The organism is Opitutales bacterium, assembly GCA_013215165.1.
In the GTDB taxonomy this organism is placed as follows: domain Bacteria; phylum Verrucomicrobiota; class Verrucomicrobiia; order Opitutales; family JABSRG01; genus JABSRG01.
Map to the genome: position 1 here is coordinate 1 of JABSRG010000018.1, position 52516 is coordinate 52516.

A 52516-nucleotide genomic window follows, 5' to 3' on the forward strand; every position below is an offset into this window, starting at 1 on the left:
AGCAAAGAAGCCCGGCAGGAAGACATTTTTATTGTCAACACTGGACTGTCGACATGTTCATGCAAAATCCGGGCTAGTATCATTCCACAAAACATTGATAGAAACTGACAGAGAATTAAACACATTACCAACATTATGGAGAACTCCGGAAGCCACCTGAGCCATTCCTGCTGCTCTCGACGCTTCAGCAAGTGCTTGGCTGGTTTCCTTCAACTTATTATTTGTGTCGTTTAGCAGTGTGTTGGTAGCGGTGAGCTCCTGGTTCTGAGCATCAATTTCCGCTGTGCGGTCTCTAACTCTGTCCTCTAAAGTGCGATTCAGGACAGCAAGATTATATGCACTGCGTCTACTTTTGAACGTTTGGATGATCGCTATAATCAGGGAAACAGTGAGCGCGAAGATGAAGCCGCCGACTGCATAGGGGAACCACGGTCTCTTTTGTAGTGGTATCGGAAAAATATTTATTCTTTTTGATACTGTTTCAAGAGCAGCTTTACCGAAAAAATCAAATCCTCTGATTTCGACATCACCCTCACCTACTGGCATCTCGCTTGTTGATATATTGAAAGATCCTGAGGATGCGCTAAGGCGTTGAGACCACTCAGCGTTTGAATAACGCCATTGAAAATAGACTGGATCATTAAACGTCTCAGATCTGAAGGCAAACCGGCCCGCTGGGTAGATTGAAATTCTATCTCCAGAGACAACACTTTCATTGCCAAGGGTAACCTTCATCTGCAATGGTGAGGACTCTTCGGGGAACATTTCTAGAAAATATACACCCTCAAAACCTTGGCGCCGGATTATCGCCCATTGCCCTTGATCGGTCTCGATCAAAACGTCTGTAACACTATAGCCCTCAGGCATATTCCAAATAAATGGATCTTCCTTCCCGAATTCACTGATGCTTGCTTCGACGAGCGAATTTCCAGAGCGGTCTTTTAGTGCGATACGATCATCGCTGACGTTGCCCAGGTATTGAAGATCTAGGTCTTCAAGGGAATACAAATCGACCCCATAGTCCTCATCACCCCAATTGATAATCGCCACATTTGGTAGGCTTTGTGGGTCAGTACAAATAATGGCTGTATCGTCATTGATAGGGGAGAATGAATCGGAAACTAATAAGCTGATTAAAGTCTGGTGATCATCGAGTGTGTCATTTAAAAACGGGAGAACATGTTCGGTATAATCAAAGACAGTAGTCTCTGGAAAATTTGAGTCATAGTAGTGTTCGTGTGTATGAATTAGATCGAAGTTCGAGTCCAATTTGTGGATACACACGAAATGTTTTGTATCATCATTAATCAGGCGGCCTTGTATTAACTCAATATAACCGTCGTCATGTCTAATGATTCTTCTCCAGAGAATCAGGTTTTCAGGGAGATAATCAAATTCCTGACTTTGGATTTCGTTTAAAACCAGAAGATCAGGAAAACGCTCGGAATCTTGAGTGCGATATATGAGAACCTGATCTGAATGCGTATCGTAGTATATCTTGTTGTTTAAGCTATACTGCATCCTGTTCACCAATCGGATATCAACGCCAATTTTCAAATTAGGAAAATGCTCATTCCGAAGGAAAAGGTCGCTACCAATACTCCATGGATACTGCACCCAAAGAACATCGCTTCGATTGTTTTTGCTAACGTTCCCGTTTGGAAAACCGGTCAAGCGGAATCGATCGTCTCCTTTCGTGATCTCGATAATACCTCTTTTTGAGTCTATTAACTTAGCATTCGAGACCTCATGCAGGTTCGAGATGACTTCTGGCTTTGCGTTTATCAAGATAGACCGATCCGCGCCGGAAAGAATGAATTGGTGCTCTCTATCGTAAAAGATATTTTCGAATATATCATCGGTGCTGATACGAAAACTTGGGCCTATTCTTTTTAGATTAAGATTTTCGATCTTAAACAGATAGCCGTAGCTTCCTCGTTTAAAAACAAAGTATACCTGATCATCATCACCATTTATGAAGTCGCCTTCAAATTCTATAAATTCACCGAGACCCTTGTCAGAGTATAAAAGAGCCATGGTTTTTTCGATTTCATCGTCGACCTTAAATCTCCTGGTAATCAGTGCCAGATTCTCACTTATGCTATAGATTTCATCGAAATTGCCGAAAGCATTATAAGTTTTAATTTTCTCAGGTTTATTTTCAAATTTTATATGGATGATTTGATCATTGTTTTCCACCACCCATTCATCGTTATCGAATCATTGTAAGTCTTGCCAATTTTCGTCAATTCCTATCTCAATCAGGCCTAGATCAAAAAAACTATTATCAATGTAATTAAAACTTAGAAAATTTCTTTCATTTCCAGATCCATACATGAATACCACTGATTTTTGGAGAAAATTGATTTCAGTATCAACGATATTTAAATTCCAGAATTTCTCAGGAAAATCGAAAGATATCCAATTCCCATCATTACAATGGTAAACTATTAGTTTCCTGTTTTGGGACGCGGTAAAAAAGAGCTTATCCTCAATCTTAAAAATGTGCTTCAATGGCTCATTGAACGGCGATCTGATTTGCTCAAGATCGAATCCATTATAGGAATAGACGTCACTATTTTCATCAACAAATACCCACTGCTTATTGGTATTTCTAAAGGCAGAAACAATGGATCGGATGCCAAGTTTTTTGGTTAAATCGACTGACTTCTGATCGATGAAATCGGAGAAAGCAAAATGATAGATTGATTCGGCATTACTGGGTGCATCGAAAATGAGTGTCCGTTCCTCCTCTTCTTCGATTGCTACGATCGTGATCGTCAAACATGAGAAGAAAAGAAAGTAGATTTTAGAAATAGACAGAAATCTAGTGCTGCACTGTATTTTCGGTTTCAATCAGAGATGAACGCATTTAGGGTTTGTTTATAGATTTTTTATCGCTTGTTCCGTGATGATTGATATCCGTTCCAAATCATGCTCTTCTTTAACGACTTGTTTCAACTCGAGCAGAATATTACGAAATTTGGATATTCTATTATTTGCAGATTCGAGTTCTAAACGAAGAGTGTCGTGGAGATGCTCAATAGATCTTTCCGTTTCTTTCCGTGCATGTTCCTTGTGCCATCGTTCGCTTAAAGAAACAGCCAGCTGCCAGACTTCACTCGGATCGAAGGGTTTTTTGAGTATAAGGATGCGGTCAGATCTCTCATGATTGAGTTCTTGCATGGTCTCTGCCCAGGTAAAGTCGCTGTAGGCTGTGCATATGACACACTGAAGATTCGCGTCGATTTGCATGATTGCGTGAATGGTTTGTAATTCGTCCCAGCCTGGTGGCATGCGCATATCTACAAAAGCAACTTGAAAAGGCTTTCCCTTTTGCATGGCATCTAAAGCTAGACTGTGTCCCATCTTTCCCTGAACGGCGGTACTCACATCAAATACAATGTCCGATTCATCGGTGGACATAGTTTGGTTTTGTTCGGGAGCTGAACCTTCCTCCTCCCCGAAAAGTTCGTCGGAGACTTTTGCGAGTGATTGATCAAAGCTCTTCTTGGCGGAGAGGATACTTTTGAAGTCCTCTAGAACACTTATGGTGTCGTCGATTATGATTATCCTTTTCGGCTTATTTGATAGAAAGGTGAGCTGCTCGTCTGAGAACTCCGTCGTGGCTTCAACTGTATCGTGCCAGTTTTCGTTTTTTAAACCCTCATTCATGCTAAGGTGAAAGTTCGGCTTCTTGGCCCTTGCCTTTAAGGGTTTATGTGTCTGCTGAGGAAGGCCTCCAGCCGTTCCTGAAGCGGAATTATTTAATATCGTGACGGGGATTTATCGGGCGGTATGCCCGGTGGTAAGATTGGTTCCTCTGCTGAGATCTTATCCGGGTGCAACAAACACAGTGAATGGAGATTAGCCACGTCGGATCGGTATATATTTTCAGATGGTACAGTAGATCCGTCATTACCAATCTGTGATTGATGGCTTCGTAACTGCTCATGTAGATGTGAAAATTATGGAGAGTTTGCGATCTATTTTGGGAATAGCCGTGTTCATCGGAGTGGCTTGGACATTTAGCGAGGGGAGGCGGCACGTGTCTTGGAAATTGATTGGTTCAGCATTGGGCCTCCAGTTGGTGGTGGCGTTGGCGGTTTTAAAGGTGCCATTTATTGAGCGTGGGCTCGATGTCATCTCTCAGGGTTTTGTCGCGGTGCTCAGTTTTGCCAACAGGGGAGCGCAAGAGGTATTTGGGAGGCTGACTAGTGATGCGTTTGAATTTAGTACCGTAATCGGGTTTCGGGTGGTTCCTGCTATCATCTTTTTCTCCTCCGTTACTTCCGTTCTCTACTATTACGGGATTTTACAAAAGGTGGTCTACGGCCTCGCTTGGATCATGAAGCGGACAATGAAACTTTCTGGTGCTGAGAGCTTGGCTGCTGCTGCCAATGTCTTCATCGGCCAAACGGAAGCTCTGGTTATGGTGCGACCCTACTTGAACAGCATGACTCGCTCAGAGGTCATGTCGCTGATGACAGGGGGTATGGCCACCATCGCGGGAACAGTTCTGGCAGCCTACATCGGATTTCTTGGCGGAGATGATCCCGCGCAGCAAGCCCTGTTTGGTAAGCACCTGATAACCGCGTCTATCCTTTCTGCACCGGCGGCATTGATGTATTCCAAGCTGCTCGTTCCCGAGACCCAGGATGTTAACGCAGAGATGGAGATCGCCGATGATGATATGGGGACCAATGTTTTCGACGCGATCGCTCGTGGTACAACTCAAGGTCTTACTTTAGCTTTTAACGTCGGCGCGATGATCATCGTTTTCGTGGCATTCGTCACGATGATCAATTATCTGCTATCGGATGTTTTAGGCCAGCTCACCGGATTAAATGATCTCGTTGCGTCATGGAGTGGTGGGCGATATGAGACTTTTTCAATGGAGCTCATCTTTGGGGTTCTTTTCGCACCTTTTGCTTGGCTCATGGGAATTGACAGTGGATCTGTGATGGCCGCAGGTCAACTGCTTGGGGAAAAACTGGTCATCAACGAGTTTATTGCCTATTTGACCTTTGGAGGGATGAAGGAGTCCGGTGTGCTCGTCGATGAGCGCAGCATTATTTTGATCACCTACGCTCTGTGTGGTTTTGCTAATTTCGCGTCGATGGGAATCCAGATCGGAGGGATTAGCTCGATTGCTCCGAGCAAACGAGCTGTGCTCTGCCAACTTGCTCTTCGCTCAGTGCTAGCGGGTAATTTGGCTTGTTTCACAACAGCGTGCGTCGCTGGGATGTTCATATAAGCTCTTATCCTCTGTTTCTTATTATTAAGCTGGCCTCGACTCCGGGTAGCAGTGATTAAGCAGTCATCAGATAAGACAGAAATTTGTAAAAATCAAAAGGCCGTTTGATGTTATTTACAAGTTATTCAGGCAAATGTCCTTAAAAGTAAGAAAATGAAAAGACGTTATTAAGTTAAATGTGATTTCTGCGAAGTATGCAGGGGAATGTGGACTCAGGCTTCTTTTTTACTCATAAAAATTAAGCTTTGAGCCCATGAAACACTACTCACTAAAAACTATGAAAATACCTGTGTCTTCATGTGCGGCTCTATGGCTGTGCGCGGCCTCTAGCTGGGCCTTTGAGTTAGACGATATAATGTTTAGTGGCGAATTAAGTCTTACCGCCGCTTATAGTACTGGATTCATCTTTTATACCAAGGAAACCGATGAGCTTGAGCTCAATCGGATCGAGTTAACCTACAATGGGATCTACCAATTTGACAACGGGGTCCGTGTAGGAGCTCAAGTCTATGCCTATGACCATGACGGTATCTCGGACGTTCAACTTGACTGGGCAAATATAACCTACCAATTCGCGCCAGAATTTGGTATCTCGCTCGGACGTAATAAGCTCGCCAATGGGTTATTTAATGATGCGCAGGATCTAGATTCTACTCGGGTTTTCGCACACCTACCTTTTGGTGTTTATAACCTTAATTTCAGGCCTTTCACCTCGGGCTATAACGGTATCGGAGCATTTGGTATATTTGATTTGGGTGCCGCCGGTAGTCTAGAATATAAAGTCGGAGGGGGATGGCTACCCAATGTGGGACGTAATTCACATATCCTGAGCCGTCAGCTCTCTGGGGGTGTTACATATATCGATGAGTGGGACATTGTTGGTTTCAACTATGGGGCATGGTTAGCCTGGAATACGCCGATCGACGGTTTAAAAATTGGTGGATCATTTTTTCGCTATCCTGATAATGATTTGAACGGTCGCTATGCGTTCAGTAACGAAATAACTGGAGCTGATTTGAATAACGCCGCCGCTGTCGGAGGTCTCTTTGGTGCGCGCCTTGGACTGTCAGTTCCACCATTAGTCGCATGGGACCAAATCTTTGCAGGCAATGGCGTTCGTTTCACTGACATTGACTTAACGATCCACTATATCTTCGCGCAATACGTTCGTGGTGATCTTACTTTGAATGCCGAATTTAAGCGTCGCGCTGCACCTGGATTAAGGTCAGACGATATTGGATTTATCTCGGGTCCTGACGACGTGCGTCGAGACGAATCTTATTACATACAGGCAGATTATCAGTTTACCGACAGGTTTGCTGCTGGAATAAACTACAGTTACTATGATGACGATTATCTCAGCGATCTCGATAGAGATATCGTGCACGATTATGCGGTGGCGGTACGATATGAACCAATCTATGGGCTGTTTTTAAAAGCAGAGCTTCATTACATCAATGGTAATCGCTTATCTTCAGAGGCTCGTCGACCAGAGAGTATCGATGTGCCATCAGAAAATACTGTCTACTTTGTCCTTAAGTCGACCTTATCATTCTAACCAAGAAGCCAGGAACAAACTGTGAAAACGAAAATAAAAGTATTTCTGTTCGTGTCGCTTCTTTATTGGGGTAACACGCTATTCTCCGAGGATTATGTGGTGATCACTCATTCCTCTAACGCCATTGATTCTTTGAGTGTAGATGAGTTACGCGCCATCATGTTGGGTGACGTCAATCGTTGGCAAGGAGGCGGAGCGGTTCGCTTAGCAGTCCTCAAGTGGGGTGAATTCCATGGGGCAACGATCCGAGCGATAACGGGTCGCCGTGCGAGCCAATTCAGCCGAGCGTGGAAAAAGTTGATCTTTACTGGACAGGGTATCGCTCCCCGAGAACAGGGATCTGTAGAAGAGATGCTTGAGTATGTGGCTGCCAACGAAGGGAGCCTCGGGTATGTCCCCGTCGGTCAAGAAGGAGACGCGAAGGTGATAACCATAGATTAGCAGTAACATGCTGATCTTTTGAACCATACTCTGACTGGCGAGTCCTTTTAACAGGGCTCGCCAGTTTTCATTTTAACCCGGATTTTGCGATCCATTGCATAATTCGAGTCAACAGTCCGTATGCTGCCTGGGCATCACAGGACTGAGATATTCCGTCGACACGAGCTCTAAACGATCATCCCTGCGGCTACCGTCTCGTTAGTAAAGGCATCCACTAAAATAAAAGATCCTGTCACCCGATTTTTCTTATAACTGTCATAGGAAATCGCTTTAGCGGTGCGGATGCTGATTCGGCCGATGTCGTTGAGGCGAAACTCTAGATCATCCTCGATCTTGTGTAGCGTATTGATGTTAACTTTATAGCGAACGTCCTTGATGAGAGCTTTAGTTTCGTTGGTTGTCTGCCGGAAGACAAATTTACCGCGTGGGTTCATCGGTTTATCGCTGAACCAACAGATCATGGCTTCGATATCCTGCTCGCTGTGAGGCGGCGTGTTTTTCTTCACGATCATATCGCCGCGTGAGATATCGATCTCATCCTCGAGTGTGATCGAAACTGAGAGGGGGGGGTATGCCTCTTGGATTTCTCCGTCCGCGGTGTGGATAGCTTTAATGCGTGAGGAGAAGCCGGAGGGAAGGACCATGATCTCGTCACCTCTCTTAAAGACACCACCGGCCACTTTGCCGGCATAGCCGCGAAAGTCGTGCCATTTATCTGAATGTGGGCGGATGACCCACTGGACCGGGAAGCGCGCGTTGACCAAGTCGTGATCGGCACCAATGTAGACGTGTTCCAGATGATAAAGGAGGGTCGGGCCGTCGTACCACTCCATGTTTTCTGAGTGGTTTACGACATTGTCTCCTTTGAGCGCTGAGATCGGTATGAAGGTGACGTCGACGATGTTACCAAGGCGCGATGCAAAGGTCTCGAAGTCGTTTTTGATGCCGTTGTAGGTTTCCTCCGACCAGTCGACGAGGTCCATCTTGTTGATACAAACAGCGATGTGCTGAATACGCAGGAGGTTGGCAATAAAGGCGTGCCGCATGGTTTGCTCGATGACGCCTTTGCGCGCATCGACGAGGATAATGGCCAGGTTTGCCGTTGAGGCACCCGTAACCATATTTCGTGTGTATTGAATGTGCCCAGGCGTGTCGGCGATAATGAATTTTCGCTTGGGTGTCGCAAAGTAGCGGTATGCGACATCGATAGTGATGCCCTGTTCGCGTTCAGAGCGCAGACCATCGGTCAGGAGGGCCAGGTTTACGTTTTCATCGCCGCGGGCCTTACTCGATTGTTCGATGGCTTCGAGTTGGTCCTCGAAAATGGATTTGCTGTCGTAGAGCAATCGGCCAATGAGGGTCGACTTACCGTCATCTACTGAGCCGGCTGTAGTGAAGCGGAGTAAATCGGTGGTTCTTTCGAAATTCGCAGATGCAGTCATAGAAAAGGTGATTTTGTGTAAAAAGACGCGGGATATGTGGGCGCTGTATTTTAGAAGTAGCCTTGTTTTTTGCGGTCTTCCATAGCGGCTTCAGAGCGCTTGTCATCGGCACGGTTGCCGCGCTCGGTTTGGCGGGCGGCTGCGACCTCCGCGATGATCTTGTCGATATCATCGGCATCGCTTTCCACAGCCCCTGTAATGGTTGCGTCTCCCATGGTGCGGAAACGAATCTGCATGTTATGTACGTCCTCCCCATCCTCGGGTTGAACAAATTCGGAGACAGCGAGAATGGTATTATTCCGTATAACGACGTCGCGTTTGTGCGCGTAGTATAGACTCGGAAGTTCGATCCCTTCGAGTTTCATATACTGCCAGATATCCATTTCGGTGAAATTCGAAATGGGGAATATACGAAAATGTTCCCCTTGCGCCTTTCGGCCGTTGTAGAGATTCCAGAGTTCAGGACGTTGGTTTTTCGGATCCCATTGACCGAAGGCATCACGATGAGAGAAAAAACGCTCCTTGGCGCGGGCCTTTTCTTCGTCGCGACGTGCGCCTCCCATAGCTGCATCGGCTTGGTAGTCTTCCAACCAATCAAGCAGGGTCTGAATCTGTAGGACGTTGCGCGAAGCATTCGGTCCGGTTTCTTCGACCACGCGGCCTTCGTCTATCGCTTTTTGGACAGAGGCCACTTCAAGGGCACAATTCAGGTCTGATGCAAGCTTATCGCGGAATTCTATGGTCTCTGGAAAATTGTGCCCGGTGTCTACGTGTAAAAGCGGGAAGGGTATTCTACTCGGCCAGAAAGCTTTATAGGCCAAGTGCGTCATGACTATGGAGTCCTTACCTCCAGAGAACATGAGTACGGGCTTTTCAAACTGGGCCGCAGTCTCTCGAAGGACGTAAATCGCTTCGCTTTCGAGCTGTTTAAGATGGCTGACGGTGTAGTCTTTCATTGTGAAAATGGATCGATCTATAGGAAAGAAAGAAGTTGTTGAACACAGGTGTCGAGATCGTCGATCTCGGTATCGAGGCGTAAATCTGGTTTCTCGGGGATTTCGAAGGAAGAATCCTTGCCAGTAAAGTGTTTCACACTCCCCGCGGCTGCTTTGGCGTAGAGTCCTTTCACATCGCGTTCAGCGCAGGTTTCAAAACTTGCATGGACATAGACCTCAATAAAGTCCTCATGCCCAACAATAGCCCGAGCAGCTTCGCGGAGTGCGGCTGTTGGTGTAATGAAGGATGTGATCGTGATACAGCCTGCGTTTAGAAATAGTTTGGCCACTTCGGCTATGCGACGAATGTTTTCTTGGCGGTCCTCATCACTAAAGCCGAGGTCTCCGTTCAAACCGGACCGGATGTTGTCGCCGTCTAGAATCTGGGTAAAGCGGCCCTGGTTGTGGAGCGCCCGTTCTGCCGCATTAGCAATCGTACTCTTTCCGCTCCCAGAAAGACCATAGAGCCAGAGGACCTTGCCTGTCTGCTCCAACAGGGCCTCCTTATCAGAGCGACCGAGCATACGGTGAAATTCAGTATGGATGTTGTCAGCCATGGAAACTTCGCTTCAGCGAAGCGGCGAGTTAAATAGGTTACTCGGGAGATCTTGTAAATGGTTTCTTTGTCCTGCGCTAACGACTGCTTATGTCTTCACAGTTTTCTTCGACATCGCATAAATGAAGGTCCAGGGCTTTCACTGAAATATGTATTTCGGCAATGGAGAATGCTAACGACACCGCCAGTAAGACGATACTCCCACCGAACATTAGACCGCCTAGCAATGTCTGGCCTGCGTAGATGGCAAACATACAGCAGACGCAGAGAAAGAAACTCACTGCACCAAATTCCTGCATGCGTTGAATGATGTAGATTCGTTTACGAAGGTTATGTATCTGCGGACGGAGCGCAGCAGCCCGACTGGGTTTATCCTCGTATTGTTCTTTGAGCTGACGAACCAGTGTTGCGAGTGCAAGGAAGCGATTTGTGTAAGCCAGTAAGAGAAGGGAAATCGCGGGAAACAGCAAAGCCGGTGTTGTGATGCCAATGTCCACGATGCCGTTTTCAGGTCGAGCTATCGGCCGAGGCCGTCGGTGCCTTTTTTGGCGAGTTCAAATTCTTCGGCTGTGCTAATCTGCTGGAGGGATCCGTCTTCGATCCAAGCTACACGTCGCGATGAGGCAAGCATCTTCGGGTCGTGGGTGGAGCAAATGATAGTCACGTTGTCTTTGGCATTCAGCTCTTTAAGCAGTTCGATCACCTCTTCGCCGGTACGGCTGTCCAAGTTGCCCGTGGGTTCATCGGCGAGCACGACAGTGGGGTGGTTGGCCAGGGAGCGGGCGATAGCGACACGTTGTTGCTGCCCTCCAGAGAGTTCTTCGGGTTTATGGTGAAGGCGGTGTCCCAAGCCGACGCGCTCAAGTATCTTAGTGCCGCGCTCGGCAGCCTCTTCATCACTCGCCCCCTGAAATACCATAGGGAGCGTAACGTTTTGCAGAGCGGTCATCACAGGGATGAGGTTGAACGTCTGAAAAATGTAGCCGATTTTGTTACAGCGGAACCAAGCTTGTTGGCTCTCGGAAAGATCGAACACGGATTGACCTTGAAATATGACTTTGCCCTCGGTCGGGACATCGAGTGCTCCGATTTGATTAAAGAGGGTAGACTTTCCGGAACCTGAGGGGCCCATAATCGAGAAAAAATCACCGTCGTAAATTTCGAGAGAAATGCCTTTGAGCGCCCATAGCTCCTCGCCCTCGGTGACATAGAGCTTCTTTACATTCTCGACTGAAATGAGGACTTCGGACATATGTGTCATTATTTTGATGGTTTCACGTTGAGGACAAGCAGTCCTCGTTTCATGAGTTCTGAAGTATAAGTGATGATGGCTTTTTGGGCTTCTTCCTGTTTCCAATCATGCCGGAGCATCAGTTTTTTGAGAATCTGCGCCAAGTTACTTTGCCCATCGACCTCTGCCCAAAAAGCACTGCCGATGAGGTCGAGATTGATGCGTTTATAGCGGTCAAATTGGAACCGCTGTGCGATCCAGTTACCGATACCTGCTTTTGTGACCAATTTGCGACGCAGTTGCACACAGCCGGCGTCATCAACCTTAGCTTCTACTTCCTCAGGAATCATGGGGATGACTTTCATTGGGTCTTTGATACCTGTCTGTCTGGGCGGTGACTTTTTGCGCAGGAAGGGCATGGTCTAGTGGAACTCGTCGCTGTCGAAGTCGATCTCTTCGGGGCGTGCAGCCTTCACAATGCGTCCGTCTTTAATCCAGAGAATGCGATCAGAACGCTTCAACATTTTGAGGTCGTGCGTCGCGGAAATGATGGTGACATCGAACTCTTCTTTAAGGCCGTTGAGCAGGGTGATCATCTCTTCACCCGTCGCTTGGTCAAGGTTGGCTGTGGGTTCGTCCGCTAGGATGATTTCTGGACTATTTGCCAAGGCTCGAGCGATGGCGACGCGTTGTTGCTGACCACCGGAAAGCTCTCCCGGTTTATGCAAAATGCGATGCCCAAGACCGACCCGTTTTAGAATGTTCACTGCCTTTTCGCGCGCCGACTCGGCATCCATCCCCGCAAAAGCCATGGGAAGGGTGACGTTTTCCAGACAGGTCATTACGCGAATCAGGTTATAGGACTGGAAGATATACCCGATCTTTCGGCAGCGCAGCCACGCGAGCTCGTTAGAGTCAAGTTGAGCGATGTCTACCTGGTCGATGAAAACCTTGCCTTTCGACGGCTTCGAAAGCGCGCCAATCATATTAAAGAGCGTAGACTTTCCAGAGCCAGACGGCCCCATAATCGAAAGATACTCGCCCCGATAGATGTCGAGTGTAGCTCCGCGTAGTGCGAGCGTCTCCTGTTTGCCCTGTTTGTAGACTTTGTGTACGTCGACCGCGTGGATCACCACCTCTTGACCATCCTCGCTTGGGGGGTTCAAGATACTGTCGATGTCTGTTTGAGCGATAGCCATGAGGAAGGGGTGTGAATTTTATACGCTGGTGCGCAGCGCGACAGCTGGGACCATTCGCGATGCGACACTAGCGGGATAGATAGCCGCCAGAATAGAGAGTATGATACCAGCAGCCAGCGATACGAGAATCCATCCAGATAGGGCTTCCCACTCGGAGAATAGCGCAACCGTGATGAGACCAAAGCCGTAGGTAAATCCGTAGGCAACGAGAGAGAAAAGGACGCCAACGAGACAGCCTACCGCGCTGCCGACACTTCCCATGAAGGCTGATTCAAGCAGGAACATCTGTCTCACAAATCCCGAAAGCGCCCCTAAGCACTTCATGGTGCCGATGTCGCGGAAGCGTTCAGTTACGCTCATCAACATGGCGTTGGTAATCCCAATGACAGTAACCAGGAGCGAGATGATAATGATCCAGGAGTTGCGGAAGCGATCCTTACGCTTTTCTTCGGCGATGCGCGCTAATTCCTCTTCGGTGGGTTTTTGAGTCAGGCGCACGGTAGCGATTTTAGCGAAGTTGCTAGGAATTTCGTCTATTTCTCCGGCGATGAGAGCGACTTTTTGTCGTGCCTCATCGAAGAACTCGATTGGGAAGCTTTGAAGATCCAGATCACCAATGAGATAGATCGCGCTTGCTTGAGTGCCCGATTCGGCGTCGACAGACTGGATTGTGGTATAACGCTCCGCTGGTATGCGCGCGGCGTCTGGTATAACTCCATGGAGAGTTAGGTTTGAGAGGCCATCCTCTAAGAGTTGCTCAATAATGCGGGTGTCCTCTTCAGACCACGGCAGATTTGCTGAGACCACCAGATCGCGACCCGTTGCCGGTCCCATTTCGTTCATGATGAAATTCATCCTGCGGTCGACTTCGGCGCGTATTTCGTCCTCTTCGAGGACACCACTTTTCAATACTTGGCCAGCGAGGATAGACATTAAGAATGCAATACCTAAGACTACACCGGTGATCGTCACCACGGAGCGACCCAACCGTATTTTGATACCCTGCATCACTACCTGAATCGCGATTTTAACGGGGAGTTTGATCTGATTTTCGATCATCTTACTTGCCTAAAATGGGGCGCCAGAGACAGCGTTCTTGATGAGAGTGAGAGCAATAGTAGCCATGCCGATTAAGCCGACACCGGTCATGTAGCCTGCCAGTATAGTGGGTGCTATTTTCAAAAAGTTTTCTGCACCGAACTTTTTGTAAAAGTAGAAGCGGGCGAGCAGTGCCCCAAATACTTCAGGAATCACATTATGTGGAAAATCACCGAGCCCCTTAATGAGACCGTATACGAGCATAACCGGCAGCCCCAGACCGCTCATTACCGTAAATAATGCGACGACACTTGCGAAGCTGCCGCCAATCACCCCAGGCTTTAGCGCTTTGCCGAGTTCGGTTTCCGAAAAGGACTTTTCCTCGCCCTCTTGCCCAGGGATGACAAACGTCGAGCTGTAAATAAGCGTCTGATTTTTCGCCTGCAGTTCCCAATTGATCTGAGCGGCAGGGAAGAGTGCAGAGGGCACAGGGTCAGCTTTCCAAATGAATGCCCAAAATGCTAATGACAGGAAAAATAAAATGGGCAGTGCGACTAAGTCGGTCTTGATCAGAGACCAAAAATTCACGCCGGTGAGCTCATTTACGCGGAATGATTCCGCTTGTTGTCCGAAGTTTTCTAGAGGCACAGGTGCCAGCCAGATTTCTACACCTTTTGCACCGGAGAGTAGGAAGGACGCTTCGCGGACATACGGAATTTCGATTGTTTGACCTGAAATACCCAGAAGCCGAGCGTTCACATATGAAAGGAAAGGGCTGTAAACAAAGGCGAAAAATATCAAGAAGAAGGCGATGCCATAACTAAATGGTAACAGCGCTAGGCATAGAATGACGATAGCTAAGGCTGACACACAGTAAAGAGCACCCGCGATCCAGAGGGGGTAGTCACCTCTGCCTTTACGAGGGGGCGCCCAGAGGTCTTCTTTCTCTTCTGACTCGGGTTTCTTGCGGTTGTTTTTTACAGCTCGACGGATGTCTCGGACTGTGGAGTAGATGCTTACCGCTGCGATGGCAAACCCGGCTCCAATGTTGAAACTGAGCCAAAAGTCTACGTTGTTGGAGAAGGTAGTGTTGACCGTATCCATCCCAGGCTGCCAGGTGCTCAGCATGCCCGTGGATTGCAGGATCGGATTTAGGATGAAGGTGAGTAAGACTGCAATGCCAGCACCCATCACGGCCCAAAAAGGTACGACGAAGCCGAGAATGACGAGACCTAAGTTGAGGGCGATTCCCGTGGGCGTAGCCGGTAAGATCGCCTCGGTGAACGTGGTCGTGTCGACGAACGGTTGAGGTATGAGAAATATTGGTTTGGATAGAAAAAGCCCGGTGATCGCAGGAACACCGATTTGCAGCGCACCGAATGCGATTCCGACATAAGCCCCGAGTGAAAACAGCCGCCAGCGTTTACCCTTGCTCTTATCTTTCTTTCCGCTTGTTCGGCTGTTGGAGTAGACATCGTCCGAAGATAATTCTTTGTCAGAATCCTCAGATTCTGCCAAAGCCATCGCTCCTTGCGCTGAAATTGGCGCTAGTGGAAAGGGGAGTTTTTCTACGTCTGAAGTGAGACGGAAAAAGAAGTAACCGAGCGTGTATTTTTTTACTAGAGAGATTGCGAAAACGAATCCGAAGACTGCCAACGGCAGCCACCAATCCTGGTGGAAAAGATTTCTTTCTAAAATCGCTGGGCTATCCGGGTCGGGAGCAAACCAGGAGGGAAAGGCACCCAGCATACCAGCGTCTCGGACTGCATCGCTGCCCACGTAATAAGCACGGTAGACAATATGAGCCAACGGTCCGCCGGGAAATAGCATATTTCCCAACATCATGACACGCGCAGCGTGCAGGAGAACGACCAATTCTTGCTGGTTGAGCGGCTTTAGGGCTCTCCGCGACAGCTCCATAAATAGGATGACCGTTACCCAGGAAGCAGCTTGGCTTAGATTTCCTCCAGTCATCAAACCGAGATAAATTCCTCCCGGTATCATGATGAATCCGCAAAAGAACAAGCCGACCACCGTGGTCCACCCGAAGCCATTTTCGAACTTCTCCGGTATGGGTAGCAGATTACGAAACTGTTCTACCTCTTTGTCTGTTTTCTTCTTTTTAAAAGTCATGGCTTTGTCTGCCTCACGCTGGTGTCATTTCAGCCATCCCGATGCGTATGCGATTGCGAGCTTCCTCAAAAATTTCTTCACGATCGTGAGCTGGAACAGCTCTCCAATGTAGGAAGTGTCTGCGGAGGTCTGAAACGTATTTTGAATTCAGCCGCAACCACGACTCGTTCGTTCCCGAGAGTCGGGTAAGGATCATGCGGGCTTTAAATTCTTGTGTTTCTGGATCGAAGGGGGTCTCCAGCGTCATAGTTTGGGAAACCGCCAAATCAAACGGCTTGAGCCAAATCGTCGTGCTGAGCTGAGGGACTGGTTGCCCCTCTACATAATCTTCCTGAATAGAAAGATTGGGTACCGCTGAATAAAAACTGCCAGAGCTGCCTTCTCCACGTTCTAAAAGATAGCGATTGAAAAATTCCAGGACGGCGAGGCGCTCAGTCTGGTTAAAGTTAAAAGGCAGATCAAACACGAGGTCATTGCCCTGAGGCTCAGGCAGTTTCCAACCCGATTCTTCGGCAGGGGCCGCAATCTCCATCGCCTGTGTCGCCGGAAAGTAGGTCGATACGATGACTGCGACCATAATAGTCAATGAGGCGTAGATCGTTGCCATCGAAGTGTAAGACATATTGAGCCCGCCTGTCAGATCGAGCTCGGTCAAAATCCGCCCGGTGCCCTGGGATGCCAGGTATCCAATCATTGAGCCGACCACCGCATATACGAGCGCCTCTGCGATGAACATAAAGAATACGTAGCGCGGCGCGATACCCACGGCGTTGTAGACATAGATCTCAGTCCGCCTCTCGTAGACCGATCCTTTCATGGTATTCAGGACTGTCATTCCCGCGATAAGCAGAGGGATAATGAGGTCCACTAAGCCACTAAGGCTGACCTTGCGGGAGCGTTCTCCACGGTAAGCATTACCATCCAGTCCATAATAAAGAGGCTCTCCAGTCTGGATCATGAAAGACTCGATGGTTTCACGCGCTTCGCGAAACGGAGTATCCGGCATGGAAACAACTAGGGACGATACGATCTCATCGCCAAAGGCCACGCTCATCGGCAGATTTCGCAACGGAGCAATAACTATGTTATTACCATCGATGCGAGGGTCTTCGTCGGAAGCCACAATGTATCGGTTTCCGCCAGTCTCAGCGACTGTCACTGAGGACATGGCCTCGATATCGAAAGGCAATACGTTGACGCTGTCCAAATCTGTCAGCGTGTTAAGCGCTTTACCGTCGAAAAGTGCAATGATACGCACGTTAACACCGTTGATTGTGATCTGCGCCTTTCCTTCGACGACGTCTTCTGAGCTGATTGCAAGTGAATCCGCTGCATCTTGTGACACCATAACTGGGAATGTGCCCTCGATAAAGTCCTGGGGCTCAAACCATGTCTTGGGTGTAATAAAAGGAAGATGATGTTGTATCGGATCCTCTAAGTCGAACATCACAATGGATTGGGCATCTGCCTCACGCACCCGGCCCGAGTCGTCCATCACATTTAATTGAACGATTGGGTTTTGCACGTATCCCTTCTCCTCGCGCCCGACTAGCATCCGACGCGGGCTGACTTGATAGTCTTCAGAAAACTTCTTTTGAAACGCGAAGACCTCTTGGTTGGAGAGTGGCATGAATGAGTCGCGCTTAACGAGCATCCCTTGATAAGGAGCCTTTCCGATTGCGATATCTTCTTCAACCAGGTTATTTTGCACCGAGGTAAAAGAGATCATGACAAACGTAAGTAGAGTCAGCGTTCCACAGGTAAGGCCGGTGCGCACTTTGCGCCGATTCATATTATTGAGCCCCAGCATGAATGCAGAAACCATGACTCCCAGCTTGTTGACTTCTGCCGCTGAAACTTTACCCTGTTTCTTTCGAAGATCTTCCAGATTCTCGGAAAATTTCGATGAAAACAGAACCGTAATACCGGTTGAAATCATGATGATGATGAAACCAAGGAGGATCATCAAAGAAGACTGCACCATCTGGAACGCAGGATGAAGTATTCTCAGCAATATGAACACGATTAGGAAGATCATACTCTGCGCGATGACTTGCTTGCGTATATCGGCGTAGCTGAAGAGTAGCTTCTCAAAAAAGAACACGAAGGGGACTAGGAGGAAGAGATACCAGAGGATACCCACAACAGCCTCAAAAATATTATCGCGGATTACTGGGTGGTTGAGAGTAGAAAAAATGACGGAATCTCGTGCGCGTTTTTCTCTTTCGATCTGTGTGATACCTGGTTCTTGGGCAGCCTCGAGAGCCTCTATTGCTAGTTCGTGATTGGTGTTCGTCCGTTCATCCGCCATCGAGTAGGCATTCTGCAAATCAAGTCGCTTTTCATTCACTGATACCATGGAGTGGGCCGCCCGGAGCGCTGTGTCGAGTATGATGGGGTTGTCTCTAGCCAGGTAACCTACGCCGTCGATGTCTTTGCTCTCATCGAGAGTCTTTGATTCCTCGACATTCAAAAGAAATGCACGGGTGTTGCGCACGAGATCATTCCCAGGGTCTCCCGCCTGTAATTGCAGAAAGAATTGCTCTTCGGGAGGGATGAAAAAAATCTCTGCACCCAAGCTAGAAAAACCTATAAATCTCGGAAAGGGAGTCAGGCCTTCAGCATCTACGGGAAGAATGCCATTGTAGTCCTTCATTGATTGAGGATTATTCAGCTGCACGATAGAGATTGGAGATGCCCGAAAGGTAACGATAGTTTGATTGGCTAAACTCTCCCTCGCGGTTCTGGGGATGTTCATCGACTTGAACAGTCTTTGTCCGTCGGGGCCTTCGTTCTTTATATATTTGATCTGCCCGCGATGGTCGTAAGCTGTGGCCACGAAATTGGAACCCTCACCTGAAAATCGCCAATTCATATGAAAATCTGAGATAGTCTCTTCACGTTGCCAAACCCCGTAAGGATCAGCCATTTCTAGGCCTCCTTGGTAGTACATACCCGTTGTGGAAGCTGTTCCGTATTGCTCTTTAGGCCGCGAGAAGACAGTGGCTCCTGCCAAAGGATAGGAGGCTACAAGAGACTGGCCCACACCATCAGCGAGAATACGCCCTACGAAGTTATAAATCCTGTAATTGGAATTTTCTACAGGTACTCCGCGCAGCGTTCCAGTGGCAATGTCGAGAGCTGTGATAGCCAACGTGCGCACTGGGGATATGATGCTCTCTGCTTCAAGCATCCAAGGGAGATAACCCGGGTTTGGCCGGTTCTTCATACCATCAATATGGTCTACGGTGACAAAACCGACCGCTCCGTAGCCCTTCCCATTCCACATATGGACAGTCATATCCGCCGCATTATCCATGAGATTCCTTATGATCCGCGTGGTTTCTCTACTTGGGTCTAATATTTGTGGAGCTTTGTCTCCCAGAAGGTCCGAGGCGAGCGATTTACCCAACACGGCCACTTGCTTACTCAAGGTGTCTCGCTCTTCTTTGACCAATGTTGCCAGCCGTGTTGATGTGGCATCTGGCTGAGAGGTTGGAAGGAATATCGGATGTAGGACGATCCAGTTTTCGTAGCCGTCAGCAGCCTGTGCTAGCTTCATTTCTTCCTGATAAGCGGCGACATGGAAGGCGTGGTGCGTTTCAAGCTCTTGGAACCGTTGGATCATGCGCGTCTTAACCTGATTTTCCTCAAGGTAATCTCGCTGATTATCCAGAATATTGCTCATGCTGAGCGAAATGATCGAGCTGCTTCTGTTGCTCGCGGCTTTGAGCTTCAGGTATGCTTGGAAAAGGGGATCCTCTACATCTGCGTTAGGTTGAGCATCAAGAGCTATCTGTGCGTTTAGGAGCGGATCGACGATTTCGAAAGACAGCGTCCTCAGGACATATTCAAATTGCTCTTCGAACAGAGCTCTAGGCTCTTTATCAAAGGCGTTTATTGCGCCGAGCGTGGGTTTAGGTTCGGCGAAAAAATCATCGTTCGAGATGACTTTTAAAACCCTCTGCACGTTCGCCAGCGCTGATTCATGCTCTTCAAGGTCTTCTGCGACGAAACTGGTGCGATACTGAGGGTTTGTTGGATTTTGGCGTCTTTCGTCTAATACCCTTTGATTAACGCGTAATAGGCGTAGCAGTCGATCCAGCCCATCTTGACAATTAAAGGCGCCTGTCGTGAATACGAACCAAATATCCGACCGTAAAAAGGAACGGTACGCTGCGAGCTGCTCGGCAATTTCAATATTGGCGGCCAGTCCGGAGGTCAGGACTGCGCTATGGGCTTGATCGGGTAATCCCGCATGAGCGTCCAGATTACCAGAAATTACAGTGACGTCTTCGACGGGTTCTTCAGCTCTGAGGACGGCAACGAGATTAACCGCGTCAACACGCTCAAAGCGGCTCACTACGTCGACGTTCACGGTATTGCCGATGTATTCTAGAATTGAGGGCTCCGCAGCCAGCCGTGGGAACGGAAGGGGGCCTGAAGATACCACCCCTTCGAAACGATCTAGTATCGCGTCCCAGTCTGCCGAATTTAGTCCCCGAGAATCCGTGATAATCAGTGCTTTCAGGCCAAGCTGAGCGTACCGAATGACGTTGAATCCGTAGTCTGGAACAAAAGCATTAGGTGCCGCATCCAAGACCCCGATTTTTCCGGAAAGAGATTGAGCATTACGTATCAGATCCGTGGTGATCGCCACCAGTTCGCCAGTTACGCCTCCTTCAGGTGTGGTCGTGGGGGTCAGGTAATTCGGAAAGACTGGGAATAGTTCGACTGCTTGATCTATGAGAGACCCGGATGAATCTAACACGCTGAAGCGGGTATGTTCGAGAAGAGGAGACACACCCTTGAACGGTTGAGTCAGGACCTCATATCCCGCATCACTGAGTCGAGAGGTTACGTAGTCCACTGTTTTGTCATAGCCGTTTTGGCCTGGAAGTCGTGATCCGAAATTCAGGATGGTTTTTTGAGTGGCCTCGATTTTCGAAGCTGTGATGGATTCCACTAGGGCTTTACCATCGTAGTCCGAAAGGGGCTTTGGAGGAGGGACATACGGTGCTGCTGGGAATAGCCCACTTCCTAGACCATAGGCTGCAAGGAGAAAGAATGCGGCGGTTCCCAGTGTTCCAAGCAGGGGTATGAGTCCGTTTGTCGATGATGTTGTTTCGTTCATCTAATCCTATTTTTAGAACGGTTGGGATAGAGTAGACCCGACCATACCGTTTTGATAGAGACCCGTGGCTATTAAATTATAAACCAAAAAGCTGAGGATTGTTCCGGTGATGATTCCCAGCGCAAAGGGCTTCAATGCGCGACGCACCGTTCCTGCGCCACCCAGCTTTAGAACGAGCAGACGCACCACCCAGGCCGCGAATAGTGCGCCCCAGGCGCTTTGTGCCATGTCTGTTAGCCCGAAAAGGTAACCCATCGGGTGCATCCAAAATCCCGCGAAAATCTGCCTTATGATCGTCAGAATTGTGACAGTGAGTGCACCAAAGATCATCGATATATCGGAGCCTGTGAGTCCCGCTTTTGCGGGTTCGTCCCCGGCTGCGATTGCGGCTTGGTTCGAGGCTATCAAGTTAGTGGCAGTTTCCATCCGCAACAAGGGCGCTTCAATTTTTTGAAAATGAGCTGTATACTCACCAAAGTTTCGCACATTCAGAACACCGACTGAATTTCCAGAATTGATCATAAACCACCCGCCTACAACGAGGGAACATACAAAGGCGAAAGTGATCGAGACTGGGACATGCCATCGCTTAACCCTCTCGCGCTTTGCGAACTCTAGAAATTCTAGCTGAACGCCTGACAGATTCAAAAAGCCAAAAGCGAATATGAGTGCTGAGAGTAAGATAGCGACCGTAGCCTCTGGAACTGGGAAGATAGCAAAATTCAAGGCCAGAGGGACTAATAAACTACCTTTACTCTTAGACAAAAAAGTCATTGCCGTCGGAATCCCGCATTCAGCTCGCATTTTGGCCGCTACGAAAAAGAAGGACATAAACACCACAAAAAGCCACAACATGTGGAGGGGGGATAGACCAAAAACCATCGCCCATACGCACATACAAATCAGACTCAATATGAGGGCAAAGTAACCACTGCGATAGCCGACAGTCTCTTCATTATCTGAAGTCACTCCGCGCAAAGCGTCTTTCAATGTTTGGATGAGATACTTCCTCAGCAGGATCACGGTGATTAAAGCATACCCGAGTATGCCCCCCGAGAGCTGTGCGGTAACATAAGGGTAACGCTTATCGGTAGCCAACCCAGTAGACTCACCAAACCAATACTGCAGCCGAAAAAAGAGAAATCCGACGACGAAGCTGATCAATACATTCAGCTCCATCAGCAAGCCGATTCCAAAAGCAAGAGCGAAAACTGAAAATGTAATCCTGTTCCAGGTTTCTCCCCATGCCGAATTACTGAGGTATGACGCAATTGAAATATTAAACCTGAAGGTAGGAAAGCTACTACTGAAGGCATTTAGAGCCTGACTCGAACAATAGACGAGCGCCAAGACGACGCCGGCAATAAACAGTTTATTTGTCCAGAGCGGTTGACGTTTTCCGCTGTCATCAGTGTAAACTGTATTGCTCAAAAATGAATCTCCAATCGCCATCATGGGCAAAGGGAACCGCTCGTTGTCGACCCATTGGCGGCGCAAAATCACGCACATGCCAAAGGAGCCAATCATGAAGATGCCCACAAAACTGCCCCATGACAGGAGGGGCTTTGACCACATCGACCAATCGATGTTGTAAACTGCCAATACGTACAGGCCTTCCGGAGAGGCGAAGAACGACGGGCGCTTATTGATCGCCTCGGTGCGGTTTTTATCGATGGCTGCGTAAGCTTCAGAGTCTGTGATCGGTTTCGCTGTGAAGAACGATTCCAGGGCCGTTACGTTTAGGAACCGTGGATTGCGGACTTCTATGGTTCCGGCGCCGCGTTTCCTCATGCGCACAGTAATGGTCTCCTGGGTCGTTTCTGAGATGCTCAACCCCCACTTCCCCTTTCTTTCGAAAGACTCAAGTGAGAACGCGCTCTCAGTAGTGTCACGCGTGGCGCGGATGATTTCAGTCGCGCGCGTCTCGTTGTCGTCAGCGAAGTAAGAGACTTCAAATAGAGATCCCGGCTGCATGCCTATAGCGCGGATGTCCGCGTAAAAGAAATAGGTACTGCCGAAGCTCAGGTTTTCGTCGTCGAGTGGAATGGTATAGGTAACCTGTTGTTCGCGCTCATCGTCTGGCCCGCCAAACGTCAACAGGGTCTCATCGCTTAGTTTTTGAATACCTATATCAGACGTATTACTTAGCTGTGCGTTCTCGAATACATCTGGGCCGTAGGGAAGCATACGTTCATCTAGAACCGTTAAATAATCGAGTGTGTCCGCCTGCCTGGTTATTCCAGCAAGTACACCCGGAATCGTTCGCCAAAAGCCGTGCGTGCACAGAGGGGCCGCTATCAAAAGCATGTATGTGAAGCATACCATCTCCGGTTTTGAGAGAAGTTGCTTTTTTAAAACAAGCTGTGCCAAGCCACTCGCCAGCAAAAGAGCGAAGACCACAGAGAAAACTGCTGTCGAGATGGCTTCAGTTCCTGCGGATCGATCCCAATTAACAAGGACACCAGCTACCTGAGTAATCGCTGCTACGAGCGCGATGCCGCAGGCGGAGAGTAGGATCGATTTAAAGGTGAGGCCAGAATTTTTAGGGTTTGGCGATGAAGTAGGTTGGGGTGACATGGGTTGATTTCACACGTGCGTTCAGGAATCGTAGAAAAGCTGGCGCAGTCTGAAAAAGTTACGGCGTGCGAAAATTTAGATTGGTAGAGAGACAGAAGCCCTGAGGAAAAGTCTTCGATTCCAAAACAATCAAACCACTTGGGTCAAGCGGTTTGATGCGGTTTCAAAGTAGATGGGTGTAATTGATCTGAAGGGGAGTATTCCAGGTCGATTTTGGTTCCCACTATATTTCTGTCTATTTTTGGCTTCGATTGAAATTAAAACAGTCAACCTCCAGCGTCTCGGCGCCCCACGTGGTAATCCTTAGAAGACCTTCTTTCTAGCCAATCTTGAAGCGCCATGTCGCCCAGGCGAGGGTGGCAATCGAACTGATAGGCATTGCGATTGCCGCAATGAGGGGGTGCATATAGCCAATTGCGCACAGGCTAATTGCCATTAGGTTGTAGATGACTGCCAACACTAAAACCTGAGTCGACGTCCGATCACGCAGTGCCCCCAGCCTAAGAAGATCAGGTATGCCTCGTAGGCTACGTCCAAAGAAAAAGAAATCGGCACTGCCCTCCAAAATGCTGCGATCAACGGCTGGTGTGCCTGTGCATATGGCCTGGTCGATTGCCAGACGATCATTCGCTCCGTCGCCGATCATCATAGCAGATCCGGGAGCATTTTCTTCGATCCATGCCGCTTTTGTATCAGGAGTGCAACGGGCACGACTCAGTCCAGGATTGATACCTAGGTGATCTGCAATTTTCGCAACCCGCTCATCAGCATCACCGGAAAGCAGGGCAACCGTATGTCCGGAAGCCTGGATGGCTTCGATAGATTCGCGTGCGTCATCGCGGATGTATTCGGCGAAGCAAAAGCCTGCGACCCATTGGCCGTTTTGCCTCAAAACGACCTGAGCGTCGCCGCGTTGATTTTTTGGGGCTGTTTCATGGAAAGGAGCCCAATCTTGTCTGCCCAGAGAAACGACTCCCAGCTGCTGATCGCGGACCCATACCCCCTTGCCGATGCTTTCAGGGATGTGTCCCAGATGTTCTGTTCCACTCAACTGAGGGAAACTGCCCAGCAATGCCTGTTTGAGCGATCGGGCGGTGGGATGCGGATTCGTCTGCACGAGATGAAACAATACTGTACGTATCTTAGGTTCCAACTGGCCTAAATTCTCAGGATTCTTCAGTAGAGGCGTATCGAGAGAGAGCGTGCCTGTTTTGTCGAAAACGATGGTTTTAACGCGATTCAACTTCTCCCAAATTCCCTGGCTTTTAATGAAAACACCGCGTCGTCGCAAAGCCGTGATTGCCAGTTCATCGATGAAAGGCAGCGTGACGCCAAGGGCGCAGGGGCAACTGACCACTAACACGGATAAGGCGACTTGGAAGCCGGTGAGCACAGAGGCACCACTGGCTAACCACGCCGATCCTGAAAATACCGCTATCATGAGCACAACGCCAATATACCAAGTCAAAATCTTCTGGAGGCGCTTATGGTGGAAGGCGGTGCGTTCCGAAGCCAGTAGTTTTGCCAGCGTGCTGTGTTGCCAATCCTCTTTGGCTCTTACGCGCAGTGGGCGTAGGCTCACGAGTTGGGCACCCGCTGGGAGGGGCGTGCCCCGCTTCCAAAGCACAGGCTCAGCCTCGCCGTTGATCCATTCAAGGCTTACTGTGGTCGCTGCGTCTAAAAGATCAGCGGTCACGGGATTGATCTTTCCCGGCTCCAGAATATAGCTCGCTTCTGAACGAATGGATTCCGCTGGTAAGCTTTCCCCGTCACGTGAACCGCCCAGAGCGATCACCGAGTCGGGCTTGATATCCTGCTTCCTCAAATGCCGTTGATTGTGCTCAATCGCCGCTTCTTGCAACCAGCGGCCCAACAGCATCAAAAAGACAAAAGTGGCCACAAAATCGAAGTAGACTAGATCCTCAAAGCCACTCAGCCAACCTATCATAGAGCCAATCCAAGCAGCAGTCAGCCCAAGCGCGATGGGGAGATCCATGTGTAAAATGCGATGCTTTAAACCTTGGACTGCCCGATTGATAAAGAGGCTTCCGCCCACCGCTAGGCTACACGCCGCGAAAAGTGCGGCCAAAATGGAGAATAAGCGGGCAAACTGAAAATCTGCATCCATGCCCAAATAGCTCGGTAGCGTAAAGAGCATGGTATTGAGCAAAAGGAATCCGCATACACCGATTCGGGTAATGAGTCCCTGGGTAGCTTTCGAGCGTTCATCTGGATCATCAGCTGGGGGAGCCAGCCCATAACCGATCTGTATGATGCTCTCTGCGAGGCGAATGGCATCTAAAGCGCCACGCTCCCAAGAGATACAGATATCTCCCGTCTCTGCCTGAATATCGATATCGACCGTGCCCGGTTGGTCGCGAAATACCTGTTCGATTAGCCAGATACAGCCTACACAGGAAATGCCAATTAGCCTGCATCGTGTCTCACAGATGCCTGCTCCGTTTTTTTCAGCCTCCTCGATCAGCTTCGCAAACCAAGCAAGATCTCCCGGTTCGAAGACTCTTGCCCCGACGGGTGGCATAGCCGCGCTACCTTTCAAGCTATAAAAATGACCCCAATCATGACCTGAAATGATGTGGCTCACATAGGAGCACCCCTCACAGCAATAATGGTCATCCTCGTGGTGCGCCTTGAATTCACTGCCGCAGTGTTTGCAGGTCCGCATTTTCCCCTCCGGTCTCTGCCTGGGAAGCGTTGGTGATGGAATAGCCATTACTCAGCGTTTTGTTCTGACGTGACCGAATGTGCAAGCGGGACGGTTTGCGTCGGGTTGTCGCGCGCGATTTGGATCAGAAAATACCAGGCCACCGAGACGACGAAAAACGCTAGCACTACGGGCACCCAAAGCGTGAGTTGAAAGCTCTTATTCTTGAGGGTTGTCTCTGCGGTTGCCTGCTTCATCTGAATTCATTTTGAAAAAGCGTGGGTCTGGCCCCACGAAGTGAATCTCTCTTTCTGAAATTACCTCTCCGGAGCCATTTTCGAGCGTGACGCCCAGCTCGAACTCTCCGGTGAACGCAGCCTTATCAAGTGTCACAATAATTGGATGGATCACTTCAGCCATCGGTTCTACGGCAAACGGGGTGCCTGCGCCCATTACCGAGACGTTTGCAGCATCAGTCTTCACCATAACTGTGTAGTCTCGGACCAAGTTTTCCTTGTTGATCACCCTGACGAAGAACTGGTTTCGGACCACAGACTCATCGATGATGTAGGGTGCGCCGCCCATACGATTGATAGCCATGTAGGCCGGTTTAATTTGGGTAGCAGCAACGGTCATTGCAGTGACACCGAGCAGCATGAAAAAAGCATAGAGAAATACCCGTGGCCTGATGAAGCGGCGCTTTTTACCCTGTAGTCCGTTGTAAGAGTCGTAGCGCACCAGTCCAGGTGCGCGGCCAGACTGCTTCATCATATCATTGCAGGCATCCACGCAGGCAGCACAGCCGATACACTCGATTTGTAATCCCTGGCGAATGTCGATGCCGGTGGGACATACATTCACGCAGCGATTACAATTGATGCAGTCGCCCAATCCCTGCGCGCGCAGCGGCCCACGGGGTTCGCCGCGTTTTTCATCATAGCCCACCACCAGCGTGTCATCATCGACCAGCGCGGATTGGAGCCGACCATAGGGGCAGATGATGAGACAGAGCTGCTCGCGAAACCACGAGAAGTTAAAGTAAATGATCCCCGTCGCTACAAACATGAACACGAATGCCTGCCAATGCTCATCCGGCCCCTCCGCCATCCACGCATAGAGCTGCGGGATTGATAGAAAGTATGATAGAAACAGGTGGGCGATCAACGAGGAGACGAACAGAAAAATACCGTGCTTCACGAGGCGTTTCGCGATTTTCTGCGGAGTCCATTTACTCTTTTCCAGACGCCGACGAGCGCGGGCATCCCCATCGATCCAGCGCTCAATGCGACGAAAAATATGTTCCAAGAAGATGGTCTGCGGGCATGCCCAGCCACACCAAATTCGACCAAATAGCGCCGATAACACATAGAGCGAAAAGGCCAGCCCAGTGATAAAGAAGAAAGCCATCCACACATCCTGCGCGGCGAAGGTTAGGCCGAAGAGATGGAAGCGCCGGTTCAGTACATCGAGAAACACCGCCGGGTAGCCGCCGATCTGAATCCACGGTAGGGCCGCGTAGATAGCAATCAGGCCGACAGCAGAAATGCGGCGCGCCCATGTGAATTTCCCCCTGACATCCGACGGATGGAGGAAAAACCGTGACCCATCCTGCCGAATCGTTGTGACCGATTCGCGTATCGGACTGTTCGCTCGACGGCGCCTAGGGGGTTGCCTGTCGATCGGCGCGATCATGAGTCAGAGGGTGCAGGGTCGAGCGCAGCTGCCTTCAGTTGCTCGGCACCGTTTTTACTCAGGATAAAGGCAACGGTTTGAGCAATGCGCTTCTGGCCAAGGAGAGATCCCCAAGCCAGCATGCCTTTGTCGAGGACACCGTTGTGGATGGTGTAATAAATCTCAGACGGGGCTGCCCCATGGAGCCACTCCGCATCCACCAGGCTCACCCCAGTCAAAGAACCTTCGAGATTTGCCCCGTGGCAGGACACGCAATTTGAGCTAAATATCTCCTGGCCAGCTTGGACAAAGGTCGGGTTGCCACTCATTTGCCAGAAGAGTGCGTCGTCGGTGATGTCGATCGAGTTCTCCAGCCGTATCGCTTCAACACGGGCAAGCTCAGTATCGATGCGATGGTGCTCCGATTGCCCAACGCTGAACGTGTGCTGAAATAGCCAGTAGACGAGGGAAAAGACAATCGCCCCATACAGCGTGGTGAGCCACCAGCGCGGCAGCTGCTGGTCAAACTCTTGAATGCCATCGTAAGCATGCTCTTTTAAAATCACGCCTTCGGGCACATCCTCGGGGCTCAGCAGATTTGCGTGTTCCTCGGTTTCCTTTTGATTACTCATCGTTTTGTTTGATTTTGGCGGAGACGCTAGCTTGGTCCGACTCGAGTGGCATCAGGCTCATCTTCTTAACGAAGGGCTTCTTGAAGCAGAGTGCTCGTATGGCGATAATGAGGAAGACCCCAAAAGTGAGGCAGAATGCCACCACGGGGATCCCCGCCGTCCAAGTATCGTAAATAATGCGTTTGAACATGGTGTGTTACTGTTTGGAAGGAATGGAGTTTTGTGAGACCTCGGCGGTGACCTCTTCGTAGGCTCCCAGCTTTTGAAGGTAGGCGATCATGGCGACGATCTGCTTTTCGGGTTCAATGAAGATACCTTCAGCTTCGAGCCCAACACTGATCTCATTGGCCTGCGTCATGAAATCGGCGCGGATTTCTTCCTCGGTCAGGTCCTCAGGGTAAGGGACGCCCAAGGTGCGGAGTACCGCTATTTTTTTGGGCAGTGCGTCGATGTCGGCGGCCTTTTCAAAGAGCCAAGGATAGGCCGGCATGTTGGATCCTGTAGAAAGTTCGCGCGGATCGAGCATGTGACGAAAGTGCCAAGCGTCGGAACGCAGGCCGCCCTCGCGCGCCAGGTCTGGACCGGTTCGTTTGGATCCCCATTGATACGGATAGTCATAGATCGATTCGCCGAGCCTAGAATAGCCTCCCGTCATGGGGTCCCCGCCGTAACGGAGTACGTCGGGGACAATCGTGCGAATCATCTGCGAGTGGCAGTTGTAACAACCCTCAGCGACTTAGAGATCGCGGCCGGCTAACTCGAGCGCCGTGTAGGGGATTTGGCGGCGGCCCTCGATGCTACTACCTGTGTGGAGCGTGACCGTTGGGATAATCTGCACCGCACCACCAATTGCTGCAGCGATGATGGTCAGAACAGAGAAAGACAAGCTCTTGGCTAAAAGTGCATCATACCATTCCTGCCATTTCGCACCGGACAGTTTGAAATGGACGATCGTTATCATCGCCAAGGTCGTGGTGAGCATAGCGCCTATGATAAACCAGAGACCGCTCCCTAACATCATACATCCAGTTACGATCATTGCGCCCGTGTAGACGACCGGGGCATTTAAGAAGCTGTTGAAGCGCTTCTTGGGCTCATCTTCAACCACGCGAGTCACCTCGGTCGTGCCATTAACCGGTGTTGCCCCGGCGATGGTACGGAAAAGGTTATAGCCCATCATGAAGAAACCGATCAGGTAGAGCCCACCTCCGATAGCGCGGAGGCGCATCGGAGCTCGAATGGCGTTGAGGGTCTCAACAAAGTCGGGGTGGGCCAGCACCGTGCCGTCTTCTATGGTTGCATTGAGCATCAGTCCTTGAGTGATGCCGGAGACCCACATAGCCGCGACGTAGAGCAGAATGCCGATCATCCCGACCCAGAAGTGCATGTTGGCTAATGCGGTTGAGAAGAGTGGGCGATTCCACAGGCGTGGAGCCAACCAGTAGAACATCCCTGCCGCCATAAAGCCATTCCAACCCAAGGTGCCACTGTGCACGTGCCCGATCGTCCACTCGGAGTAGTGGGAGAGAGCATTGACCGATTTGATAGAGAGCAACGGTCCCTCAAACGTCGCCATGCCGTAGAAGGTCACGCCGGCGGCGAAGAATTTTACTACGGGATCGGTCCGCAGTTTGTCCCAGGCGCCACGGAGGGTCAGCAGACCGTTCAACATCCCCCCCCAAGAAGGCGCCCAGAGCATCAGACTGAAGAGCATGCCCAGAGATTGGAGCCAGTTCGGCAATGAGGTGTTCAGGAGGTGATGCGGCCCAGCCCAGATATATATGAAGACGAGCGACCAGAAGTGAATGACCGATAACCGGTAAGAATACACTGGGCGTCCTGCCGCCTTGGGCAGGAAGTAATACATGATGCCAAGGATGGGTGTTGTCACGAAGAAGGCCACAGCATTGTGCCCATACCACCACTGCACCAATGCGTCCTGAACGCCTCCGAAAATTGGATAGCTATGGAGCAGACTGGTGGGAATCGACAAGTGATTGACGACGTAGAGCATCGTCACCGTGACGATGGTCGCTATGTAGAACCAGAGGGCGACATAGAGTGTCTTCTCTTGACGCTTCGCGAGGGTCCAAAAGAAGTTGAGAGCGAAGACGACCCAGATGCCCGCGACGGCGATATTTATGGGCCAGATCAGCTCCGCGTACTCTTTACCCCGGCTGTAGCCAAGAGGCAGTGTGATCGCCGCTGCCACGATGATTGCCTGCCAGCCCCAGAAGTGGACCTTTGTCAAAAAGTCGGAGGCGAGTCGGGCGCGACATAGGCGTTGGGTCGAGTAGTAGACCCCAGCAAACATCATGTTGCCCACAAACGCGAAAATTGCGGCATTGGTATGCAGGGGCCGCAGGCGGCCATACGTCAGCCATTCCATACCGAAGTTGAGCTGCCAGAAATTGAGCTGTGACGCGATTAAGACTCCGGCTGCCATTCCCACCAGGCCCCAGACAACCGAGGCAATCATGAAAAGACGCACGGCTGTATCGTCATATTCGACGACGGCGCGCTCTAGTTGTGGCGGCGCGGGGCGTCGACCGGTGTCTCCGCCATGAACGGGCGTAAGGCTTCTTGTTCCGGAATGCGGTGCCTGGATTGTTTGGTTTCCCTCAAAAAAAGTAGCAGGAAGAACCCCGCCAGCAGGAGACTCAGAAACACTGTTAAGAGGATGACTTCCACGGTTTGGATTCGATGACTGGTTCATTGTTCAGCAAAAGGGCAATCTGCGCGCTCGGCCCGGAGTGTGCAGAGCTCGATGTCTTGGCGCAGCGTCGAGACGAGAGCTTGTTGGATGAGGTCCATGCAGGCGTCTTGATCGTTGTCAGAAAACTCCTCATCGCTGTCCCAGCCGTTGTTGAAGATACTGCGGAACGCCCGGTATCCTGAGCTGTAAAGGTCGATGCAGACCCGACCGGCCAGGTTGTTATCCGAACAGGTTGACGTAATGCCGATGAACTGGTCGAAATGTGGACGGTCGAACCATTCGCTGATGGCTCCTTTCGATGTGATATGTGCGGTAATTGCCTCAAAAGCTCCACTGAGATAACTCACGGTAACCGTACCATGGAGCGCCGGCTGAGTTTCTACGAGAGCCGTGGGCTTGCACGAATGGCCCTTGAGCGACGCACAAGCCCCGCCACAGGTGCAGTCCTTTTCCTCATGGGAGTGCTTTGTCTCAGGAATGGGTAACTCAAGATCAGTCAGCCAGGTTTCTATGATCTGATCTTTGTTGTCGTTTAAATATTCTACTAGTTTTGCACGCATGGGACAACTATCCCAGAATCTGCGTGCGTTTTTCTCCGCAATTTGGGATGAATTCTGCGCATATTTTCGCTTTCATCCGCCGAATTAGACTACTAACGCACAAACACTTAGCTTCCTCTCCACAGCTATGGCCTCCGAAGTCCTCATTCAGAAAGAAAACTCCAGCGATGACGCACCCTTGGCGCGCAAGACGCGCGTTAAGGTAAAAAAGCTCGAGGCATCGCAGCTCTATAAAGACTACGAGGAGGCCTTTCATCGGGTGACGGATCTACCCATGGGAATTCGCCCCATGCAATCTTACGACAACGTGCTCAATCAGAAGCGCGGCTCGAGTCCGTTTTGCCAGCTCATGGGACAGTTTAACGAGGGCTGTGCTCAGTGCGTGCGTATGCAGGCAAAGCTTGAACAGACCGCCGGACTGAAGCCGAAGTCTCTGCATTGCTTCGCTGGACTCTGTGACACTGCCGTTCCAATCCGCGTGGGGGAGAAGATGATCGCCTTTTTGCAGACCGGCCAAATTCTCCTCCATCAGCCCAATCGTGAGGAGTTTAGCAGGATCACCCAACAGATTTTGGCATGGGGTGCGCAGGTAAATCTCAAAACGCTAGAGGAAGCCTACTTCCAGACGCGTGTTTTAGATGAAGATCAATATAAGGCGATGATCCAACTCCTCTCTACCTTCGCGGAACACCTAGGCGCCATCAGCAACAGCATCGAAATCGACGAGTCTGCGACCGATCCCGAGATCGTAGCCAACGCCAAACACTACATCATGGATCGCTATCACGAGCCACTCTCCCTCGACGAAGTAGCGGCCGCCGTGAACACTTCCACTCGCCACTTCTGCAAGGTCTTTAAAAAAGCAACGGGTATCACCTTCACCGACTACCTGGCTCGCGTTCGTGTAGAAAAAGCAAAAAACCGCCTCCAAAATCCTCACGTCCGCATTAGCGAGGTGGCATTCGACGTCGGCTTCGAGTCGCTCTCACAGTTTAATCGCTCGTTCAAACGCATCACGGCCGTCTCACCCAGTGCGTATCGCAAAAAAATGGGTGGTGCGGCGTAGGGACTTATGGATTTTACCCAAGTAATTGGAAAAGTCTGCAAAACGTTGGATGAGCTGGAAGTTCGCTATGCGCTCATTGGCGGCTTTGCGATGGCGCTCCGTGGGGTTCAGCGTGCTACTACCGATCTGGACTTTATCCTATTCCTTGATGATCTCGAACGTGCTGATTCGGTGCTAACGTCTTTCGGCTATAACCAAGTCTTTCATAACGAAAACGTTTCCCACTATCAAGCGAAGGATCAGGAGTTCGGACGTATTGACCTGCTTCATGCCTTTCGAGCGCCGACTCTGGGTATGCTAGATCGAGCAGATCGTGTTGCCGTCATTCCTGGCGTTGATCTACCCGTGGTCCAAATCGAAGATATAGTTGGGCTCAAGGTTCAAGCGGCAAAAAATGACCCGGTGCGTGGTATGCAAGATTGGGCCGATATTGAAACGATGATGAAGGAAGCAAGGCGTTTGAACAATGAGCCAGATTGGGAGTTGCTTCAGAGTTATTTGTCTCTCTTTCAACAAGAGGATCGTCTAGCCTGGTTGAAGAATTGGTATGGCGAAGCTCAGTGAAGAAGAGAAAAAGGCGTTCATCGAACTTTCCGAACGTGGTTATGTTCAATCGACCGAAGAAAAGCGTCCGCTCACTTTTGAGAATACACCGGAAGGCCGCGCTCGCTATGTTCGTTGGGCCACCGAAATGGCTAAATTCTATAAAGGCGAAAAGCCGGTCCGTTTTGTGGGTAATGAGTGGAAGCTTTAGTTCGGTGGAGCGGAGCAGTCCTAGAATGGCACGGCGTTTCGGATTGTGTCATTCCGATCTATCGAACGGCCGGGCAAGCCATGCGATCAAGCCTTCGAGTTCGGCGCGGTTGAGCGCATCAGCGAAGGGGCGCTCAGTAGGAGTGCCTGCCAGTGGGAAAAACGCGCTCGTGGCGTAGGCGATCCAACGTGCTTCAGTCGCTGGGTCTTTTACCGCTGCTCCGCTTACCATAGCTTCGTGGAGAATTACTTCGATAGTTAGGAGAAATCGTTTCTGTGCGATGCCCAGCGTTTCGTTTGCGTGCCGGATTACCGCTTCTGCAAGCTCAAGGGGTCCCCTGTCGTTCCCTCCGAAGGGTTGCCATAAATCATAGAGCCCCAGTAAATATCTGGATAGTTTATCGGCCGGCACATGATGGCTTTCCAAGACCGTTTGTGCCATCGCTGTATGTTGATCTGCAAAGGCATAGGCGACAGCTCGTATCATTGCGACCTTGTCACCATAGTAGACGTAGAACGTCCCGGTCGCGACCCCGGCACGTGCGGCGATTTCTTTCACCGTGGCACCGCGCACTCCCTTTTCAAGGAATAGCTCAACAGCGGCCCGCATCAGTGCTTGCTCTTTCTCAGTGGCTCGCGGGCGTACCATGTTTGCTTTGACGATAGATGAAAAGTGGGAGACTGAAGGCTAGGCTACCGACGAAGGAGAGTACCAAATACAGACTCACCTGTATCCAGGATCGGGTGAGGCGGTAGACCTGCCAGAGGAAGACTCCTAAAAGCATCATCGCTTCGATCATAAAAGCCAGAGCGATCGGATTACGCAGCGCTGCCTGATTCAGTTCAGGCGCCGTGATGGCGTAGTAGACATAGAGTCCATTCGGTCCAACGAGAGCGAGGATCGCAAGGATCAGAAAGACCGTCGGGCTTCCAAAGTTCAGCGTGCTAGATAATGAACGAGATGGAGTGTATTGAATTTTAATAACTGAATATTCACTAAACAATATTCAATTTAAAACTCAAGTCAATGAAGGAGGAACTAATTAATTACTCTATTTTTGGGTCACTACGGAGTTAATCCGGGATTATGCGATTGTTGTGATTTATTGCATAATCCGGGTTTAATCTGGATGGAGAGCGCCGACACCGCTCCGAACAATACACCACATTTTCCCAGTCTTTTGCCCATTTCTTTCGCCAAGTAAACGAGCGCTTGCATACCGGACAGACTTTAGACGGGAGATGCGCTTTCTTTCTCTGCTTGGGCATCGTCGATTTAAGTGGGGAACACTCCAGATTACTCGGTGAAATGGACTCTCAAAGCTTCAATCTCCACACCGCCGATCGCCAGCTCGCTCTCCATCCAGGTCAACACATTGCCATATTGGCGCTCAATGTGATCGATCGCTGCCTCAATCATCTCTTTCGGAGCGCCGAGCAGAATAGCCTGCATGTCTTGAGGTAGGTCTTTTATGAATGACCACGAGCTATCATCGCGTTCGAGTAGGGATTGCAGGAGGAAATGCATAGGCAAAGCTGCTTCTGTGAGATGATAGTCCTCGATAACCGTTTCCCGAGGCACACCCAGAGCGGTCAACAGCAGAGCGCAGAGAATCCCTGTCCTGTCCTTGCCCGCGGCGCAGTGGACGACTACGCCCCGTTCAGGTTGAGCCAGGAGCTCATCGACTAGGTGCTTGAATCGATTTCCAAATTTATCGGGCAGTTGAACATAGAATGCGCGCATGAACGCGATAAGGTCTGCCGTGTTTGGGGGGCCGTGGTCGAAGAACTTCCGGAAAGAATCCTCGTGCATCTCGTAATCCCACTCGGCAACCTGCACACCGCGCATAGCCCAGCCACTCGGGGTTTTCGACCGCTCGGCATTCCCTCTCAAGTCACATGCGAAGCCCACACCCAGTTCGGCTAATTTGGCCCAATCCCCATCCGTCAATCGATGTGGCGAACCTGACCGAAACAGACGCCGCCAAACGACACGCCGCCCATCCTCGGTCGCGTAGCCCCCCAGATCGCGAAAGTTGATGCCACCATCAAGAGATAAAATGCGCGTAGACATAAAGACTCTAGGATTATCCACCGCTCCTTCTTTATCAAACACGTAGGCTTTACGCCCACACAATGGCCCCATCACTGCGTATTATTTGGGAGCCCAATTTTATCCCGCATGTTTTTAAGCGAGTGGGGTGATAGATAATAATGAGGAAGTTAATCAGCGGCTAAGTTGATTGCGATCAGATTTCCCTCGCCTCCAGCAATGCCCTGGCGGTGGTCGAGAGCTCGGAGAAGAAGATGGCCATGGGCATAGACCGGTGTTGTCGGGTTTCTGGTGGTTCCTTCAAAATGCCATTCTGCTAGCGGCTTTAGGCCTCCCTGGGGCAGTAAATGCGCGATTTCTAACCGATTGCCTAGAAACCAAGCAATAAGAGTCTTGCCAGCGATGATGTATTCGGCCTCGCCCTTATACATGTTCATGTTGTCCTCAAGGATGAGATCGTTGCGCCAGTAAGTCTCCAACTCTCGATAGGGAAGCTCGTTTAGGTTTTTGGGTAATGCTGCTACCTGTTCTTTAAGTTCAGGACTTTTTTTAAGCATATGGATTGGACGAGGAGTGTAGTGAGATAGGTCAGAGCTCGACCACATTAGAGAACCAGAGTCGATATCATAGGCCTGGAATTGCCGCACGCCATCTCGCCGAGGAGCCACTTGATGATTGGGTCCTTTCTCTGCCCAGCGATTGAAACGATCAAAGCGCGCATCAAAGGCATAAAATATTCCTTCGTGCACGATGTGGTCGCCTTGCCACGAAATGACATCCGGTGTGTCCCAAACTAAGGTAGCCTTACCATCTTTAACCTCGAAACAATAGGTGCGGCTCCCCTTCTGGCCATACCACAGCCATAGTTGGTTAATCACACGGTTTCCTGAGATCAGCGGTAGACGATTCGTGTAAAAATAAGAAAAGGGCTTTTTATCGTACTCGATACCATGTGGGTTTGGTAATTCTGCGCGCACATCGAACACCCACGCTATTTCTCCAGAGTCAGCTCTCAGTCCTTGCACGTAGCGTCCGTTGGGCACCACGATGGTTTCAACGCCATCGATCACGCCTACATTGATGCTAGTTTTGGTCGTGCGGAAGCCACCGCTTAAGGGTTTAGAGCTCCATATGCGCTCTCCATTGGATGGGGAGAAGGCAGTTACCATCAGAGAATATTTACCCTTTGGATTGTCGGGGTCTCCACATTGATAATTGACTACGATCTTGTCGCCATCAACCAGCAGAGGAGAGCACCAATTGCCACCTTTACCCCGGATTTCCGACAAGCCAAAATCGCGCAAATCGTGCTGCCAATACCGCTCACCCGTTTCGGCATCAAAACACCCCAAATGCCCATCAAAAGTGTGAGCATATACACGCCCATTGTGGACAAGAGGAGTCGTGCGATCGCTGTAAAGAATCGACACATAGGAATTCTGCGTCATGCGTTGCGTCCATATGCGCGCGCCGTCTTTCAAAGCGAAGCACTGCAGGTATACAGCTCCTTGATAAACAAGGCTGCCGGAAAACTTCAGGTGATTTCCTTCGCTGTCTAACCATCGATTGTCTTTTTGAAGGACATCCATTTCCTTAGGAGTGATCCCGTCGGATAGATCCGCATCCTCACGCCACGCACCCAACACATAAACGCGATCTCCCACCACAGAGACGGGTGATTGCCCCAAACCCGCATATGCTTGCCACGCAATGTCTGGCCTGTCTTCGGACCATGAGACCGGTCCAGGGTCTTCAGGTGTGAAATTATGGCGTAATGGTCCGGCTTCTTGCGGCCAATCAGATGCACAGAGAGAAGCCAAGCAAAACAGAATAAACAGCAAAGCGGTGATTAAGGATTTCATATAGCGTGTGAAATTGAGCAGTGGGATAGCTACTCGTTTTGGGATAATACAAACCTGATACCTGGCACCGATACTGTGTTCGAGATCAGACATGTTGAAGTAACAAAGCAAACCTGATTATGTTACAGTCACCACAAGGCCTCTGTTCTCTTGTGGTGTTACTGCCTGTGAAGGCCAGAGCCGTCTAGGGCGTGCCTCTATGACGCCGATTACTCTTTGTCGTTTTTGATGTCAGTGTCGTCATCAAAAGTCAGTTTATCAACGAACTCACTCTGCATCTCACGGATATGTTTCGGGACTTTGCCGCCTTCCCGTTCTCTCAGAATGATTTCAGCTTGTACGCCAAAACATCCTCTGATTTTTCCATCAGGTAGCTCGATCGTCCAATCATCGAGATCTGCAACCGGGAATGTCACACTTTCCGGTATCCAGCCGAATTGAGAGATGGGGTTTGTCTCTATATCCGCGACAATTTCAGCCTCATCAAAGCTCATCACATAGCCCCAAATCCGTTCAGTCTGATCCGTATCAGTCTTAAACGGATATTTTACGCGGATCGGCAGGCTTTCTCGAACAGCGAGTTCGGTAGCCTCTTTAAAGGTGGACACCGCCATTGCGCGGGCTTTCACGTTAAGTGGATCGTCAGGATCAATCCACATTCCTTTGCGGCGTTGTCTGAGAAGGCCCCAGACAATGAATAAGATCATCACGATGGTGGGGATACTGTATTTGAACCAGTCCATATGGGTATAAAAGCAGTTTAAATCAGGAAGCTCACTGTCGAGTGATAACGGGCGTTTCCTAAAGACGATAACGACTCAGAAAAACAGCGATTAATTCGTCTTTGAGGGGCTTGAGGTCGTCGTCATCAAAAAGTGTGCCACATAGGGCGGGGAAGGTGATCATACCTTCTACCAGTCCGCAGAATATCTTCGTCGCGAGCTCGGGATCATCGGTCTTGATCCGATCATCCTGGATGGCGGCACGCAACCACGCTGTGAGATGATCGGATTTGCAGTGTTCTCCCTTGTTGGCATCCTCGCGCAGCGCTTCATTTTGCACGAAGATGGAAGTGAGTAAACGTATGACTGACAGGCGGTCCGGATCAGTCACGAGGAATATCTCTGCATCCACGAACCGCCCCAGCTGCGATTCCAGCGATTCTGTTTTAGAATATGGGATCTGCGTCCGTTCCACCTGACCGGCCAGAAGCTCTCCGACCACAGCCCAGAGGAGCTCCTTTTTACTTTCGAAGTGGTTGTAAACTGTGCGTTTAGATGCGCCTGCTAATTCTGCAACGAGATCCATTGAGGCACGTTCATAGCCCTCCTGCTCAAAAGCCTGAATAGCCCCTGCAATGATCGTTCTACGCTTTTCGGCCTTCCTGCGGTCGATGGCTGAGACTAATGCGCTCATTCCCAAAAATAGATAAATTACACTTCTCAGTGCAATTTAATCTTGAAATAAAACTACACCGTTTAGTTTACTTTAGAAATATGAAATCTCTTTACTTTGAAAAATACGGATCATCCGACGTTCTTTCTGTCCGGGACATCCCCAAGCCTACGCTTGAGCCAGGCCGTGTCATGATCCGTGTTCATGCCGTCTCGATCAATCCCCTCGATTGGCGTCTCATGAAAGCTGAACCTTTTCTGGCGCGCTTTGCATTTGGGCTGCTCAAACCTAAGTTGAACGGCCTGGGCGCAGATTTCTCGGGCGTCGTAGAATCTGTCGCGAGTGATGTCTCAGACTTCAGCATCGGGGACGCCGTATTTGGCATCATGACACCCGAAATCGTCGGTGCCTTGTCAGAATATATCTCTATCCCAGCCACCGGTTTGGTGAAAAAGCCAGACAATCTTACCCATGTGGCTGCGAGTACTTTAGGTGTGGCAGCATTGACAGCCTACGAAGGGATTCACGACTACCGGCGACCTACTGTCGGCGACACAGTGCTGATCAATGGCGCATCTGGTGGGATTGGCACCTTCGCCGTCCAAATGGCCAAAGCATTGGGTGCCCATGTTACCGCAGTGTGCAGTGGCAAGAACCATGAGATGGTCAAGCGCCTCGGAGCCGATGTGCTGATTGACTACAAAACCGCCGATTTCCTCCAAACCACAGAGCGCTTCGATCTCGTCTATGACACCATAGGGAATCATCCGCCCAAACACATAAAACACCTTCTCAAAGAAGACGGACGCCTGGTGCTAGCCAGCGCTGCCGACGGGTTCGGTTTCCTCAAAGCCATGCGCGCAGCGAAAAAAGACCCAGCCATCGACATGATCGTAGAGCTCAAAAAAGATCCACCGCGCCTTAAAGCAGTGCTCCAGCTCGTTGAGGACGGTATCACTCCCGTAATTGACCGGACTTACCCCCTCAACGAAGCAGCATCAGCCATTGACTACGTCGCCACCAAACGCGCCCGCGGCAAGGTAGTTGTGACTCTGGGAAAAACCTGAGGTCAGTCTCAAACCTCATGATTACTCGATTTATCTGAAATCCTATTTCCTACGAGCCTTTTGCTCTTTCATTATATCTTTCCTGGGGGTTATGGCTCAGCGCTGCCAATGCCAGCCCTATTGGCACGGCCAAAAGACATCCGAGCAAGGCGGTTGCGTAATCGCCGGTGGATTCGCGGTTGAGGCCGAATATGTAGGGGCCGATAGCGCTGGTGCAGATGACGAAGGCTGTCACGCGTGCGTTGATGTCGCCCAGGTAACTACGGCCATAGTAGCGGGGCCAGGGTAGATTGAGAAGGATGCCGAAAGTGCCCCAGGATGCACCTGAGCCGATGCTAAAGAGGAGCTGTCCGTAAAGGTGCTCGATTTGGAGCATGCCGATGATGCTCAAGCCGATGGCGAGATAGGTGGCGTAGAGCGCGTATTTTAGGTCGATCCGGTGGCTGATGGCGCCCCAGATAAGTGTGCCAGCCAGATTGATTACGCCCATGACAAGCAGCATCTGCGGCGCACGCGCTTTATCGAGTCCCGCGTCGATGCAGATAGATGCAAGGTGGAAGGAGCTCCCGGTCCCGAAAAAGGCATTGAGACTAATCCCGAAGAGCACCGACCAAAAAGTGAGGGTGCGCATTGCTTTAGATGCCGTCAGGTCCTTGTAGACGGGGAAGTGTTTTTCTGAGCCAATTTGGATCGTTGTGCGGGCCTCGTTTTGCTCGGGAGCTTTGTTCTCGACCTGCATATGGCATTCTTCAGGGGACTTGCGGAAGAAGACATACACGTTAGCCACCAAAAGGATGCCCAGCACGAGGCCCATGCCAATCCAAGCTGAGCGCCAGCCGAAACCGTCAACGACCAAGAAGAGGATGGCGGGGGCCCCGTTAAATGAGAGCGACAATACAGCACTGGTGATGGTGACGGCGATACTGCGCCGTTCTGAGAACCACCGTGACACCATCGAGCGACACAGAGTCGACGATATACCCATGCCCGTAAAGCGAATCAAAAAGAAGCTGAAGAACAGAAAGCACCAGGCCACCGCGGGTGTCTGCATGGCTAAGGGGAGTTGGCGGTAGATCCGATCAAATACCCCCATGCCGATCAGTGAAAAACCGAGCAGGGCATAGATGACAATAAGTACTTTACGGATGTCCAGTCGGTCCAAGCGTTGACCAAGGAATGCGGTAACAAAGCCGGTGAGTAAAGTGCCCAGCGTATAGGCTAGGGAGAAGTCAGGCCGGCTAATTCCGTAAGCCTCAAGCATAGGCTCGACGAAGGGGCTGACGCCGGGTGGGCTGCCAGGCACGGCGGCGGCCATGCAAAACGTCGCAGAGATAACCAGCATCCACCCATAATAGAATGGGAATTTCTGTGGATTGATGGGCCGGTCATACCTCAGTGTCTGCGACATGCCCTGACGCTTCTTCGGGATTCGCAGAAGCGCAAACATTTAGGTGATTCTTTATCGGGTGTATATGAGGGGGACGGGGGATTTTGCGGTCGTTGTTTAGATCTGTCGACAACGCGCGCCAGGAAAGACAGGAGCTGTTGCTCGCTACCGCGGTTACTCATCCGCATCAGTCGGCGCGCGGCTTCGATGTAGATCTGAGCAACTGCTTGCGCTCCGACAGAGAAGGGTGACGTGGGTGCTCGGCATGGGTATCTTCAGTTTTAATTCGCTAACAGTTGATATGATATCTCTGAGGATTGATACTGATTGGGATAATGAGATGTAAGTGCCTGAACATCATGTGCTTGGTTATTTGTCTTGTGCGCACGGATTGACAGTTTTTAAAAAGTACTTTGGCACATTCGAGCCAGGAAAAAGCTAGCGTACATCATGGATTTCTGGATGCGAACTGAAGCCTCTTTGGATGGGCTTTTCCTCCATCGGGGCACAACTTGGCAGCTTTTGATTCTTTGTTGCTTTTGGAAGTCCTGGTTTATTTTGGATTGTAAAAGCCAAACTGGGCTAGGCGCACCAAGGTTGATGTTTTTCTATCCGCTAATGGACGCGAATTCACGCCAATGTTTTTTCCTTTTCTGCTCAAATCAGGCAGATGCTAGGGGTGGGTTTGGGCTCTGATGGGGTGAACTGTTGCTTGGTGTTCGTGTCTAGGTCCCTCCGTGGCAATCGCTCTCGCGATCGTCCTACGCCCCAGGTCGCGATCTTAGAAAATGGTGTCCGCCGATGCGTGAGATGTAATCCATATGCTTTGCCCAATCGGGTGATTCGCGCATGGAGATCGCGTAGTAGTGATCAGCGCCGCTTGTGTTGTCTGTTAACTTTCCACGTTCTAGGGAGAGAACGAGCCGATAAGCGGTGGCAAAGTGCTTATCTTTCATCGCGCGGCGGAGGATTGGGGAATAGTTTGGGTGACGTTGCCGTGTTACGCTGTTCAGGCTAGAAAATTGGCCGGGCTTTACTGTGATAGCAATGACGCGTTCGATGCGTCGATCCGCTCGATTGAAGATCACATTGAGGACAGCCTGCATGCCCTCATGACCGCATCCTGCTGCTTCAAGGACAACGGTTGCAGCCAGGATTTGGCGCTCATGGGGACTTAAGTGAGCGCGGGCGTATAAGCTATGGGGAGCAGTGATGAGGAGGGAACCAAGGATACAAATAAAGAAAGATAGCGATTTTATCATGTATTCGGCTGGGGGGATGGGTCTTTTTTAAGCTGATTCAAAGATCGCCCGGCCTGTTCAAAGCTTGAAGCCTCCGCCTGATTGATACTTCCCAACCATTCTCATGAGTTCATAAAATTTTGTTTAATAGTATTTTGTGAAATATGAGAGCCGGCTTTCAAAAGCGATTTTCAACAGATTTTACAGGATAGTATTATCGCAGCATTCCGTACTAGACCTCACTTCCAAAAGTCGCTGTATCTTAGGTCCTATGGCCAAGGTAGATATCGATACCCTCAAGCTCATTTTGCAGCGCAATCTTCAGGATCCCCGGCAGATCAACGACATCATCAACGACATTAACGTCGAGCTTCAGGAGCAGGAGGCCGAAAACGAGGAAAAGCCGCCACCGGTGAAAAAGCAGTTTTGTATGCTGGTTTCAGACCCCGAAGACACGCTTGCCGGGAAGGACTATGTGGGCTGGGTGGCACAGATCCCTGAGGACGAGAGTCCACTTACCTGTCCGGATCGTATTATCCGCGCAGCTTACGAGTATAATCAGACACCCAAGGGCCGACGCTTGCCCCTCGAGACGATTGGCGAGGCCTGTGAGAATGTTTCGGCGAAATATTTCAAAGAGCAAGATATCTGGATGAAAACGAAGATTCCGGTGCATGTCGTGAATACGAATAACAAAATTCCTAAATTCGAAGATCCTGGTGCTTAGAGGCGCGTGCTCGCATGATGACAGTTCAGGACATCAAAGCGCTCCAAGCCGAGACAAACCCGCCCTTCAGCGGTGTCTTTGTCTTGAAGCGGGCAGAGCGTAAAACTTCTCGGAATGGGAGCCCTTTCTTAAGCGTAGAGTTTGGGGACAAGTATGGCTCACTCCATGCCAACTGTTTTGATGGGACGAGTGTGTTTCTGACGCTCGATGCTGCTGTGCCCGGTGCGGTGATGGCTCTGTCTGGTAGTGCGGAACTCTACAACGACCGCCTATCGCCACGTCTCTCTCATGCCCAGGTGCTTGACGATACGGAAGCTGAGCCGCATCTGGAACACCTCATTGAAGGCACACCCGAGGCTATCGAGGACCTGGTCGATGACCTCAATAAGGCGATATCGGACATCAGTCACAGCCGCTTACGCGAGGCAGTCGAGCTCGCGATGGAGGAGTTTGGCAGTCTTTTCCAAACAAGCACTGCCGCTTTGGGGATGCATCACGCTTATCGCAATGGCTTGCTGGAGCACACCGTACACATGGTGCGCAATGCCCAAGCCCTGCTACCGCTCTACCCGCAGGTAGACCCGAGCCTGACGCTATCAGGAATAATCCTGCACGATATCGGCAAAATCCTTGAATATTCTCAGGGTCTCGCTGCGGGTAAAACGCGGGCCGGTCTGTTGCAAGGGCACGTGGTGCTCGGGTATCGCATAGTACGTAAAGCGGCTATCAAAGCTAGGATGAATGCTGATTTAACGGAGCGCCTGGAGCATATCGTATTGAGCCATCAGGGGGAGTTGGAGTGGGGGGCTGCTGCGATGGCGGCGACTCCCGAAGCGGTCTTCGTGTCAATGATCGATAATCTGGATGCCAAAATGGGTATGGTGCAGCATGCCCTGCGCAACACCCCGGACGATCAAGAATTTTCGGATTATATTCCCGGACTGAAGGCGAAGTTGTTAGTAACGCCGCCGGAGCTGCAGGAGAAGGACGATGCTGACGCTTGATTTTGGCTCAGGTAAGCATTTGTTTCTTAAGATTTTCTAGTTGTCCCACATGACTGAGATTAGCCAACCCGATGTCCTCTTAATAGGAGGCGGAATTATGAGTGCCACGCTTGGTGCGATGCTGAAGACGCTCGCCCCAGAAACTACGATCGAAATTGTGGAGCAGCTCGATGGCATCGGATTGGAGAGTTCAAATGCGCTCAACAACGCGGGGACGGGCCACGCTGCCCTTTGTGAGCTCAACTATACCACGCAGGCCGCCGACGGCAGCGTCTCGATCGCTAAGGCACAGAAAATATATGAGGCTTTTGAGCAGTCGAAGCAGTTTTGGTCTTACCTGCTCGATCAGGGTCTAATCGACAGTGCATCGGCATTTATTCAAAAAGTGCCCCACCTCAGTTTTGTGCGCGGGGGTGATAACCAGAAATTCTTGAAAGCCCGTTATGATGCCATGTCGGCGCATCACTTTTTTGCGGACATGGAATTCACCACAGACTGGGATACCGCAGCTGAGTGGGCGCCTCTACTTACTGAGGGTCGGGATCGTAGCGAGGAATTTGCTCTGACGCGGATCATGGGGGGGAGCGATGTGAATTTCGGCGCTCTGACTCGTACGCTCATTGCCAATCTAGAGAAGCAGGACGGCGTGACGCTGCACCTCAGGCAGCAGGTCAAATCGCTCTATAAGTCCAGAACCGGTTGGCGCGCTCATGTGCGGGATCTCGATAATCACACGGTGCGCGAAGTCCGGGCGAAGTTTATTTTCATTGGAGCGGGGGGTGGCGCACTGCCCCTACTACAGAAGTCTGGTATTCCCGAAGGAAAGGGTTTTGGCGGTTTCCCGGTAAGTGGCCAATGGCTCATCTGTAGCAATCCAGAAATCGTCGCCAGGCATGAGGCTAAGATCTATGGAAAGGCCGCGGTCGGTGCACCCCCGATGTCAGTGCCTCACCTCGATACCCGCGTTATCGATGGTAAGCGCTGCCTGTTGTTTGGACCCTATGCTGGATTTTCACCAAAATTTCTCAAGACTGGCTCAAACCTTGACCTGATTGCCTCAGTCAAGCCGGATAACTTGGTGCCGATGCTGGCTGTGGGGAAGGACAACATGGACCTCACCAAATACTTGATCGGCCAGGTCTTGCAGTCTCACAAAGATCGTATGGATGTCCTGCGTGAATTTTTCCCAGAGGCCGAAGATGGCGAGTGGACGCTCGAGAACGCCGGTCAGCGCGTTCAGATTATCAAGAAAGATTCAAAGAAGGGCGGGGCGCTTCAGTTTGGCACAGAGCTGGTGGCTGCTGCAGATGGCTCGATCTCTGCGCTTCTGGGGGCGTCTCCCGGAGCGTCGACGGCCGTCACCATCATGCTCGAGCTTTTAGAGAAGTGTTTCCCCAAGGAGATGCAAAGCGATGCTTGGAAAAGCCAACTAACTGAGTTGGTGCCGTCCTATGGCACTCAGCTCGTAGAGGAGCCCGAAGCATTTTCGAGCATCCACGAGCGCGTGGATTCTCGTCTTGGACTGAGTTAGGGTTCGTTACTGATACCTTAGAGCAACTGCGCGGATTTGGGCGCTTGGATGCTTGATGTTCAGCTTTCTTGAAGGGTCACGTCGAAGCGTGAACTTCCAGTCATAAAAAGCGCTGGTCGTGCTTCCAAAAAACTACCCGCCAACGCCCGTGTAGCGTGTTATCATTTTCTCGGGCCCGTGATTTGCTGATCGGGCCTTATGAAGCTTTTTGTCAAAGGGGATGTCGATGGCGTATTCGCTCTCGGCTTGGATAACCTATTGATGCTCATATTGATGAGCGGTCTGTGTCTGGGCTTGTTACAGTTCTCGCCAGAGCTTTTTTATGGTCGTGTGCTCCCGGCGACGGCAGTGGCTCTGATCATTGGCAACTTGTTCTATGCGCGCGAGGCGATCCGTCTTGGGAAGAAAGAAGGGCGCACCGATGTCTGCGCCATTCCCTACGGGATCAACCTGTTGACTGTGTTTGTGTATGTGTTCCTCGTGATGATGCCGGCTCAGCAAAAGGCTTTGGGTAACGGATTGAGTAAAGAAGAGGCAGATGTGATCGCCTGGCATGCTGGTTTGATCGCATGCTTGGGGTCGGGATTGATCGAATTTGTTGGGGCCTTTTTTATCGACCTAATTCGCCGTTTTACGCCCCGCGCTGCTCTTCTATCAGCCTTGGCCGCCATCGGGATTTTCTTCATCGGAATGGATTTCGTGTTTCGATCCTGGGCTTTCCCCCTAGTGGGGATGACGACTTTGGCGATCACGATGGTAATTTATTTTGGTCGGATGAAGTTCCGCTTTGGGCTGCCGGCAGGGTTAGTCGTCCTGGTGGTCGGTACGAGCCTGAGTTGGGCCACTGGCTTGGCACCGGTGACAGATTTCGACACGTCTCAGTTGGGTCTACGGCTTCCTCTTCCAGTCATCGGCGACATCATGCAGTCAGTTCCCTACATGTTCGAATACCTGGGAGTCATCGTTCCGATGGGATTTATCAATTTGGTCTTATCGCTTCAGAATCTTGAATCGGCCAAGGCGGCGGGGGACGATTATCGAGCGGCACCGGCTTTAGCTTTTAATGGTTTGGGCACCTTTGGAGCGGCCCTGTTTGGCTCACCGTTTCCCACAACAATTTATATCGGACACCCAGGATGGAAGGCCATTGGGGCGCGCGCCGGATATTCTACACTGAATGCCATTATCATGACCCTGATTTGTATCAGCGGGGCATTGAGCCTGGTGGTTGCAGCGATTCCTCTGGAGGCGGGTATGTCGATCCTGATTTGGATTGGGATTATGATGGGCACGCAAGCCTTCAACAGCACCCCTCGCGAGCATACTCCGGCAGTTGTGGTCGGCTTGATGCCGGGGATTGCGGCCTTTGCAGCCCTCGTTTCAAAGAACAGCCTGGCTGTGGCTGGTATCGTGGGTGGAGCATCGTTCTTTTCACGAGAGGTCATCGATCAGATGGCGTCCATCCGCAACTTCTATGCTGACGGTGCCTTTGCCTTAGAGCAGGGCTATGTCTATACCTCGATCATCCTCGCTTCGACTACTGCGGCGATTATCGACCGAAAATTCAAAGTGGCTGGCTTCTGGTTACTGGCCGGAGCTACTTTTTCCGCAATCGGTTTCATTCATACCTACGAAATCACGCCCTTTGACATTATTAGTATTCTAGATTTAGGCGTCACCAAATGGACTCTAGGATACCTCGCCATGGCAGCGATCATGTTTCTCGTTCCCCTCGTCACCGAAGTGGAGACCGATGAGAGCAAGCTGATTTGATACGATATCCTTGTCGTGTCTGCAATCGGCCAGATTTCGATTACGAACACGGCAATGGCATTCATCACTATTGACTGAGTAGGTTCAAGCCGCCTCTAGGCAATCGCTCTAGCAGGGGTGTGAACAGAAGTGCAGGGCACACGGATGTTTTGTAGGGTGATCGGCGAGAGCGATTGCCGTCTTCCGGATCAAAGCTCAAGCCAAGCAATGGCTGTCGCCATCACTCTACGCCTCTAATCTGGGCTCAAAATCAGTTTTCCGTATATCTGGTCACAATCCTCATCATTTACCTTCTTCCAAAACTCTTGACTCACTTCGTCTCGAAAGATTTTCTAGAACTAGAAGGTAAAAAATGCATCTAAATATCAAAAATGATAAGACATATAACCTAGCCGCTACAGCGGCTCGGCTTACGGGCAAAAGCTTGACCCAGACCGTGACGGATGCCCTCAGCGATTACCTATTCAGGCTCCAGCAACAAAAAAAAATCGAACGGAAGCAGGGCCTCGCTGATAAGCTGACACAGCTCGCACAAGAATATCAAAAGCTACCGAGTCACGATGAACGTAACCATGCAGATATACTTTACGATGACGATGGTCTGCCTAAGTCCAGAAGAGATATATGATCGCCGTTGATACTTCGATCATCCTTGCGGTCTTGATGCAGGAATCAGATGCGGCCCAATACGTCCAAAAATTGGAGCAAGAGACCGAGCTGGTGATCGCCGCCGGGACCTATGTTGAATTGGGAGCCGTAATGAATAAGAAGTCTGGCCCGAGGTCATTGCAGATCGTGGACGCTTTCTTGGAAGAAGCAGAGATTGAGATATCTCCGATGTCGTCTGCTCAAGCGCGTATCGCGCGTGACGCTTACTATAACTATAGTATTTTGAATTTTGGGGACTGTTTTTCTTATGCCCTAGCAAAAGAAAAAAAGATCCCGTTGCTTTATAAGGGTAACGACTTTAGCAAAACAGACATCATATCTGCGATTTGAGTGGCTATGACTTAATCCACTTGGGCTGTTGCATTAGTAGGGGATTAAGGGAGACCCAAGAATTGGGCGATTTTGCAAAAACGGATGCCGTGACGCGTGGGCTTTCCTAGACTTTTTGTAAAAACGATGTCCCAAGCTTCAATGGCTCGTCACTCGTCACGGGTTCCGGGTATTTGGAAAAATTTTCGATTTCATTCGTGAGATTTACCCCAGGCTTGTTTCTACTTTTCACGTATGGAGGAAAGCCGCTTTGCATTTTTGGGATCGAGTAGTTCGGGGAATTCTGGGCTGCTGAAGACTGATGAGTCCAAAGTGCTTGTGGATCTGGGGTTTAGTGCGCGGCGGACTTGCCAGTTTCTGCGCGATTTGAACGAATCCATCGATGGGATTGATGCCATTTTTTTGACGCATGAGCACGGCGACCATGCGCGCGGGTTATCGGGTTTGGCAAAACATGCGGACATCCCTGTATTTGCGAACCGAGATACGGCGCGCGCACTCCAAAAGAAGCTGAGCTGGCGGCCCAATTGGCACATCTTTGAAACCGGTTCGAAGTTCAAGCATCGTGATATCGAAATACAGAGTTTCTCGGTGCCGCATGATGCGTATGACCCCGTGGGCTTCACGTTTGAATGGGGTTACGACGACCTGTTTTCTCCACGTCAAAGTCTCGGTTGGTTAACGGATTTGGGATACGTGCCCGAGCAGGTTAAGGAGTGCATCGCTCATGTGGATACCTTAGTGTTGGAAGCCAATTATGATGCAGACCTGCTCGAAAAAGACATCAAACGACCTTGGTCTGTCAAACAACGCATCCGCGGGCGTCATGGACACCTCTCGAATCAGGACGCTATGGCATTTATTGACGAAATGAGCGCCTCGCGCTGGAAGCAGCTCTACTTGGTGCACCTCAGCCGCGATTGTAACGATGTCAATTTGGTCAATCGATTGTTTACACCTTTGGCGCAGAGAATGAACAAGTTGCGCTTGTCGGTGATTGATCCTGACGAATTTTGTCCAGCTCCCATATTTTTTTGACATACGAGAGCCTTTAAAGCACTACCCACCCTTTCTCCCACACCCTTATGAACGAATCACGGAGCGGAATCACCACAGTTCCTTTTAAGAAGGAAAAGCTACAACCCAACACATCTTCTCGTATACGCCAGACTAAGATTATTTTCACCATTGGTCCGGCAACGATGAGCGAGGAGGCGTTGGAACGCCTTATCATTCAGGGGGTGGATATCTGCCGCATCAACATGGCCCATGCGGATCACGAGTGGACGCGGGAGATTTGTGACCGGGTCCGTAAGGTATGCGACAAGGTTGGACGTCAAATCGCCATTATGATGGATTTAAAGGGCCCCGAGATCCGCACCGGTAAGGTAGGGGATGAGCCTTACATTCTCCAAGAAGGTGAAATATTCGATTTTGTGATGGAGTACACAGACGAGGACCAAAGCCTCGACGGAAAGCGCTACATCGATGTGAACTATCCCGACTTGGACAAAGATGTTTCTGTGGGGGACACGGTTTTGGTGGATAGCGGTCTCATGAGCCTCGAGGTGATCGAGAAAAGAGCCGGTCGTATCCGTACCAGAGTAATCATTCCGGGGCCTTTAGGGAATAAACGCCATATCAATCTACCCGGTGTGCGGGTGAACCTTCCGTCGCTCACGGAAAAAGATATGGGCGACATCTCCGTGGGGATTGAAAAGAACGTCGAGTTTTATGCGCTTTCTTTTGTGCGCGAGTCCTATGATCTGGATTTGCTGCGTCGGCACCTCACCGATCACGACTCTAATGCCTTGATCATTGCCAAAATCGAGGACCAACAGGCGATTAGTAACTTGGACGATATCATCGCGGCTTCAGACGGCCTCATGGTCGCACGGGGTGACCTCGGTATCGAGTGTCCCTATGAGGAGTTACCAATCATCCAGCATCGCGCTATTAAGACTTGTCTGCGTATTGGCCGTCCAGTGATCGTAGCGACGCACATGTTGGAGTCGATGATTGAGAACCCAGTGCCGACGCGTGCTGAAGTCTCAGACGTGTCGACTGCTGTCTTGGAGAAAGCCGATTGCATCATGCTTTCCGGTGAGACCACTACCGGAAAATATCCCTTTGAGTGTATCGAAGTCTTCAAACGCATTTCGATGCGTATCGAAGAGGCGAGCCAGACTAACAATTTCGATGGGGTAGACCTGAAAACGCCGAAGTCTAAGATGCTCAAGTCCGCAGCTTCGCTAGCAGCCGAGCTCGACCATTGCGCTATCGTCGTGTTCACCCGTAGCGGCTATCTGGCTAAGATGATGTCTTCTCTGCGTCCTAAGAGCCCAGTATTTGCGTTTACGGACAATCCGGAATTATTCCGTCATTTACTTATCTTGTGGGGCATCGAGCCCTTCCTCATGGATTTCTCTGACGATCCAGAACAAACCATAGAGAACGCTATGGCGGCTCTCAAAAAGCGTCCCTGGATCGAGTCGGGCGACAACGTAGTCTGTGTGACTAACGTGCTTACCAAAGGCGATATCATCGATTCCATCCAGCTCCGCCGCGCCCCCTAGGCCAAGGCTCGGTTCTCGCTTTCCCTGGGAACGCCGGACCCCCAGCTCGGCTTCAGTGAGCACCGCCATCATCCAGAGTCCTCATTCTTCCGAAGGTCAGAATGAGTGAGTTTCCGTTTAGTACCATGAACTTTGGAAACTTAATATGCCCAAGCACAGGATCGATTGTCAGACCCAGATCATCGGGTCCTTGGGCTAAAGCACACTGCTATGTCTCAAGCATCGCTTCGTGATTCCAATAAGACAGAACCTGCGCTACTTCAATTGAACCCAAGCAGTCACCTGCAGCCCGTGGGATCGTAAGAACTCGACAATAAAAGCGGCTTAGTTCGTGCTCTAATGATCCTTTATGCGGGACGCGCGCCGAGCAGCGGTGATTTCTGGATAAGCCCTGGATGGATCGCCTAGAGGTTGGTCAGTAAGAACCCGCCCACGTGCCGGATACATATGGAGGAATTTTCTTCGTTCTGTGTGAATAACCGAACTTGAAGGACAAAAACGCAAGGTCCACCCACAGCGTCGCATATTTGAGGTATTGGTCTCGCTACCGTGCATGAGGCGAGCGTCGTGCAAGGAGCATTGGTTGGGCTTTAATTCGACGTATTGAGCGCGTTCATCGCGACGTTGTGTGGGTAGGATTTCTGTGTCGAAGACGTTTTTTGCGGTATCTACCGAATGATAATCACTGTAACCTTTGTGTCCTGAATTGTGTGTCTTGGGGATCACCTTCATGCAGCCGTTTTCGCGGGTTGACGGATCGAGAGCGAGCCACACGGTGGCCACTTCGACCGGCGAAAGGGTCTTTTTCCAATAGGCGCTATCCTCATGCCAGGGAACGCGTCGGCCATCTCCCTTGGGTTTGCAGATGAAGTGGGTCGAAAAGAGGTGAATATCCGGTCCGATTAGAGGCTCTACGATGTCGAGAACCTCCGGGGCTAGTGCCCATTCAAATAGTTTGGGATCCTCGAGGTGGGGGGTGTCCATGGCCTCTGGTCGTTCGCCTTTGGGCAATGCATCAAGCTTTTGATTGAAGTGGTCGACCAGAGCTTGGAATTTTTCGTCTGAGAAGACTTTAAACTCAGGTATCACATAGCCCTCTACGCGGTATTGTTCGATCTGTTCGGATGTCAGCCTTGATTGATTAGTAGCATACATGAATATAGATTAAGTAATTTTTATTGATAAATCTTTCCATATTTTCACAGCCATCCCATAAGGCCTGATGGCGGAGATCAGGGGTGAGTATTGATCGGCTGTAGCGGTTGATCGTGTCTATT

At 50.4% G+C, this 52516-nt stretch carries 45 protein-coding genes and 1 pseudogene; 15 read left to right on the forward strand and 31 right to left on the reverse strand.

Going from position 1 to position 52516, the window contains the following annotated elements; all coding sequences use genetic code 11:
- Positions 1-57 precede the first annotated feature (57 nt).
- From HRU10_05395 to HRU10_05405, 3 genes are all read right to left on the reverse strand, one after another.
- The gene (locus tag HRU10_05395) at positions 58-2199 is read right to left on the reverse strand and encodes a hypothetical protein (GenBank protein NRA26668.1); all 2142 of its coding nucleotides are present in this window, start codon (positions 2197-2199) and stop codon (positions 58-60) included.
- Between the two features lie 21 nt (positions 2200-2220).
- Positions 2221-2784: a hypothetical protein gene (locus HRU10_05400; GenBank protein NRA26669.1), complete on the reverse strand. Its 564-nt coding sequence runs from the start codon at positions 2782-2784 to the stop codon at positions 2221-2223.
- A 99-nt stretch (positions 2785-2883) separates the two neighbouring features.
- The gene (locus HRU10_05405) at positions 2884-3675 is read right to left on the reverse strand and encodes a hypothetical protein (GenBank protein ID NRA26670.1); all 792 of its coding nucleotides are present in this window, start codon (positions 3673-3675) and stop codon (positions 2884-2886) included.
- Positions 3676-3970: 295 nt separating this feature from the next.
- On the opposite strand from HRU10_05405, the gene HRU10_05410 reads away from it, so the two are divergent.
- From HRU10_05410 to HRU10_05420, 3 genes are all read left to right on the forward strand, one after another.
- A complete protein-coding gene (locus tag HRU10_05410; GenBank protein NRA26671.1) occupies positions 3971-5257 on the forward strand; it encodes a NupC/NupG family nucleoside CNT transporter in 1287 nt (428 codons plus the stop codon).
- Positions 5258-5534: 277 nt separating this feature from the next.
- Positions 5535-6815, forward strand: a complete 1281-nt coding sequence (locus HRU10_05415; GenBank protein ID NRA26672.1) for a hypothetical protein — start codon at positions 5535-5537, stop codon at positions 6813-6815.
- A gap of 21 nt (positions 6816-6836) precedes the next feature.
- Positions 6837-7256, forward strand: coding sequence for a hypothetical protein (locus HRU10_05420; protein ID NRA26673.1), 420 nt, complete (start codon positions 6837-6839; stop codon positions 7254-7256).
- Between the two features lie 167 nt (positions 7257-7423).
- On the opposite strand, the gene cysN is transcribed toward HRU10_05420, so the two are convergent.
- From cysN to HRU10_05510, 18 genes and pseudogenes are all read right to left on the reverse strand, one after another.
- A complete protein-coding gene (gene cysN / locus HRU10_05425) occupies positions 7424-8698 on the reverse strand; it encodes a sulfate adenylyltransferase subunit CysN (GenBank protein ID NRA26674.1) in 1275 nt (424 codons plus the stop codon).
- 50 nt (positions 8699-8748) lie between these two features.
- The gene (gene cysD / locus HRU10_05430) at positions 8749-9654 is read right to left on the reverse strand and encodes a sulfate adenylyltransferase subunit CysD (protein NRA26675.1); all 906 of its coding nucleotides are present in this window, start codon (positions 9652-9654) and stop codon (positions 8749-8751) included.
- Between the two features lie 17 nt (positions 9655-9671).
- Positions 9672-10250, reverse strand: coding sequence for an adenylyl-sulfate kinase (gene cysC, locus HRU10_05435; GenBank protein NRA26676.1), 579 nt, complete (start codon positions 10248-10250; stop codon positions 9672-9674).
- A gap of 76 nt (positions 10251-10326) precedes the next feature.
- A complete protein-coding gene (locus HRU10_05440; protein ID NRA26677.1) occupies positions 10327-10746 on the reverse strand; it encodes a DUF2721 domain-containing protein in 420 nt (139 codons plus the stop codon).
- A 20-nt stretch (positions 10747-10766) separates the two neighbouring features.
- Positions 10767-11501, reverse strand: a complete 735-nt coding sequence (locus HRU10_05445) for an ABC transporter ATP-binding protein (protein NRA26678.1) — start codon at positions 11499-11501, stop codon at positions 10767-10769.
- 8 nt (positions 11502-11509) lie between these two features.
- A complete protein-coding gene (locus tag HRU10_05450) occupies positions 11510-11899 on the reverse strand; it encodes a PqqD family protein (protein ID NRA26679.1) in 390 nt (129 codons plus the stop codon).
- A gap of 3 nt (positions 11900-11902) precedes the next feature.
- The gene (locus HRU10_05455; protein NRA26680.1) at positions 11903-12679 is read right to left on the reverse strand and encodes an ABC transporter ATP-binding protein; all 777 of its coding nucleotides are present in this window, start codon (positions 12677-12679) and stop codon (positions 11903-11905) included.
- Between the two features lie 18 nt (positions 12680-12697).
- A complete protein-coding gene (locus tag HRU10_05460; protein NRA26681.1) occupies positions 12698-13738 on the reverse strand; it encodes an FtsX-like permease family protein in 1041 nt (346 codons plus the stop codon).
- A gap of 9 nt (positions 13739-13747) precedes the next feature.
- On the reverse strand, positions 13748-15850 hold the full coding sequence (locus tag HRU10_05465) for a peptide transporter (protein ID NRA26682.1): 2103 nt from the start codon (positions 15848-15850) through the stop codon (positions 13748-13750).
- A 13-nt stretch (positions 15851-15863) separates the two neighbouring features.
- The gene (locus tag HRU10_05470) at positions 15864-20984 is read right to left on the reverse strand and encodes a hypothetical protein (protein ID NRA26683.1); all 5121 of its coding nucleotides are present in this window, start codon (positions 20982-20984) and stop codon (positions 15864-15866) included.
- A gap of 12 nt (positions 20985-20996) precedes the next feature.
- A complete protein-coding gene (locus HRU10_05475) occupies positions 20997-23561 on the reverse strand; it encodes a hypothetical protein (protein ID NRA26684.1) in 2565 nt (854 codons plus the stop codon).
- Between the two features lie 319 nt (positions 23562-23880).
- On the reverse strand, positions 23881-26295 hold the full coding sequence (locus tag HRU10_05480) for an HAD-IC family P-type ATPase (GenBank protein ID NRA26685.1): 2415 nt from the start codon (positions 26293-26295) through the stop codon (positions 23881-23883).
- Positions 26295-26483: a hypothetical protein gene (locus HRU10_05485; protein NRA26686.1), complete on the reverse strand. Its 189-nt coding sequence runs from the start codon at positions 26481-26483 to the stop codon at positions 26295-26297. The genes HRU10_05480 and HRU10_05485 overlap by 1 nt, the downstream gene beginning before the upstream one ends.
- The gene (gene ccoG, locus HRU10_05490) at positions 26446-27918 is read right to left on the reverse strand and encodes a cytochrome c oxidase accessory protein CcoG (protein ID NRA26687.1); all 1473 of its coding nucleotides are present in this window, start codon (positions 27916-27918) and stop codon (positions 26446-26448) included. The genes HRU10_05485 and ccoG overlap by 38 nt, the downstream gene beginning before the upstream one ends.
- Entirely contained in the window at positions 27915-28529 is a 615-nt protein-coding gene (locus tag HRU10_05495) for a c-type cytochrome (GenBank protein ID NRA26688.1), read from the reverse strand. Before HRU10_05495 ends, ccoG begins: the two co-directional genes overlap by 4 nt.
- Entirely contained in the window at positions 28522-28719 is a 198-nt protein-coding gene (locus HRU10_05500; GenBank protein ID NRA26689.1) for a hypothetical protein, read from the reverse strand. The genes HRU10_05495 and HRU10_05500 overlap by 8 nt, the downstream gene beginning before the upstream one ends.
- Positions 28720-28725: 6 nt before the next feature.
- Positions 28726-31245 (reverse strand): annotated as a pseudogene (ccoN, locus tag HRU10_05505) (cytochrome-c oxidase, cbb3-type subunit I).
- Positions 31242-31805, reverse strand: coding sequence for a hypothetical protein (locus tag HRU10_05510; GenBank protein ID NRA26690.1), 564 nt, complete (start codon positions 31803-31805; stop codon positions 31242-31244). The pseudogene ccoN and the gene HRU10_05510 overlap by 4 nt, the downstream one beginning before the upstream one ends.
- Before the next feature lie 127 nt (positions 31806-31932).
- Between HRU10_05510 and HRU10_05515 the strand changes: the two genes are divergently transcribed.
- Genes HRU10_05515 through HRU10_05525 form a run of 3 tightly spaced genes read left to right on the forward strand, consistent with a single transcriptional unit; the run spans position 31933 to position 33625 of the window.
- Positions 31933-32871, forward strand: a complete 939-nt coding sequence (locus HRU10_05515) for a PocR ligand-binding domain-containing protein (protein ID NRA26691.1) — start codon at positions 31933-31935, stop codon at positions 32869-32871.
- A 6-nt stretch (positions 32872-32877) separates the two neighbouring features.
- On the forward strand, positions 32878-33435 hold the full coding sequence (locus HRU10_05520; GenBank protein NRA26692.1) for a hypothetical protein: 558 nt from the start codon (positions 32878-32880) through the stop codon (positions 33433-33435).
- Positions 33419-33625, forward strand: a complete 207-nt coding sequence (locus tag HRU10_05525; protein ID NRA26693.1) for a hypothetical protein — start codon at positions 33419-33421, stop codon at positions 33623-33625. The genes HRU10_05520 and HRU10_05525 overlap by 17 nt, the downstream gene beginning before the upstream one ends.
- A gap of 48 nt (positions 33626-33673) precedes the next feature.
- Here the strand turns inward: HRU10_05525 and HRU10_05530 are convergent, their stop codons facing one another.
- From HRU10_05530 to HRU10_05560, 7 genes are all read right to left on the reverse strand, one after another.
- Positions 33674-34273, reverse strand: a complete 600-nt coding sequence (locus HRU10_05530) for a TetR/AcrR family transcriptional regulator (GenBank protein NRA26694.1) — start codon at positions 34271-34273, stop codon at positions 33674-33676.
- Positions 34251-34628 (reverse strand): DUF2834 domain-containing protein, encoded by a 378-nt coding sequence (locus tag HRU10_05535; protein ID NRA26695.1) that lies wholly within the window; start codon positions 34626-34628, stop codon positions 34251-34253. Before HRU10_05535 ends, HRU10_05530 begins: the two co-directional genes overlap by 23 nt.
- 70 nt (positions 34629-34698) lie before the next feature.
- Positions 34699-34893, reverse strand: coding sequence for a DUF2256 domain-containing protein (locus HRU10_05540; GenBank protein ID NRA26696.1), 195 nt, complete (start codon positions 34891-34893; stop codon positions 34699-34701).
- 28 nt (positions 34894-34921) lie between these two features.
- The gene (locus HRU10_05545) at positions 34922-35773 is read right to left on the reverse strand and encodes a tyrosine-protein phosphatase (protein NRA26697.1); all 852 of its coding nucleotides are present in this window, start codon (positions 35771-35773) and stop codon (positions 34922-34924) included.
- A 74-nt stretch (positions 35774-35847) separates the two neighbouring features.
- The gene (locus HRU10_05550; protein ID NRA26698.1) at positions 35848-37632 is read right to left on the reverse strand and encodes a PQQ-like beta-propeller repeat protein; all 1785 of its coding nucleotides are present in this window, start codon (positions 37630-37632) and stop codon (positions 35848-35850) included.
- Positions 37633-37748: 116 nt separating this feature from the next.
- Positions 37749-38282: a DUF2314 domain-containing protein gene (locus tag HRU10_05555; protein NRA26699.1), complete on the reverse strand. Its 534-nt coding sequence runs from the start codon at positions 38280-38282 to the stop codon at positions 37749-37751.
- A gap of 58 nt (positions 38283-38340) precedes the next feature.
- Positions 38341-38955 carry a TetR/AcrR family transcriptional regulator gene (locus HRU10_05560; GenBank protein ID NRA26700.1) on the reverse strand — a complete coding sequence of 205 codons (615 nt, stop codon included), beginning with the start codon at positions 38953-38955 and terminating at the stop codon, positions 38341-38343.
- 80 nt (positions 38956-39035) lie between these two features.
- Between HRU10_05560 and HRU10_05565 the strand changes: the two genes are divergently transcribed.
- Complete coding sequence (locus tag HRU10_05565) at positions 39036-40001, forward strand: NAD(P)-dependent alcohol dehydrogenase (protein NRA26701.1); 966 nt, start codon at positions 39036-39038, stop codon at positions 39999-40001.
- Between the two features lie 49 nt (positions 40002-40050).
- Here the strand turns inward: HRU10_05565 and HRU10_05570 are convergent, their stop codons facing one another.
- Together HRU10_05570 and HRU10_05575 are read right to left on the reverse strand one after the other, a co-directional pair.
- Positions 40051-41448 (reverse strand): MFS transporter, encoded by a 1398-nt coding sequence (locus HRU10_05570; GenBank protein NRA26702.1) that lies wholly within the window; start codon positions 41446-41448, stop codon positions 40051-40053.
- 701 nt (positions 41449-42149) lie between these two features.
- Entirely contained in the window at positions 42150-42650 is a 501-nt protein-coding gene (locus tag HRU10_05575; GenBank protein ID NRA26703.1) for a cell wall hydrolase, read from the reverse strand.
- A gap of 250 nt (positions 42651-42900) precedes the next feature.
- Here HRU10_05575 and HRU10_05580 point away from each other — a divergent pair, with 250 nt between their 5' ends.
- The 8 genes from HRU10_05580 (at position 42901) to pyk (ending at position 51239) form a co-directional block, all read left to right on the forward strand.
- Positions 42901-43356 (forward strand): hypothetical protein, encoded by a 456-nt coding sequence (locus tag HRU10_05580; protein ID NRA26704.1) that lies wholly within the window; start codon positions 42901-42903, stop codon positions 43354-43356.
- 14 nt (positions 43357-43370) lie between these two features.
- Positions 43371-44360: an HD domain-containing protein gene (locus tag HRU10_05585; GenBank protein NRA26705.1), complete on the forward strand. Its 990-nt coding sequence runs from the start codon at positions 43371-43373 to the stop codon at positions 44358-44360.
- A 49-nt stretch (positions 44361-44409) separates the two neighbouring features.
- Positions 44410-45891 carry a malate dehydrogenase (quinone) gene (gene mqo / locus HRU10_05590; GenBank protein ID NRA26706.1) on the forward strand — a complete coding sequence of 494 codons (1482 nt, stop codon included), beginning with the start codon at positions 44410-44412 and terminating at the stop codon, positions 45889-45891.
- Positions 45892-46089: 198 nt separating this feature from the next.
- Complete coding sequence (locus HRU10_05595) at positions 46090-47664, forward strand: NCS2 family permease (GenBank protein NRA26707.1); 1575 nt, start codon at positions 46090-46092, stop codon at positions 47662-47664.
- Between the two features lie 352 nt (positions 47665-48016).
- Complete coding sequence (locus tag HRU10_05600; protein ID NRA26708.1) at positions 48017-48292, forward strand: type II toxin-antitoxin system VapB family antitoxin; 276 nt, start codon at positions 48017-48019, stop codon at positions 48290-48292.
- Positions 48289-48663: a type II toxin-antitoxin system VapC family toxin gene (locus tag HRU10_05605; protein ID NRA26709.1), complete on the forward strand. Its 375-nt coding sequence runs from the start codon at positions 48289-48291 to the stop codon at positions 48661-48663. Before HRU10_05600 ends, HRU10_05605 begins: the two co-directional genes overlap by 4 nt.
- A gap of 234 nt (positions 48664-48897) precedes the next feature.
- Entirely contained in the window at positions 48898-49701 is an 804-nt protein-coding gene (locus tag HRU10_05610) for an MBL fold metallo-hydrolase (protein ID NRA26710.1), read from the forward strand.
- Between the two features lie 47 nt (positions 49702-49748).
- A complete protein-coding gene (gene pyk / locus HRU10_05615) occupies positions 49749-51239 on the forward strand; it encodes a pyruvate kinase (GenBank protein NRA26711.1) in 1491 nt (496 codons plus the stop codon).
- A 336-nt stretch (positions 51240-51575) separates the two neighbouring features.
- On the opposite strand, the gene HRU10_05620 is transcribed toward pyk, so the two are convergent.
- Positions 51576-52394 carry a phytanoyl-CoA dioxygenase family protein gene (locus tag HRU10_05620; protein NRA26712.1) on the reverse strand — a complete coding sequence of 273 codons (819 nt, stop codon included), beginning with the start codon at positions 52392-52394 and terminating at the stop codon, positions 51576-51578.
- Positions 52395-52516: the final 122 nt, after the last annotated feature.

Excerpts from the sequence above, each read along its gene's own strand:
- HRU10_05565 (NRA26701.1), top strand. The coding sequence starts at position 39,036 with ATGAAATCTCTTTACTTTGAAAAATACGGATCATCCGACGTTCTTTCT.
- HRU10_05520 (NRA26692.1), top strand. The coding sequence starts at position 32,878 with ATGGATTTTACCCAAGTAATTGGAAAAGTCTGCAAAACGTTGGATGAG.
- HRU10_05515 (NRA26691.1), top strand. The coding sequence starts at position 31,933 with ATGGCCTCCGAAGTCCTCATTCAGAAAGAAAACTCCAGCGATGACGCA.
- HRU10_05455 (NRA26680.1), bottom strand. The coding sequence starts at position 12,679 with ATGGCTATCGCTCAAACAGACATCGACAGTATCTTGAACCCCCCAAGC.
- cysN (NRA26674.1), bottom strand. The coding sequence starts at position 8,698 with ATGACTGCATCTGCGAATTTCGAAAGAACCACCGATTTACTCCGCTTC.
- HRU10_05475 (NRA26684.1), bottom strand. The coding sequence starts at position 23,561 with ATGTCACCCCAACCTACTTCATCGCCAAACCCTAAAAATTCTGGCCTC.
- HRU10_05450 (NRA26679.1), bottom strand. The coding sequence starts at position 11,899 with ATGCCCTTCCTGCGCAAAAAGTCACCGCCCAGACAGACAGGTATCAAA.
- ccoG (NRA26687.1), bottom strand. The coding sequence starts at position 27,918 with ATGATCGCGCCGATCGACAGGCAACCCCCTAGGCGCCGTCGAGCGAAC.
- HRU10_05510 (NRA26690.1), bottom strand. The coding sequence starts at position 31,805 with ATGCGTGCAAAACTAGTAGAATATTTAAACGACAACAAAGATCAGATC.
- cysC (NRA26676.1), bottom strand. The coding sequence starts at position 10,250 with ATGGCTGACAACATCCATACTGAATTTCACCGTATGCTCGGTCGCTCT.
- HRU10_05525 (NRA26693.1), top strand. The coding sequence starts at position 33,419 with ATGGCGAAGCTCAGTGAAGAAGAGAAAAAGGCGTTCATCGAACTTTCC.
- HRU10_05460 (NRA26681.1), bottom strand. The coding sequence starts at position 13,738 with ATGATCGAAAATCAGATCAAACTCCCCGTTAAAATCGCGATTCAGGTA.
- mqo (NRA26706.1), top strand. The coding sequence starts at position 44,410 with ATGACTGAGATTAGCCAACCCGATGTCCTCTTAATAGGAGGCGGAATT.
- HRU10_05405 (NRA26670.1), bottom strand. The coding sequence starts at position 3,675 with ATGAATGAGGGTTTAAAAAACGAAAACTGGCACGATACAGTTGAAGCC.
- HRU10_05480 (NRA26685.1), bottom strand. The coding sequence starts at position 26,295 with ATGGCTATTCCATCACCAACGCTTCCCAGGCAGAGACCGGAGGGGAAA.
- HRU10_05585 (NRA26705.1), top strand. The coding sequence starts at position 43,371 with ATGATGACAGTTCAGGACATCAAAGCGCTCCAAGCCGAGACAAACCCG.
- HRU10_05500 (NRA26689.1), bottom strand. The coding sequence starts at position 28,719 with ATGTTCAAACGCATTATTTACGATACTTGGACGGCGGGGATCCCCGTG.
- HRU10_05465 (NRA26682.1), bottom strand. The coding sequence starts at position 15,850 with ATGACTTTTAAAAAGAAGAAAACAGACAAAGAGGTAGAACAGTTTCGT.
- HRU10_05570 (NRA26702.1), bottom strand. The coding sequence starts at position 41,448 with ATGTTTGCGCTTCTGCGAATCCCGAAGAAGCGTCAGGGCATGTCGCAG.
- HRU10_05470 (NRA26683.1), bottom strand. The coding sequence starts at position 20,984 with ATGAACGAAACAACATCATCGACAAACGGACTCATACCCCTGCTTGGA.
- HRU10_05445 (NRA26678.1), bottom strand. The coding sequence starts at position 11,501 with ATGTCCGAAGTCCTCATTTCAGTCGAGAATGTAAAGAAGCTCTATGTC.
- HRU10_05410 (NRA26671.1), top strand. The coding sequence starts at position 3,971 with ATGGAGAGTTTGCGATCTATTTTGGGAATAGCCGTGTTCATCGGAGTG.
- HRU10_05540 (NRA26696.1), bottom strand. The coding sequence starts at position 34,893 with ATGCCCAAGCAGAGAAAGAAAGCGCATCTCCCGTCTAAAGTCTGTCCG.
- HRU10_05495 (NRA26688.1), bottom strand. The coding sequence starts at position 28,529 with ATGAGTAATCAAAAGGAAACCGAGGAACACGCAAATCTGCTGAGCCCC.
- HRU10_05530 (NRA26694.1), bottom strand. The coding sequence starts at position 34,273 with ATGGTACGCCCGCGAGCCACTGAGAAAGAGCAAGCACTGATGCGGGCC.
- HRU10_05485 (NRA26686.1), bottom strand. The coding sequence starts at position 26,483 with ATGAAGCAGGCAACCGCAGAGACAACCCTCAAGAATAAGAGCTTTCAA.
- HRU10_05560 (NRA26700.1), bottom strand. The coding sequence starts at position 38,955 with ATGAGCGCATTAGTCTCAGCCATCGACCGCAGGAAGGCCGAAAAGCGT.
- HRU10_05575 (NRA26703.1), bottom strand. The coding sequence starts at position 42,650 with ATGATAAAATCGCTATCTTTCTTTATTTGTATCCTTGGTTCCCTCCTC.
- HRU10_05620 (NRA26712.1), bottom strand. The coding sequence starts at position 52,394 with ATGTATGCTACTAATCAATCAAGGCTGACATCCGAACAGATCGAACAA.
- pyk (NRA26711.1), top strand. The coding sequence starts at position 49,749 with ATGAACGAATCACGGAGCGGAATCACCACAGTTCCTTTTAAGAAGGAA.
- HRU10_05580 (NRA26704.1), top strand. The coding sequence starts at position 42,901 with ATGGCCAAGGTAGATATCGATACCCTCAAGCTCATTTTGCAGCGCAAT.
- HRU10_05595 (NRA26707.1), top strand. The coding sequence starts at position 46,090 with ATGAAGCTTTTTGTCAAAGGGGATGTCGATGGCGTATTCGCTCTCGGC.
- HRU10_05555 (NRA26699.1), bottom strand. The coding sequence starts at position 38,282 with ATGGACTGGTTCAAATACAGTATCCCCACCATCGTGATGATCTTATTC.
- HRU10_05550 (NRA26698.1), bottom strand. The coding sequence starts at position 37,632 with ATGTCTGATCTCGAACACAGTATCGGTGCCAGGTATCAGGTTTGTATT.
- HRU10_05610 (NRA26710.1), top strand. The coding sequence starts at position 48,898 with ATGGAGGAAAGCCGCTTTGCATTTTTGGGATCGAGTAGTTCGGGGAAT.
- HRU10_05415 (NRA26672.1), top strand. The coding sequence starts at position 5,535 with ATGAAAATACCTGTGTCTTCATGTGCGGCTCTATGGCTGTGCGCGGCC.
- HRU10_05600 (NRA26708.1), top strand. The coding sequence starts at position 48,017 with ATGCATCTAAATATCAAAAATGATAAGACATATAACCTAGCCGCTACA.
- HRU10_05605 (NRA26709.1), top strand. The coding sequence starts at position 48,289 with ATGATCGCCGTTGATACTTCGATCATCCTTGCGGTCTTGATGCAGGAA.
- cysD (NRA26675.1), bottom strand. The coding sequence starts at position 9,654 with ATGAAAGACTACACCGTCAGCCATCTTAAACAGCTCGAAAGCGAAGCG.